Source organism: Paenibacillus sp. SAF-068 (assembly GCF_051967555.1).
Taxonomy (GTDB): Bacteria; Bacillota; Bacilli; order Paenibacillales; family Paenibacillaceae; genus Paenibacillus.
In genome coordinates, this window is the sequence record NZ_JBQCJX010000012.1 from 1 (window position 1) to 49,310 (window position 49,310).

Annotated in this window: 45 protein-coding genes, 1 tRNA gene, 1 other RNA gene, 1 pseudogene and 1 riboswitch; of the genes and pseudogenes, 36 read left to right on the plus strand and 12 right to left on the minus strand. The window is 46.8% G+C overall.

Annotated elements, in window-relative coordinates; translation table 11 throughout:
• Positions 1-427 precede the first annotated feature (427 nt).
• From guaB to ACTHPG_RS27755, 9 genes are all read left to right on the plus strand, one after another.
• Positions 428-1,885, plus strand: a complete 1,458-nt coding sequence (guaB, locus tag ACTHPG_RS27715; RefSeq protein ID WP_440392503.1) for an IMP dehydrogenase — start codon at positions 428-430, stop codon at positions 1,883-1,885.
• A 413-nt stretch (positions 1,886-2,298) separates the two neighbouring features.
• Entirely contained in the window at positions 2,299-3,687 is a 1,389-nt protein-coding gene (locus tag ACTHPG_RS27720) for a D-alanyl-D-alanine carboxypeptidase family protein (RefSeq protein ID WP_440392504.1), read from the plus strand.
• Positions 3,688-4,027: 340 nt separating this feature from the next.
• The gene (gene pdxT, locus ACTHPG_RS27725; protein ID WP_440392505.1) at positions 4,028-4,618 is read left to right on the plus strand and encodes a pyridoxal 5'-phosphate synthase glutaminase subunit PdxT; all 591 of its coding nucleotides are present in this window, start codon (positions 4,028-4,030) and stop codon (positions 4,616-4,618) included.
• A gap of 273 nt (positions 4,619-4,891) precedes the next feature.
• On the plus strand, positions 4,892-6,175 hold the full coding sequence (gene serS / locus ACTHPG_RS27730; RefSeq protein WP_440392506.1) for a serine--tRNA ligase: 1,284 nt from the start codon (positions 4,892-4,894) through the stop codon (positions 6,173-6,175).
• A 192-nt stretch (positions 6,176-6,367) separates the two neighbouring features.
• A tRNA-Ser gene (locus ACTHPG_RS27735) sits at positions 6,368-6,456 on the plus strand.
• Between the two features lie 192 nt (positions 6,457-6,648).
• Positions 6,649-6,990, plus strand: a complete 342-nt coding sequence (locus tag ACTHPG_RS27740; protein WP_124118848.1) for a hypothetical protein — start codon at positions 6,649-6,651, stop codon at positions 6,988-6,990.
• A gap of 26 nt (positions 6,991-7,016) precedes the next feature.
• Complete coding sequence (locus ACTHPG_RS27745) at positions 7,017-7,193, plus strand: hypothetical protein (RefSeq protein WP_440392507.1); 177 nt, start codon at positions 7,017-7,019, stop codon at positions 7,191-7,193.
• Between the two features lie 21 nt (positions 7,194-7,214).
• A complete protein-coding gene (locus tag ACTHPG_RS27750) occupies positions 7,215-7,367 on the plus strand; it encodes a small acid-soluble spore protein P (RefSeq protein WP_036607296.1) in 153 nt (50 codons plus the stop codon).
• Positions 7,368-7,603: 236 nt separating this feature from the next.
• On the plus strand, positions 7,604-8,698 hold the full coding sequence (locus ACTHPG_RS27755; protein WP_440392508.1) for a hypothetical protein: 1,095 nt from the start codon (positions 7,604-7,606) through the stop codon (positions 8,696-8,698).
• A gap of 258 nt (positions 8,699-8,956) precedes the next feature.
• Here the strand turns inward: ACTHPG_RS27755 and ACTHPG_RS27760 are convergent, their stop codons facing one another.
• On the minus strand, positions 8,957-9,526 hold the full coding sequence (locus ACTHPG_RS27760) for a GNAT family N-acetyltransferase (RefSeq protein ID WP_440392509.1): 570 nt from the start codon (positions 9,524-9,526) through the stop codon (positions 8,957-8,959).
• Positions 9,527-9,575: 49 nt separating this feature from the next.
• Entirely contained in the window at positions 9,576-10,076 is a 501-nt protein-coding gene (gene tadA / locus ACTHPG_RS27765) for a tRNA adenosine(34) deaminase TadA (protein ID WP_440392510.1), read from the minus strand.
• A 1,299-nt stretch (positions 10,077-11,375) separates the two neighbouring features.
• On the opposite strand from tadA, the pseudogene ACTHPG_RS27770 reads away from it, so the two are divergent.
• Together ACTHPG_RS27770 and rluF are read left to right on the plus strand one after the other, a co-directional pair.
• Positions 11,376-12,748, plus strand: a pseudogene (locus ACTHPG_RS27770) (PAS domain S-box protein).
• Between the two features lie 18 nt (positions 12,749-12,766).
• Positions 12,767-13,468, plus strand: a complete 702-nt coding sequence (rluF, locus tag ACTHPG_RS27775; protein ID WP_421895874.1) for a 23S rRNA pseudouridine(2604) synthase RluF — start codon at positions 12,767-12,769, stop codon at positions 13,466-13,468.
• A 138-nt stretch (positions 13,469-13,606) separates the two neighbouring features.
• Here the strand turns inward: rluF and motB are convergent, their stop codons facing one another.
• Together motB and motA are read right to left on the minus strand one after the other, a co-directional pair.
• Positions 13,607-14,425 carry a flagellar motor protein MotB gene (motB, locus tag ACTHPG_RS27780; protein ID WP_253428960.1) on the minus strand — a complete coding sequence of 273 codons (819 nt, stop codon included), beginning with the start codon at positions 14,423-14,425 and terminating at the stop codon, positions 13,607-13,609.
• A complete protein-coding gene (gene motA / locus ACTHPG_RS27785) occupies positions 14,412-15,212 on the minus strand; it encodes a flagellar motor stator protein MotA (protein WP_339242860.1) in 801 nt (266 codons plus the stop codon). Before motA ends, motB begins: the two co-directional genes overlap by 14 nt.
• A gap of 233 nt (positions 15,213-15,445) precedes the next feature.
• Here motA and ACTHPG_RS27790 point away from each other — a divergent pair, with 233 nt between their 5' ends.
• The 3 genes from ACTHPG_RS27790 to rbsK all read left to right on the plus strand — a co-directional run bounded on the left by ACTHPG_RS27790 (position 15,446) and on the right by rbsK (position 17,313).
• Positions 15,446-15,739, plus strand: coding sequence for a hypothetical protein (locus tag ACTHPG_RS27790; RefSeq protein ID WP_340400080.1), 294 nt, complete (start codon positions 15,446-15,448; stop codon positions 15,737-15,739).
• Positions 15,740-15,988: 249 nt separating this feature from the next.
• Positions 15,989-16,285, plus strand: coding sequence for a 4a-hydroxytetrahydrobiopterin dehydratase (locus ACTHPG_RS27795; RefSeq protein ID WP_062838136.1), 297 nt, complete (start codon positions 15,989-15,991; stop codon positions 16,283-16,285).
• A 44-nt stretch (positions 16,286-16,329) separates the two neighbouring features.
• On the plus strand, positions 16,330-17,313 hold the full coding sequence (gene rbsK, locus ACTHPG_RS27800) for a ribokinase (protein WP_440392511.1): 984 nt from the start codon (positions 16,330-16,332) through the stop codon (positions 17,311-17,313).
• Between the two features lie 74 nt (positions 17,314-17,387).
• Here rbsK and ACTHPG_RS27805 read toward each other — a convergent pair whose 3' ends face one another.
• The 5 genes from ACTHPG_RS27805 to ACTHPG_RS27825 form a co-directional block, all read right to left on the minus strand.
• Entirely contained in the window at positions 17,388-17,747 is a 360-nt protein-coding gene (locus ACTHPG_RS27805) for a c-type cytochrome (RefSeq protein ID WP_278297432.1), read from the minus strand.
• Between the two features lie 151 nt (positions 17,748-17,898).
• A complete protein-coding gene (locus ACTHPG_RS27810) occupies positions 17,899-18,393 on the minus strand; it encodes a GNAT family N-acetyltransferase (RefSeq protein WP_440392512.1) in 495 nt (164 codons plus the stop codon).
• 355 nt (positions 18,394-18,748) lie between these two features.
• Entirely contained in the window at positions 18,749-19,219 is a 471-nt protein-coding gene (locus ACTHPG_RS27815) for a C40 family peptidase (protein WP_440392513.1), read from the minus strand.
• Between the two features lie 3 nt (positions 19,220-19,222).
• A riboswitch (cyclic di-AMP (ydaO/yuaA leader) is annotated at positions 19,223-19,360 on the minus strand.
• Positions 19,361-19,605: 245 nt separating this feature from the next.
• The gene (locus ACTHPG_RS27820; protein WP_440392514.1) at positions 19,606-20,457 is read right to left on the minus strand and encodes a hypothetical protein; all 852 of its coding nucleotides are present in this window, start codon (positions 20,455-20,457) and stop codon (positions 19,606-19,608) included.
• Positions 20,458-20,467: 10 nt separating this feature from the next.
• Positions 20,468-22,459, minus strand: coding sequence for a M1 family metallopeptidase (locus ACTHPG_RS27825; protein WP_440392515.1), 1,992 nt, complete (start codon positions 22,457-22,459; stop codon positions 20,468-20,470).
• Positions 22,460-22,560: 101 nt separating this feature from the next.
• Between ACTHPG_RS27825 and ACTHPG_RS27830 the strand changes: the two genes are divergently transcribed.
• A complete protein-coding gene (locus ACTHPG_RS27830) occupies positions 22,561-23,064 on the plus strand; it encodes a YwhD family protein (RefSeq protein ID WP_278297427.1) in 504 nt (167 codons plus the stop codon).
• A gap of 196 nt (positions 23,065-23,260) precedes the next feature.
• Here the strand turns inward: ACTHPG_RS27830 and ACTHPG_RS27835 are convergent, their stop codons facing one another.
• Positions 23,261-25,339 (minus strand): transglycosylase domain-containing protein, encoded by a 2,079-nt coding sequence (locus ACTHPG_RS27835; protein WP_440392516.1) that lies wholly within the window; start codon positions 25,337-25,339, stop codon positions 23,261-23,263.
• Positions 25,340-25,752: 413 nt separating this feature from the next.
• On the opposite strand from ACTHPG_RS27835, the gene speE reads away from it, so the two are divergent.
• On the plus strand, positions 25,753-26,580 hold the full coding sequence (gene speE, locus ACTHPG_RS27840) for a polyamine aminopropyltransferase (protein WP_017691306.1): 828 nt from the start codon (positions 25,753-25,755) through the stop codon (positions 26,578-26,580).
• A 14-nt stretch (positions 26,581-26,594) separates the two neighbouring features.
• Positions 26,595-27,464 carry an agmatinase gene (speB, locus tag ACTHPG_RS27845; protein ID WP_440392517.1) on the plus strand — a complete coding sequence of 290 codons (870 nt, stop codon included), beginning with the start codon at positions 26,595-26,597 and terminating at the stop codon, positions 27,462-27,464.
• A 427-nt stretch (positions 27,465-27,891) separates the two neighbouring features.
• Here the strand turns inward: speB and ACTHPG_RS27850 are convergent, their stop codons facing one another.
• Entirely contained in the window at positions 27,892-28,023 is a 132-nt protein-coding gene (locus ACTHPG_RS27850) for a hypothetical protein (protein ID WP_017691304.1), read from the minus strand.
• Positions 28,024-28,292: 269 nt separating this feature from the next.
• Here ACTHPG_RS27850 and ACTHPG_RS27855 point away from each other — a divergent pair, with 269 nt between their 5' ends.
• From ACTHPG_RS27855 to argS, 5 genes are all read left to right on the plus strand, one after another.
• The gene (locus ACTHPG_RS27855) at positions 28,293-29,480 is read left to right on the plus strand and encodes a WD40/YVTN/BNR-like repeat-containing protein (protein WP_440392518.1); all 1,188 of its coding nucleotides are present in this window, start codon (positions 28,293-28,295) and stop codon (positions 29,478-29,480) included.
• Positions 29,481-29,699: 219 nt separating this feature from the next.
• Positions 29,700-31,181: an alpha-N-arabinofuranosidase gene (locus ACTHPG_RS27860; RefSeq protein WP_440392519.1), complete on the plus strand. Its 1,482-nt coding sequence runs from the start codon at positions 29,700-29,702 to the stop codon at positions 31,179-31,181.
• Positions 31,181-31,450 carry a DUF6171 family protein gene (locus tag ACTHPG_RS27865; protein WP_440392520.1) on the plus strand — a complete coding sequence of 90 codons (270 nt, stop codon included), beginning with the start codon at positions 31,181-31,183 and terminating at the stop codon, positions 31,448-31,450. The genes ACTHPG_RS27860 and ACTHPG_RS27865 overlap by 1 nt, the downstream gene beginning before the upstream one ends.
• 265 nt (positions 31,451-31,715) lie before the next feature.
• Positions 31,716-32,141, plus strand: coding sequence for a DUF1934 domain-containing protein (locus tag ACTHPG_RS27870; protein ID WP_440392521.1), 426 nt, complete (start codon positions 31,716-31,718; stop codon positions 32,139-32,141).
• Positions 32,138-33,817 carry an arginine--tRNA ligase gene (gene argS / locus ACTHPG_RS27875; RefSeq protein ID WP_440392522.1) on the plus strand — a complete coding sequence of 560 codons (1,680 nt, stop codon included), beginning with the start codon at positions 32,138-32,140 and terminating at the stop codon, positions 33,815-33,817. Before ACTHPG_RS27870 ends, argS begins: the two co-directional genes overlap by 4 nt.
• Before the next feature lie 287 nt (positions 33,818-34,104).
• Here argS and ACTHPG_RS27880 read toward each other — a convergent pair whose 3' ends face one another.
• On the minus strand, positions 34,105-35,259 hold the full coding sequence (locus tag ACTHPG_RS27880; protein ID WP_440392523.1) for a S8 family peptidase: 1,155 nt from the start codon (positions 35,257-35,259) through the stop codon (positions 34,105-34,107).
• 461 nt (positions 35,260-35,720) lie between these two features.
• Here ACTHPG_RS27880 and rpoE point away from each other — a divergent pair, with 461 nt between their 5' ends.
• The 14 genes from rpoE to ACTHPG_RS27950 all read left to right on the plus strand — a co-directional run bounded on the left by rpoE (position 35,721) and on the right by ACTHPG_RS27950 (position 49,020).
• Complete coding sequence (rpoE, locus tag ACTHPG_RS27885) at positions 35,721-36,290, plus strand: DNA-directed RNA polymerase subunit delta (RefSeq protein ID WP_440392524.1); 570 nt, start codon at positions 35,721-35,723, stop codon at positions 36,288-36,290.
• Between the two features lie 452 nt (positions 36,291-36,742).
• A complete protein-coding gene (locus ACTHPG_RS27890) occupies positions 36,743-38,347 on the plus strand; it encodes a CTP synthase (RefSeq protein ID WP_278297416.1) in 1,605 nt (534 codons plus the stop codon).
• Positions 38,348-38,571: 224 nt separating this feature from the next.
• Positions 38,572-38,958 (plus strand): response regulator, encoded by a 387-nt coding sequence (locus ACTHPG_RS27895; protein WP_278297415.1) that lies wholly within the window; start codon positions 38,572-38,574, stop codon positions 38,956-38,958.
• A gap of 260 nt (positions 38,959-39,218) precedes the next feature.
• On the plus strand, positions 39,219-40,073 hold the full coding sequence (gene fba, locus ACTHPG_RS27900) for a class II fructose-1,6-bisphosphate aldolase (protein WP_091039193.1): 855 nt from the start codon (positions 39,219-39,221) through the stop codon (positions 40,071-40,073).
• Positions 40,074-40,221: 148 nt separating this feature from the next.
• Positions 40,222-41,475 (plus strand): UDP-N-acetylglucosamine 1-carboxyvinyltransferase, encoded by a 1,254-nt coding sequence (locus ACTHPG_RS27905; RefSeq protein WP_440392525.1) that lies wholly within the window; start codon positions 40,222-40,224, stop codon positions 41,473-41,475.
• 464 nt (positions 41,476-41,939) lie between these two features.
• The gene (gene rho, locus ACTHPG_RS27910; protein WP_440392526.1) at positions 41,940-43,265 is read left to right on the plus strand and encodes a transcription termination factor Rho; all 1,326 of its coding nucleotides are present in this window, start codon (positions 41,940-41,942) and stop codon (positions 43,263-43,265) included.
• A 96-nt stretch (positions 43,266-43,361) separates the two neighbouring features.
• Complete coding sequence (locus ACTHPG_RS27915) at positions 43,362-44,636, plus strand: radical SAM protein (protein WP_440392527.1); 1,275 nt, start codon at positions 43,362-43,364, stop codon at positions 44,634-44,636.
• A gap of 102 nt (positions 44,637-44,738) precedes the next feature.
• Positions 44,739-44,936 (plus strand): 50S ribosomal protein L31, encoded by a 198-nt coding sequence (gene rpmE, locus ACTHPG_RS27920; RefSeq protein ID WP_036607255.1) that lies wholly within the window; start codon positions 44,739-44,741, stop codon positions 44,934-44,936.
• 149 nt (positions 44,937-45,085) lie between these two features.
• Positions 45,086-45,353: signal recognition particle sRNA large type (gene ffs / locus ACTHPG_RS27925), an RNA gene on the plus strand.
• Between the two features lie 175 nt (positions 45,354-45,528).
• Entirely contained in the window at positions 45,529-47,274 is a 1,746-nt protein-coding gene (gene dnaX, locus ACTHPG_RS27930; protein ID WP_440392528.1) for a DNA polymerase III subunit gamma/tau, read from the plus strand.
• Positions 47,275-47,315: 41 nt separating this feature from the next.
• Positions 47,316-47,627: a YbaB/EbfC family nucleoid-associated protein gene (locus tag ACTHPG_RS27935; RefSeq protein ID WP_036607248.1), complete on the plus strand. Its 312-nt coding sequence runs from the start codon at positions 47,316-47,318 to the stop codon at positions 47,625-47,627.
• A gap of 36 nt (positions 47,628-47,663) precedes the next feature.
• The gene (recR, locus tag ACTHPG_RS27940; RefSeq protein WP_278297410.1) at positions 47,664-48,263 is read left to right on the plus strand and encodes a recombination mediator RecR; all 600 of its coding nucleotides are present in this window, start codon (positions 47,664-47,666) and stop codon (positions 48,261-48,263) included.
• Positions 48,264-48,487: 224 nt separating this feature from the next.
• Entirely contained in the window at positions 48,488-48,715 is a 228-nt protein-coding gene (locus tag ACTHPG_RS27945; RefSeq protein ID WP_440392530.1) for a DUF2508 family protein, read from the plus strand.
• 35 nt (positions 48,716-48,750) lie between these two features.
• Entirely contained in the window at positions 48,751-49,020 is a 270-nt protein-coding gene (locus ACTHPG_RS27950) for a pro-sigmaK processing inhibitor BofA family protein (RefSeq protein WP_440392529.1), read from the plus strand.
• Positions 49,021-49,310 lie beyond the last annotated feature (290 nt).

The window sequence follows — 49,310 nt, forward strand, 5'->3', positions numbered from 1 at the left end:
CCTCTAGCGCCGATGGTACTTGGACCGCAGGGTCCTGGGAGAGTAGGACGCCGCCAAGCAAAGAACCACTGCCGATGTTATTCGGTGGTGGTTTTTATTTATATATAAATGAATAGTTGAGGTATAGAAAGTAATGTGAATACATCAATTGCATAGCCTAAATGACTAAGTAAAAGATAAACGTCATCCGATCTGAGTGGACGTTTATAGGTTATATTGATTACACTTGTCCTCATGAGAAAAACAGTTGTATTCATGAGACAACACACCTTATATAACCAAGTACTTTTCCTTGACAGTCTAAATATCGCTTTGCTAAGATGGCAATAATAAATTTTTCAGAAAACGTATTTTCGGCGTAAAATACAGCCTGGAATCTTCGGGTTTTGGACCGTAAAGCTGAGCAAACATAAGGAGGAACACTTGCGTGTGGGAAGATAAATTTGGTAAGGAAGGCCTCACCTTTGATGATGTATTGCTAGTGCCACGGAAATCCGAGACACTGCCTAAAGAAGTAGATGTATCTATTCGCTTAAGCGATAGTGTAAAGTTAAACATTCCTTTGATCAGTGCGGGTATGGATACGGTAACTGAAGCGACTTTGGCTATTGCCATTGCACGTGAAGGCGGTATCGGTATCATTCATAAAAATATGTCTGTTGAACAACAGGCTGAAGAAGTAGATCGTGTTAAGCGTTCGGAGAGCGGTGTTATTACGAATCCATTCTCACTGACAGCAGATCACCTGGTGTCTGACGCAGAAGAAGTTATGGCGAAATATCGGATCTCTGGTGTACCCATTATTGAAGGAGACCAGAAGCTGGTAGGTATTTTGACCAACCGGGATTTGCGTTTTATTCATGATTATGGCATCAAAATCAGCGAAGTCATGACTCGTGAAAATCTGGTTACCGCTCCTGTAGGCACTACACTGCAAGAGGCTGAAGGTATCCTTCAGAAGCACAAAATTGAGAAACTTCCATTAGTTGATGAGACGAACACGTTGAAAGGTCTTATCACCATTAAAGATATTGAGAAAGCCATTCAATTCCCTCATGCAGCCAAAGATGCTCAAGGACGTTTGCTGGTTGGTGCAGCAATTGGTATTTCCAAAGATACATTTGAACGTGCAGATGCTTTGGTACAAGCTGGTGTGGACTTGATTACGGTAGACTCGGCTCATGGACACCACATCAATATCATTGAAGCTGTGCGTCAGCTTCGTGAACGTTTCCCTAGCTTGACCATCGTTGCAGGTAACGTCGCTACTGGTGAAGCCACTCGTGACCTGATTGAAGCAGGGGCTTCGGTAGTCAAAGTGGGTATTGGTCCAGGTTCAATCTGTACAACACGCGTTATCGCTGGTATTGGTGTACCTCAAGTAACTGCTGTGTACGATTGTGCAACAGTGGCACGTGAATATGGAGTTCCAATTATCGCGGACGGCGGAATTAAATATTCCGGTGAAATTACGAAGGCACTGGCTGCAGGTGCACACGCAGTAATGCTGGGAAGTTTGTTTGCCGGCACAGCGGAAAGCCCAGGGGAGACAGAGATCTTCCAAGGACGTAGCTACAAAGTTTATCGTGGTATGGGTTCAATGGCGGCAATGAAACAGGGCAGTAAAGACCGCTACTTCCAGGATGATGACAAGAAACTGGTTCCAGAAGGAATTGAGGGCCGTGTCGCTTACAAAGGTCCATTGTCTGATACCATTCACCAACTGATCGGTGGTCTGCGTTCCGGTATGGGTTACTGCGGTACAAGCAACCTGGAGCAGCTTCGGAACGATACTGGTTTTATTCGCATTACAGGTGCAGGTCTGCGTGAAAGTCATCCGCATGATGTACAGATCACAAAAGAAGCACCTAACTACTCGTTGTAATCGGAAGAGAGTTAATCATTTCCAGGACAGGCTCGGTGATTTTCACCGGGTCTGTCTTTTTTTGCAGATACCCCTGTGATAGAATAGAACAAGCGGTGACGATCCCAGGTTGGATTAAGGCGTTACGGCGGCTATTTGACGTGAATCTATGAATATGGTTTTGAAAAGCAAATGGAATGCCAGAAAGACTGGCAGCTACACAGAGCGCGGACGTCCTTTTACATAAGCATTCGCAAAATGCGGACTAAGTGACAATCGATAACGAACTTTAGAAGCAATAATATTGCTTGTTCGATATAGCGCATATACCACACCTCTTACACATCATTGCACAGGTTAGGGAACAAGAAAATCGCAGCATAAGCTGCACTGAAGCAATTAACAATGCTTTGGAACGAAGGGAGTATTCATCATTGAAAGCCAAACACATGAATAAGAAGAAACGCCAAATGCTCAAAAAGAGCGTAGCCTCGGTAATGCTAATTAACATGCTTTGCATGTCTGCAGTAATGCCGGTCATGGCTGCTGCGAATAACTCCGGTCAGGTTCTGACTGCTGCAGCAACAACAACAAAGACGGAGAAAGCGGTACAGGTTCCTGGGGTAGACTCACTTGGGCTCGAAGTTAGATCAGCAGTGCTCATGGAGGCATCAACGGGTCAGGTTCTGCTCAATGTCGATGCGGATAAAGCCATGCCACCTGCGAGTATGACCAAAATGATGACAGAGTACATTGTCGCCGAACAAGTCAAACAGGGAAAATTCGGTTGGGACGATATTGTAACTGTTAAAAAGAATGCTGCACAAAGTGTCGGATCACGTATTTTCCTCGCGGAAGGTGACCAACACACAGTTAAGGATCTTTATATTGCCATGGCTGTTGGTTCTGCCAATGACGCTACGGTTGCTTTGGCTGAATATGTTGCAGGTTCGGAAGAAGATTTCGTGAAAATGATGAATGAGGAAGCGAAGCGCATGGGCATGAAGGATACGTTCTTCATCAACTCTTCCGGTCTCGATCGAGCAGATATGCCTGCGGACTTCCGTCCAGCTGAAGACAAAGAAACAGTGATGTCCGCACTGGATGCTGCGATTCTGTGCAGATATATCATCATGGACCACCCGGACTACAAAGATTTTACAACGATTCAATCCTATAAGTTCCGTCCTAACGATAAAGCCCCAATTATCAATTATAACTGGATGCTGGAAGCGAATAAAAATATAACCAATTTCAAAAGCTATGCCTATGAAGGTCTGGATGGAATGAAAACAGGCCATACCACGAACGCAGGTAATAACTTTACAGGTACGGCGGAACGTAACGGGATGCGTCTGATTAGTGTCGTTATGGGCACAGATTCGGAATCCGCACGTTTCAGAGAAACTAAAAAGGTATTGGACTTTGGATTTAACAACTTTGAAGTGAAGCAGGCTGTTGCAGGCAAAACCAAAGTGACAGGGTGGGAAGCTGTACCTTTGAAAAAAGGTAAAGAAACAACCGTTCCTGTCGTAACCGATAATGCGGTAAGTTTCGTTGTACCCAAAGGTACTCAGAACCTGGATGTGACGTTCAAAGCCAACGTAACTGAGGCTGACAAGTTGGTAGCACCAATCAAGGCAGGTACGAAGGTTGGCACAGTAACGTACACGTACAAAGCAGATGGAATTGAGCCTCAGGAAAAAACAGTGAACTTGATCACCGCGGAAGAAGCAGATAAAGGCGGATGGTTCCGGTTGTTCTTCCGTGCTGTGAAGGATTTCTTAGTGGATCTCTTTGACGGAATCAAAAACCTGTTTTAGCCCATAGCGTACTTCTTGAAAAAGAGTATGATCATGAATATGATGCTTATGTGGTCATATCATTGAGAAAATACAAGTTATTCCGACCGGATGGATTGTATATTTACACTTTTTCCGGTAAAATATCAAGTTAGAATTCACGTATAATGAAGCAAAAAACTCCAATGTTCATTTACTGGGTGGAGCGGCTAATGGCTCTATTTAAGGCATGAACGACACATACATTACGGGCCGAAGTGTCCAAGATCTTGGAGCACCGATGAAGGGCATAGAGATATCCACACTTGCACCTTTCGAGCGTATGAAAGATCGCGGCTGGTAAGAGAAGGGGAATGTGCAAATGAAGATCGGCGTTTTAGCACTTCAAGGGGCTGTCACAGAGCATATACGGAGTATTGAACGCGCTGGAGCAGAAGGAGTGGCTATCAAACAGGTTCAGCAGTTGAACGATCTGGATGGTCTTATCCTTCCTGGCGGGGAGAGTACAACGATTGGCAAACTGATGCGTAAGTATGGGTTTATGGATGCTATTCGAGCGTTTGCTGCTGAGGGCAAACCGGTATTTGGTACCTGTGCTGGCTTAATCGTTATGGCTAAGCATATTACAGGACAGGAAGAAGCTCATTTGGAGCTAATGGATATGACTGTATCCCGAAATGCATTTGGACGGCAGAGAGAAAGTTTTGAAACAGACTTGCCGGTCAAAGGCATTGAGGAAACGGTGAGAGCTGTGTTTATCCGGGCTCCCTTAATTGAGAGTGTGGGAGACCAGGTGGAGGTTCTCTCCACCTACAAGGATGAGATAGTAACAGCTCGGCAGGGACACTTGCTGGCTTGTTCGTATCACCCGGAGTTGACGGACGACTATCGTCTGCATGCCTATTTTGTAGACATGGCCAAGACCTACAAACACACGGTGGACCTTAAATAGTGTATGATGTACAACCTATGATCTCCCGGTCATCGGATCACTTCCCCAGTAGCCTTGTAAGGCCGCTGATTGGCAGTTGCATCTGAACGGATGCCTGATGTTGCCTGTATCTGCTTCATAGCGGGAATCGCAGCTGAGGGTCACACGGGGGACATAGGTTGTTTTTGTGGTTACAGATTCCGATAAGTATATAGTAAGGTATACACAGTAGAGTTTTGAGATTCGATTAAACATAAGGCTTCACTACGTGGGGTTATTTAGGAGGGGTATATCGTGCTTGATGTGAAAATATTGCGGAATGAGTATGCACGTGTAGAAGAAGCATTGACTAAACGTGGCAAATCGCTGGATCTTATCGCTGGATTTACCGAGATGGATGCCAAGCGTCGGGAATTGCTTCAAGAGAGTGAAACGCTGAAAAGCCGTCGGAATACGGTCTCTGCGGAAGTTGCTAGACTGAAGAAGAACCGCGAGAATGCTGATGATCTGATTGTGGAGATGCGTGAAGTGTCTGATCGTATCAAAGCCATGGACGAAGAAGTTCGGGAACTTGAAGTGAAGATCAATGATCTTACCATGGCGATTCCGAACATTCCTAACGAAAGTGTACCTGTTGGAGCTTCTGAAGACGACAATGTTGAGATCCGTCGTTGGGAAGAGCCCAAGTCATTTGCTTTTGCACCAAAAGCCCACTGGGAAATTGCTCAGGATCTTGATATCCTTGATTTTGAAGCTGCAGCCAAAGTAACAGGATCTCGTTTTACCTTTTATAAAGGGCTGGGTGCCCGTCTGGAACGTGCATTGATCAACTTCATGATGGATCTGCACAGCGATCAACATGGATATGAAGAGATTCTGCCTCCATACATCGTTAATCGGGATAGCTTGTTTGGAACAGGTCAACTGCCTAAGTTCGAGGAAGACCTGTTCAAGTTGAAAGATACCGAATATTACCTGATCCCTACTGCTGAAGTTCCGGTAACGAACTATCATCGCGAAGAGATTCTGAATGTAGATCAGTTACCTAAGCACTTTGTGGCATACAGCTCTTGTTTCCGCTCTGAAGCCGGTTCGGCTGGACGGGATACACGCGGCTTGATTCGTCAGCATCAGTTTAACAAAGTAGAGCTGCTTAAACTCTCTACTCCGGAGACTTCGTATGAAGAACTGGAGCAAATGACTCAAAATGCGGAGCGTGTACTTCAATTATTGGGATTGCCTTATCGCGTTCTGACATTGTGTACCGCAGATATGGGCTTCACTTCAGCTAAAACGTATGATATCGAAGTATGGTTACCTGAGAGCAACACCTACCGTGAGATTTCTTCCTGCTCTAACTGTGAGGATTTCCAGGCACGTCGTGCCAATATCCGTTTCCGTAGAGAGCCAAAAGCCAAACCGGAATTTGTGCACACATTGAACGGTTCAGGATTGGCTGTTGGACGAACAGTAGCCGCTATCCTGGAGAACTATCAACAGGAAGATGGTACGGTTGTCATCCCAGAAGCATTGCGTCCTTATATGGGCGGCACAAGTGTGATTGCACGTCGCTCTTAAGAGTTAATTAACCCTCCTCATCGAGAGGAATACAGATTCCATCCGTCATTTCAAAGTGGCGGATGGGAGTCTTTTGTATAAACTGAGGTTGTGTCCGATATAAATTATCAAATATAATATAAAAAGGTTGCATTATGATGTTGAGATGTGGTATGATATTTTTCGTGGCAAGTTTATAAAAGTTAATTCCCTGGAGAGGTACCGAAGCGGTCATAACGGGGCGGTCTTGAAAACCGTTAGGGGGCAACTCCACGTGGGTTCGAATCCCACCCTCTCCGCCATACTACACTTATAACAAGGATTCGAGCGATCTCGCTCGAGTCCTTTTTTGCGTTGTGAATTCATTTAACGCCCTGAGCATACAGGTTGGTGCCGGATGTATACGTTACGCCGTAACACGTTATTTTTTCAATAACGCTGAAATGTATAAAAACATCTTCATCGCCGCACTTTATAGGAGTGGAGGTGGTAAGATGAACCGCGAGTTAAATATTGATCAGACAGAGCTTGTAGGGGCTTGGCAAGAGCGTTTGCCTCAAGTCTTGAATGTTGGCGATCAGGCTCAAGTGATGGCGGATGAAGCCGATCAGCAGGCCATTCGGATACACATTGCGACAGCAGGTCACGAAATGTATTCTTTTGATTTCAAATGTGCATATGTCGATTCCCGTGAAGTCAGTGTACAGCTGATTGATGTGGAACGGGATGGGCGAACGACAGATGAGCGTACAGAGCCGATTCAGGAACTGGCTCACGATTATACACGTCACATCCACGAATGCGCCCAGTCGTTACAATCCCAGACGAGACAATAGCCTGAAATCTGAAGGAGTGAACTCAATTGACTAAAGCCAAAGCGGGAGTGGACAAAAACCTGCAAAATGTAGTCGATGATCTGGAGCAACCAGTAGTAAACAGTCATCATGCCCAGCAGATTCAACAAGATATTAATGATCGCCGTCATCAGGATGCACTGAATCATGACAAAACGGAAGATAGGGACCCATCCCATTCCTAACAATGATGAGGGGGCAATACTATGAGCAAACCAAAAACAATTCCCGTACCGGAAGCGCAAGCATCCGAACAGCATCGTCATTCATCCAAACGCTCTTCCATGCAGGAACCGTTATCCGGTTCCAAAAAAGTGAAAAATCAAAATCATGTGGATCATTTGAATCCCCAAGGTTAATTTAGAAGAAACCAAATCACGCACAAGTCCCTTGTTACCTAACAGGGGGCTTTTGCGTATTCATACATATATAAAGACATGCACATGCTGAATCCCAAACCTCACATAGGTCTTTGTAGCCATTTTAAAGAGGAAAGATCACAATTTTCCCAAATTAGGTTTCAGTATCTGGTGATATGGTATATCATTGATATTGAATTACTTTTTTTGGGGTTATCACGAGAGGAGAGAAACAAATGACTAAACGTATGGGGGCGCTTCTTCTTACGTTGCTGTTGACCGTATCTATGGCCTTGACAGCATGTAGCAGCAAGCAGGAACCGAAAGAGGCATTGAAGACGGCTGCGGCCAATGCTTCCAAACTGACTTCGTATGAAATGAGTTCTAACTTCACTATTAATGAATTGAGCTATAAACCTGCGGATGCTTCACAGACTGATCCGACCATGACTCAGTTTATGAGCATGTTGAAGGATGCTCAGTTGAATGTAACAGGTGTATACCAAAGTGAGCCAATGCAGACAGAGATGACTCTTGGCATTGAACTTAAAGGCGACATGGGCATGACCTTTAACATTCCGATGGTGATGACGGCAGAGAAACTTTATGTGAAAGTGCCGAATATTCCTTTCTTCCCGATGCCGGAGAATGTTGTTGGCAAGTTCCTGGAGCTGGATCTGAAAGAACTGGCCGAGCAAGAGGGTACGGAATGGAACCCGAATGCTATGGATGCAGCCAAAACCCAAAAGCTGAGCAATGAAGTTATGGACGCGGTACTGAGCGAGTACGACCAAGCTAAATTCTTCAAAAACCTGGACACCAAAGATGCACAGCTTCCTGAAGGTGTAGATGCGAAACAGGTTGTACAATTCACAGTGAATAATGACAATGTGAAAGAAGCCGTTACTGTACTGGTAACAAAAGCTATGCCTAAAGTATTGGATATTCTGTCCAAAGAGGAATATCGTGAAATGCTGCAAATGGATCAGGCTGATATCGACAAAGCTAAAGAAGATTTGAAAATCACTGAAGCAGATCAGGCTGAAATGGCTAAAGACTTGGATAAATTGAAAGATGTTCTGACAATCAACCAATTCAACATTGATTTCGCATTAGACAAAAACGACTTCCCTGTGTATCAGAAGATGGTCGCTGATGTGCTGATCAAGCCAGAAGATTCGAAAGACGAAGTGAAATTGGCGTTTACCGGTTCCAATACGTACACTAAGATTAACGAAAAAGCAGCATTCAAAATCAACATCCCATCTGGCGATGATGTAATTACCATGCAAGAGTTCGAAGAACTGATGAACGCTTCATACGGATACTAATCTCGCTGAATTCAAACCGTCTGTAATTCAAGTGAAGGATCATCTCCTTCCGCTTGGATACAGGCGGTTTTTTATGTTAGACAGCGTAAGAGGGGATATCCGCAGAATGATTGATCTTTGACTTTGAATTGTGGCTGGTGATCCATATAAATAAAACCGCACTCTCCTACATGAATAGGGTAGTGCGGTTTTGAATATTGAATTTGTATCGTCTTGAATTGGGATACAGACAGCTTTGTGGTGGAGCTTCTAATTTAATTAATTCGCAAGTTCACCCAAGTCCTCAGCAAGTACAGCATAGATCTGATGATCCTGATATTTTCCGTTGATCTTGAGGTATTTGCGGGCAATACCTTCCAACTGGAATCCGTTCTTCTCCAATACGCGCTGTGAACCTTTGTTGGAGGGCAATACCGCAGCCTGAACCCGATTTAACTTCAACGCCCGGAAGCCATAAGCTACGGCCAGTTTAACTGCTGCTGTCATTCGTCCACCGCCCTGATAATCCGGATGGATAAAGTAACCCATATCAGCATAATTGGCAACGCCCAGTACGACATTGTTAAGACTTACTTGTCCAATCAACAGGCTGTCTTTAATGGTATAGATTCCAAATTGGTATCCTGTACCTTCTTCAGCTGCTTTTACCCGATCCTCAATCCGTCGAGTCTGAGCATTCAATGTATAGAATTCATCGTCTCGCAAGGGTTCTACAGCCTGGTATGGAACACGTGTAATCTGAATCAGGTCCAGATAGGACTGTGTGTCCTGAGGTGTAAGCAGCCGAAGGCTTATGCCATTGGCTGTATCATAGAGTGTTAATGCCATTGCAGCACACTTCCTTTCCAATGGGGATGTTTGTAGTCGGTGACTACTTTTATTTTTGACGCAGACGTCTGAAAAATTGAGTTAGCATCGTGGAGCATTCAGGTTGAAGGATATCCGGGATCACCTCGGTGCGGTGGTTAAAACGAGGCTCCTGTAGCAGGTTCATCAGTGTACCTGCACAACCTGCCTTGGGATCAGCCGTACCAAAGATTACACGGGGGACCCTGGATTGTACGATTGCACCTGCACACATCGGACAAGGTTCCAGGGTGACGTACAGAGAACAATCCAACAAACGCCAAGCTCCAATAGTCTCGCTGGCCTGACGAATAGCTACCATCTCTGCATGGGCGGTGGAATCCAGTGTAGTTTCACGCAGATTGTATCCTCGGCCAATAATGCGGTTATGTTGCACAATTACAGCTCCGATAGGCACTTCTCCAAGAGCCTCGGCCTTGTAGGCCTCAGCAATGGCCGCCCGCATCCAGTGCTCATGTTGGGCCTCCTCAGATAAATTCTCAAAATCGGGCTGGAGAGAATGGTCGTTCATTACAATATAACTCCTTCCAAAAAGCATTTATTCAGCGAACAGGCATTCGGGTTGTTAACATGTTGTGTATAGAAATGTGGATAAACATAGAGTTGCTCACATAGTTATAAACAAACTATCCACAAGCCTGTGGGTATGTGGATAAAAATAGTGATTAATTTCATTGTAGAGTTCGAAAATGCAAAAAACAACGAATTTCGAGCTTTTCAGTCATTCGGTAACTTTTGGACACAGGTCGAATATCCTTTTCAAAAAGACATACAAGCGTTATGATGGAGATAGGTTTTGCCATATATCGCCAGAGGGTACAAGCCGAGAGGTGAACAAAAAAACTTGTCTATTAAAACGAAATTATCCATGATTATGTCGTGCTCAGTGCTCGTTATTTTAGTGTTGAATATCGCACTGAGTTATTATACTACAGAAGAGAATCTGAGGCAGGACAGTGAAACCAAGATGGTGCTCACTGCAAAGCAGATCGCAATTGCTGTCGAACAGAATCAATACAGTTCGGATTATGTAAAACGACAGATTGGCAACAATCTGTGGCTTGCTGCTGTCATGGCAGCGGAAGAATTGGACTCGGATATTAATAATATCACAAATGAAGAACTTGTTCGCTTGAGTCAGAAGGTCGGCGTCTCACATATATCGTTGATGGAGCAGACGGATGATGACATTGTGGTTAGCCGTTCTTCCGATCCGAGAGAGATCGGGTTGTCCACCAAATCCATGACGTATTGGTATCAGGCCTTTAAGCAGCTGTTTGAAAAACAGCAGGTAACGATCCCCCAGGGGCAGAAGTTGGAGCATTTCTGGTCAGATGGATTCGAATATTCGACATCCAGTCCTTCGGATATTGATATCTGGGGTTACTACCATGATGGAAAGAGAAACTACATAATCAATCCCTTCTATAATAATACGGAAGTTGATGACTATGTGAAAATCTCTAGTCCGGATGAGATTTTGAATAAAATTCGTGAGGTCAATCCCTCCATTCTGGAGATTACAGGCATCAATCCGTTGACTTTCGGCAGCCCGAACATGGGTGACGACGGAAGAGATTCGAACTTTAGCAAGTTGAATAACAGACCGATTCGTTTTGGCACATACCAGTATGGTTCTACGGATGAGGATCATCGTGCTGTAGTGCGCGCCATTCGAACAGGGCAAAACGTATCCTTTGTCAGTGAAACGCACGAACAGAAGGTACTGAAGAGTTTTATTCCCATTTTCACACCCAATCAGTCTTCCTATGTAATCAGTATTGTCATGGACTATAAGCAAATATCCTCCATGGTATCAGAGCAGCTGGTGAGCCATGCCTCGATATCTCTGGTTTTGCTGGAGATCGTGATCTTTGGCAGTTATTTGCTCGCAGGTTATATTACGCGACCGATCCAATCCATACTTGGCAAAGTGAATGATGTAGCAGATGGACACTTTGACTTTCGTCTGAAAGTACGGAGGAAAGACGAGCTTGGCCAACTGGCCAATCGAATTAATGCCATGATTCGGAATTTGGGCCATTATACGAGCCGTCTGAAACAAATGTATGAAGAGAATCGGGCGGTGAAAGAGCATCTGGAATCCATTATCAATCAGACTGCGGATGCCATTCACATTACGGATCTTGAAGGGAAAGTGCTGCGGGTTAACCGGGCATTTGAACAATTATATGGTTTTCGAAGCCGTGAGGTGGAAGGTCGTAATCTGAAGATCATCCCGCCAGAGGCAGAAGAAGAAATGAAACGCCAGCATGCCCAACTCGTTGAGGGAATGTCCATTACGTCGAACGAAACCACCTGGATGAAGAAAGACGGGACTCGGGTAGAGGTCAGTGTCAGTACGGCTCCGGTACGAGACGAGGCTGGAGAGATTACCGCGCTTATAAGTGTCTCCAGGGATATTACAAGTCGTAATCGGATGGAAGAGCTGCTCAGACGCTCTGAGAAGCTTACAACCGTGGGGCAGCTTGCAGCAGGCGTGGCGCATGAGATTCGTAATCCACTGACCACGCTGCGCGGATTCCTACAATTACAGCAAGAGAGCAATAAGCTGAATCATCGTCATCTGGATCTGATGTTATCGGAGCTGGATCGCATCAACCTTATTGTGGGTGAGTTTCTTATTCTGGCGAAACCGCAGGCGGTTCATTTTCAGAATCGGGATATTCGCTTTATTCTCGGCGATGTCATCTCGTTACTGGATAGCCAGGCACATCTGCATGGTGTAGAATTTGTACTGCGTGCCTCAACCGATTCAGCTATGGTACACTGTGAAGAGAATCAGTTGAAGCAGGTATTCATCAATTTGCTGAAAAACGGTATGGAGGCCATGCCAAATGGAGGAAGCATCCACATCAAGCTCAAGCATGACGAGCAGTCGCAACGTGTCAGAATTGAGATCAGGGATGAAGGGATCGGAATCCGGAAGAGATGATGCCCAAGCTAGGCGAGCCCTTCTTTACAAATAAGGAGTCTGGGACAGGACTTGGCCTGATGGTCAGTCAGCGCATTATTCAATCACATAAGGGCATGATGGATATTAAAAGCGTCATGAACAAGGGAACAACGGTTATCATTGAACTGCCTGCATCCGAGCAACTACCGGAGGTTATTGAGGCAGATCGGGTAACGGATGAACCAATTACAGATGAAGAGAAATAGATGAGGTGAGATTACCTTTTGCGTATTAATAAATTTATTAGTGAAACAGGTTATTGCTCCCGGCGTGAAGCCGACAAGTTGGTGGATAGTGGTCAAGTAACCATTAATGGAGTTAAGGCTGAACTGGGCAGTCAGGCAGAAGAAGGCGACGATGTACGCATCAATGGCAAGCCGATCAAGGAAAAGAGAAAACATGTATATATTGCTCTGAACAAACCGATTGGGATCACGAGCACAACGGAGCAGCATATTCAGGGCAATATCGTTGATTTTGTCGGGCACGATGAACGTATCTTCCCAATTGGACGTCTGGATAAGGACTCGGAAGGTTTAATTCTGATGACCAATGACGGAGATATCGTCAACCGGATTCTAAGAGCAGAGGGACGCCATGAGAAAGAGTATATCGTCACGGTTGATCGAACTGTAACGCCAAGTTTCCTTAGAGGCATGAGCACCGGGGTTAAGATTTTGGGTGAAATGACACTGCCTTGTACCGTGACCCGGATGACGGATCGTGTGTTCCGTATTATCTTGACCGAAGGAAAGAACCGCCAAATTCGGCGGATGTGTAGTGCTTTTGGTTACGAGGTTCGTAAGCTGAAGCGGGTTCGGATCATGAATATCCATCTTGGAGAAATGGCGACAGGTTCTTGGAGAGAGCTTACCGCCGCTGAAAAAGCAGAGCTGGGCGGTCTCTTGGACTATTCACTGGAATAGTGGAATTCGGCTCTAACTGATTTAAACGATATAGAGATAAAATGTAAAGATAAACCCAGCATAAAGATATATACACGAAAAGACCGTTCTCCTTGTATCTGGAGAACGGTCTTTTGTTTGATGCATCGCAGCAGGCTTCTAGTTTCCTTCGCCAACGGCTTTTACATTCGTATTGTTACTTTGATACTTCCGAATGATAGACACCTCTACACGGCGATTCTGTGCCCGTCCGGTATTGGTGTCATTGCTGGCAATCGGGTGATACTCTCCATAACCACTAGGTGTGAATTTGGAAGGATCCAATTGTGTGTTCAGCAACAGGATTTTGAGGAAGTTGAGCGCACGATCTGCACTCAGATCCCAGTTATCCTTATATTGGTTGTTCGAAATGGGAATATTATCGGTATGACCGGATACGACTACTTCATATTCAGGGAACTCCTGCAGCATGCTTGAAATCGCTTTGGCCAGGGAGCGTGATTCAGGCTTCACATCTGCTCGGCCTGAGGAGAACAGGGCGTTATCACTGATGGTGATCTTCAATTCAGACTGGTTCAGCTTGGTGTTCAACTGGTCTGAAAGCCCGTTCTTCGAGATATACTGGTCAAGCCGTTTTTTGAGCTTCTCCAGATCTTCCTGTTCTTTTTGAGCCATCTGTGCATCCGTAATTTGAGCTGGTGTTTTCTTGGTGATTTCTGTAGGTTCCTGTTTGTTCTTGCCCAGATCGGCACCTGGCGTATCCGGATTCATGGACGTATGATCCAGAATACCGGAGCCCCCATTCAATGCACTGCTTAGAGCGGAAGCCATCTGTTCGAACTTGGCTGCATCAAGTGAACTCATGGAGAACAACGTGATAAACAGGGCAAGCAACAAAGTCATCAAGTCAGAATAGGGAAGCAACCAGCTTTCGTCTATATGTTCTTCATGTGGTTCGTGCTTTTTAGCCTTTTTCACCTGATGATCCCTCCTTCTCTTCCAGTTGTTTACGTTCGGAAGGTGTCAGGAATACGGATAACTTTTGGTTGATGGCAATGGTGGAGACGCCAGATTGTATGGATAACAATCCTTCAACCATCATCAGCTTGATCTCCATTTCTTGCTTGGACATCCGCTTCAGCTTGTTCGACATCGGGTGCCATAACACGTAACCACTAAATATACCAAGGAGTGTTGCGATAAAGGCTGCCGCAATCGCATGGGAGAGTTTCTCCATGTCACTGAGATCGGCAAGTGCTGCGATGAGACCTACAACGGCCCCGAGAACCCCGAGCGTGGGTGCGTACATCCCCGCCTGAGCGAAGATCAAGGCACCGCCACGGTGGCGCTCCTCTGTAGCGTGAATATCTTCCATGAGTACATCACTTACAAATTCCTGATCGTTGCCGTCGATAATCATACGCATACCGCCACGAAGGAACTGATCGTCAATCTCTTCTACTTTTGATTCCAGTGCAAGCAAACCTTCACGACGGGTAGTGGAAGCCCAATCCATAAACGTGCCGATCAGGGATACTCGATCAATAAGTACTTGGTTTTTGAAAATAATCGCGAAAAGCTTAGGGATTTTTTTAACTTCAGACATCGGAAATGCGATAAAGATAGTTCCTGCCGTACCAACAAAGATAATAACGTAGGCTGCCGGATTGTTAACCAGGTTGATTAAGGGCGCACCCTTCAGGAACATACCGAGTACAAGGGAGACCAGTCCAAAAACTAGTCCAATAATCGTTGAAATGTTCATCATACACCTCATCCATGAGATAAAATTGAATCCTTTCAAGCGGCTGTATTCGGGCTTCCGGACGAATTTTTGGCCGCAATCCGTTCAATGTCAGGCATTCCTTACGGTTGCTAAAACAGTTAAAACGGTCATATATGTATTTATCGACCAGAAGGCCTTTTTTTTTAAGGGTTATTTTCAGGTATAATAAGATCAAATCCGCTCCTTAGGGGCCGAATAGGAGTGAAAAGCCAATGGGCGTAAAGCATGGACGGGATTATGAAGGAATTTTGACAGATTTGACAACGGCAATCGGACGCATACCGGATCGGTATGTTTTCTTTGAAATGGACGCGGAAGAATGGGAGAGACTCGGGGCACCTGAGCAACTTGAAGTGGATGAAGCGTTAGCGGAGGATCTGTTCTACGCGCTGGGTGAGGAATCAATCATTCCGGTTGGAAGTGGAGTGGTTATTCATGATAAGGAACAGCACCGCATTCATATTTTGATCGGGGAAGAAGAGTTGACGTTTGTACCTTTAATTTAGTGTGTATACATGTATTTTCAGAGGTGTGAATGGAACTGAAATTATCCCCAAAGCCTTATGGTGATTGGTTCTATGCCATTTAAGTTGATTGGATTTTGAAGCTTGTCCGTGGTAAGATGTTAGTCGTGAAACGGGCCAACCGCATGGCGGCGAGCCTGGCCTTTGAGGTGCTGACGAAGCGCCGAAGGTGTTGGTGGTTATACGGACAGACGTCTGTAATGTACCATCCTATGGGGAGGAAGATAACGCATGGTTTTTTCGCAAGAGGAAGTCGAAGCTCATCTGGGAAGGCTGGAAGGCTGGGAACTGGAAGAGGGACGGTGGATTGTACGCAAATTCGTGTTCTCCAACTACATGAAAGGGATTGCATTTGTGGATGAGGTCGCTGCGATCTCGGAAGCATTCAATCATCATCCTTTTATTACGATTGACTATACAACGGTTACGCTCCGTCTCACGTCATGGGACGCAGGAGGTATCACATCTGTAGATATCAAGGAAGCCGGGCAATATAACGAAGCGTATGACAAAATGAGGTCGGAATAACGAATTCGGTTATTATCGCGCGGCCGGAAGTGAGTGAACCATACATGTCAGACTATAATCAGAAACAACCTCTTATTGCTGTCGTAGGCAGTCTCAATATGGATCTCGTGGTGAAGACAGATACGATTCCGGAAGAGGGAGAGACGGTGAGCGGTGAGGAGCTGTATTATCTTGCTGGTGGTAAAGGGGCAAACCAGGCTGTTGCCGCTGCGCGTTTAGGTGGACAGACGACGATGATTGGTGCGGTGGGCTCGGATGGTTTTGGCGAACGTCTGCTGCACAGTCTGACGGAAAGTGGCGCAGATGTCTCGCAGGTTCGCAGATTGGAAGACATGGTTACAGGAACAGCTTCCATTTGGCTCTCTCGGGGAGACAACCGGATTATCGTTATTCCAGGTGCGAATGGGCAAGTTGTGCCTGAGATGCTGGAAGACGCGGATACGGTAGAAAGCCTGACTGCAGCCGCAGCGGTGCTGCTGCAGCTGGAGATCCCGCTGCCAGCGGTTACCCGCGCCGCCCAACTGGCGGCTGAAGGCAGCGCACTGGTGGTGCTCAACCCGGCTCCCGCGGTGCCGGGTCTGCCCCAGGAGCTCCTGCGGTGCGTCGACGTTGTCACGCCGAACCGCAGTGAGCTTGCCGTACTTACCGGCCGGGATCAACTCCGGCCGGAAGACCTGGATGCGGCGGTCGCAGAGCTCGCCGCATCCCTCGGGGCCGCTGTCGTCACGACGCTCGGCCCCGAGGGGGCTGTGTACGCGGCGGCGCCTGGTGGCCGCGTACAGGCAGGGCGTGCCGGCGCATGCCGTGCGCCCGGCTACGCCGTAAGCGCCGTCGATACGACCGGCGCTGGCGATTGCTTCAACGGCGCGTTGGCGGTAGCCCTCGCGCGCGGTGAGACGTTGGACGCGGCCGTAGGCTTCGCCATGGGTGCGGCCGCGTTGTCCGTGACGAAGCTCGGCGCCCAGTCTGGGATGCCGTCCGCACATGAAGTTGAGGCCTTTCTGGCCGAGCATGCGGCAGAGGCCTAATCAATAGCATAACAAAGAGGCTCTTATTTTCCCAAAAGGGGATTAAGGGCCTCTTTGTTACACGTGTGCAGAGATTATTTCTTCTCTGATAGCCACATGGCGATATTGGCAATCTCTTCATCCTGCAGTTTGCCCTTGAAGGAAGGCATACCGCCACCTTTACCTTTGACAATCGTAGTGTAGATCTTCTCCAGATCATCCTGGCTGCCGATGTTTGCTAGAGCAGGTCCTACACCGCCCTGAAGCTGATCCCCGTGACAGGAGATACAATTGGCTTTGACCAGTGCTTCAGCCTGTCCGGCATCCAAAGTTACTTCCGGCATGGTTGGCTTGGCTTCTTCAGCCACTTCTTCTTTCCCTGGAAGCGTAAACATTAAAACAATAGCTAAAGCGCATGCTGCAAAAAATACTCCGCTCATGATCCATTTGTGCATCCCTTATGTCCCCTCCAGAATGAAAGATCATCTAACCTGAAACTATCCATATCATTATAACGGAACCTGTACTGACATCATAGCATTTTGTGGGAATTTTTTGAACTAATCACATAACAAGGGGCAGAAGTTGTTTTTTTTGCAATAGATTCTAACCACGTGGCCCTTCATAGACCATGCAGTGGAAGGGCATCAAGCCGCTCGGAGTCTGTCGTTCGTATGTATCCTGCGTGACAAATCCACTCTTCAGATAGACTTGAATGGCACGAGTGTTCCAAGTGAGCACTTCCAGATCAATCTCATTCGTGGGATTTCGGCGAATAGCTTCCTGTACAATGGCCGTGACAAAGGCTGTCCCTTGACCCTGTCCGCAAAGCTCTGGATGCATCCCGAGGCCAATCCGGGTTACCCCTTGAAGTGGGAAGTATTGAGCAAATCCACTTATACGATCATTCTGATCCAGGACGATCGCATATTGCTCCTGCCGCAGTTGTGCATCTCCGAATTCCACTTCCAGCGCTTTCATCTGCTCCCAGGGGAGCCAGCTATAGATATTGTAAGGCGGATCATACTGCCAACTGCAGATGAGCTCCGCATGTTCTTCTTGCATCGGTACAACATGAAACGTCACAGGGGCTTCCTTCATACGTCTGCATGCTCCTTTCCTTGACACAGAACTCTTAGTTCACTCTACAAAAGAGATATTGATTTGGCAAGTTTCCCTTTACCAGAAAAAATATGAAACAAAAGTTCCGGTAATTCCGTTTATATTATAACAGGGTGGGTAAAAACATCATAAGGGCACGGACGAACGAACGCAAAATGAACCTGTTAATGTGGCAGGATATACCCCGAGTGTAACTTGCAACATGAATCAGGATGGAAGCACAAAAAAACCGCCGGATACATTCCTGCGGAGAATGTACCGGGCGGTTCTGTTATGCTTCTTGTTTCGTTCCAGTATGGTTCATGGTTACAGTATCATGTTGCTCAGCTTGTCCCTAGTCAAGGGCCAGTGATTCATACGCGTCCGTGCTCATAATCCGTTTAGCGCCAACATAACGATTGGCCCAATAACTTTCACTCAATGCACTGATCGTAACGCCTTTGGAAGAAGAGGAGTGTGCGAACTTTCCATCCCCTACAAAGATTCCTACATGTGATACGCCTTTACCTGTAGTATTAAAGAATACCAGATCGCCAGCTCTCATTTCCATGCGGGATACGGAATCACCCATGTCGAATTGGGAACTCGATTGGCGTGCCAAATCAATCCCCAATTTGTCGAATACATACCGTGTAAATCCGGAGCAGTCAAAGCCGTTAAGCGTTGTTCCCCCACTTTTGTATGTAGTTCCCATTGCTGAATCAATTACTTTATCCATTTTTGAATCTGCGAATGCGCTACCTGCACCAAGCGATAATGCGAATGTGATGCTAAGTACAGCTGCGGTTAATTTCTTCTTGAACAAGAGATATTCCCCTTCCAACGCCTGCGAGGTTAGCTTAAGGATTCGGTTGAAGGTCCCCTATGATCCCTCTGTAGCAAGATCAATTCACCCATAACTGGTTCCCCCGCTTCCCAGGTGCCAGGAATTTGGCTATGCTAGTTATGCACCTGCGAAATCAAGAAATGACGATTTAATTTTAAGTAGTTACAAATATGAATGTAAAGATTACAAAGTTGTTACTAAAAACTCACTGCGATTATTGTAACAGAGGAGTGCGGCTTTGGCAACGTTTAGCAAAAAAATTAGCAAAAAAAACCTCGACCTTTGACGGGAAAAGGTTGAGGTTTGCCTATTTATAAGTACATATTAGGCCATGAGTTTAACATGTGATGGTAACAATTTTTAAACTATCTGCTCTCACCTTTGGCTATTTTGGACTGCCATAATCGGAAATGGCTGCATATTTTCCACAGACTCAATAAACATCTGGCTAGTGGATACGTCTGTTGTAGTATAAGTCCGGTAAGCCCCGTTAATAACCATGATGCTGAAGTGAATGCCCCGAAGACGAGCAGATGAATTCCGCCCAGCAGGAGTGCAATGCCGATTACGGCGAAGAGATGACGCAGTGCAATCCAGAGTGCCATGAGAGTACCGTGAGCCCCGCCTTCTCCTTCAGGTGCCGAGACACCGAACTGCATGTAGAGCAGGGCATGGTGGATCACCCAACCATATACAATCCAGGCAGCAACATAAGGTATACCAGGCACAAGTAATTGAAGGGAATGGAATCCATCCATGAGGATCGAGTAGAGCTTCGGTATGAGCCAATAGGCGGGCAGAAGTATCAATAATGTACGTATGGTGTGGAGCAGCAGCATCGGTTTCCACAGAATTTTGATTCCGCGGACGAATGGGATACGCTCCTCTGTAGAATTAAAGTGCTGAAGGGAGTAGAGCAGTCCGGCCTGAATGAGGGGGCTGATCAACATGCGAATTAGCAGCATGCCCCCCAGGATCCATAGATAACGATGAACCTCCGGATGGGTAGACAGGTTAAGTTGGCTTTCCATTTTGAACAAAAGTGTACTCAGCTCCCCGGCATCAGGATCTGGATAGCGCAGGAGAAGTGGGATGACCGCCGATTGTACGATTCGATAGAAGAAATATCCCCAAATGAGTTGATAAAGAAATAAGAGTGACGCAATGAACATATGCTGACGGACGAGAAACCAGCCTTCACGTATTTTCGCTTTCACCGTTTCCACCTCACCATGACAGACCTCCGAATATGGCTTCTATTAGTTTGGTTACACTCATGCTCCAGCGGGACTTCGTCTGCTCATCCAGTCCGGATTTCAGGAAATTGTTCATATGGCGGTTCTCCAGCACGATCGTGTACAGGGGATCGGTCATGGCCCAGGTTACGGGGGATGTGTGCGTTAATTTATAAGTAATGCGATCTTCTTTGCCATCCCATTGCTTGGTGAGGGTGTGTCCGTCTTCAAAAGCAATTCGAACAGGAACCGCGTTGTAATCACTACCTTTTTTTGCGATCGTCACGGATGACTCGTACAATGTTTGGCCGTCTTTCTGTACAGGCGTAACACGAATCTTCTCTACAGCAAAGTCAGCCATCCCGTTACCATAGACGTATTGATCAAAATAATCAGACCAGGAAGTGCGGGTCACTTGTTCCACAACGTTCTGAAAATCAGCCGAAGTGGGATGTTTGAAGCGGTACTTCTTCACATAGGTAGAGAGAATGCGTTCCATCTTTTTTGTGCCGACTTGATGTTCAATACCCAGCAATACAAGCTTGCCGCGTGTGTAAACATTGGCAGCATACTCATTCTGTGAATCGAACTTCCAGGATTCCTGTGTCAAAGACGAAGGAGACGTAATCAGGCCTGATTGTACCGGCAGATTCGGAATCAACCCGTATTCCTGCTCCATTAATTTGTCTTCTGCATAAGAGGTGAATCCCTCATCCAGCCAGGCTTCCTCGAATTCGTTGCTGGCAACCATGCCATAGAAATACTGGTGTCCGATCTCATGGACTACGGTACGTTCCAGGTCATAACCTGGAGTAGTATCATCGGCTCCAAAGGCTGTAACCAGCGTAGGGTATTCCATACCTCCAGCACCGTTCCCCGCTTTGGGTGGAACAACGATGGATAAGGTAGCGTAAGGATATGGGCCAAACCATTTGCTATAATTGGCTAGTGCGGCTTTAGCGGCGTAGAAATAACGTTCTTTCAAATCCTGATGAGCAGGATCCAGATATAACTTGATTCGTACACCGGGCACATTGGGTGCAGAAAAGGGTTCCTCGGCGTAGACAAAATCCGGTGAAGCTGCCCAGGCGAAATCATGCACATCATCAGCATAGAATTGATAGACCTTTTCTCCGTTCTTCACCACAGCTTGTTGTGTCGGAAATCCGGTAGCAGCAACTTTGTATGTTTCAGGCACCCGAATACGCACACTATATATACCGAAGTCGGCGTAAAACTCTGAATTGCCATGGTATTGATGCAGATTCCAGCCCTCCGTTGTCCGTCCGCGTCTGCCCACAGGCTCATATGCACTTAATTTGGGGAACCATTGACCTGCCATGACAAAATCATCGGCAGTTCCCATCCGGGCGAAAATTTTCGGCAGATTCACCACAAATCGGGTATGGATTGTAATGCTTTCCCCGCCTTTGACGGGTTTGGGCAAGCGTACTTTAATGAGTGTGGTGTCCTTGATGTTTCCGTCATCTGGTTGCACATACTGCATCCGGTGCAGCAGAGAGAGCCCGTCCTCCGTTTTCATTTCGGTAATGTTCATCGAGCCATAACCATTGGTAGGCATGACATCACCCCGAAGTTTTCCACCGGATTCCTTCATAAAGGTGGTGTCAGCAGAAGAGAAGGCGTTGGGATACATATGAAGGTAAAGTTCGCTGACGGTTTTTTTACCTGGGTGTGTCCAGGTAATCGTCTGAGTTCCTTCCAGTACGTTCCCTTCGACCAGTTTTACATCCATGTGATATTCCACAACACGGTTGCTGTACACTTCGGCAGTGGGGGTCTGTACACTTTCTGGAGGTGCTGGCGTTGGGGCTTTTGCCTTGGGCTTGCCCGATTCCGGGGCAAGTGTTGGCAATTCGGAATGAGTTGAGTGAGTATAACCCAGAGTGATCCATATCCCTCCGGCCAGCACACACAGGGCCAGGGATGCGGTGAGCCAGCTCTTGGCGCGTCGTGGAATCATCGATAAATACCTCCCGTTGACAAGCATCTACAGCATGTATATGTTTGCAATGGGCCAATTATTAGTTAAAATATTTGTATCAACCCTTGGAGGCTATAAACATGGACCAAAACGAGCAAAACGGCAAAAAACAGATTGCCTTGAATATCGTTAGTGCAAAAAGCAAACATAAAGGCTTCGGTGCAGGCTCCATTGATCTGAATAACCTTTCTCCGGTCATTATTGATAATGGCGAAGCCAAAATTGATATTGGTGCGATGCATGCGAAGAGTAAAGTGGAGCGCAATATCAAGTTCTCGACGAATCGTGAGGATGTACCCAACGGACGCCAGGTATGGCTGGTGTGGGTAGCTGTGGATCGCACGGAGCAGGGGCAACTGTATGGTGGAGCAACGGCATGTGAGATGTGGATCGATACAGAAGCAAGACGTGGATGGAAACTGCTGGCTGAACATGTGAATCGCATGGATTATGCCATGAAGCGCCGTTTCATGCTGGATGAGCTGGGGCCTGAAGATAAGGCTGCTCTCAAAACGCTGCTGATCTCGCATAACGAAGAATGGTGGAACGCTTCTCCAGATGAATTGAAAGAAGCACTCGCCTAAGGCAGAACATTCAACAAAATATATAAAAAAAGCAAAAGGCCCCTTGACCGGAAAGTTCGGTTTGGGGTTCTTTTGCTTTTGCATTAACCATATTCATTAACCTGAATAATTATGAGTTTTCATCCGGAGTGAATTTCCAAACGCTCAATATACAAAGTGGTCATGGGTGACGCAATTAAGTCATCGTGCATTTGCGTCATTCTACCCACCAACGTTTGAAATCACCCCACCAGGAATGTTTCTCTTCCTGTATGCCTTGTTGATTCTGTACCCGACGGGCCTTCTCATCCTCTCCAGAATCCGAATCATCCGTCGTGCCATGACACACCTCTGTCGGTTCAGTGCCATCAATAAAAACTTCCAGCCGTTTCTCTTTACAACCGTTGCCTGCCAGCTTGCCGGATTCCGGGTCGATATAGACACTTACGACATGATCAGGCACGGTGAAAATTTTGGGTGGTACACTCGCAAGTGCTTGCTCTGTGAACTGGGCAAAGATTGGTGCAGCCCGGCGGCCATCCGAAGTCGAGATGGCTTTGCCTTGGTCGTACCCAACCCATACGGCGGTAGAGAGCTCCGGTGTGAATCCAACGAGCCAGGCATCCGTATTGGTCGTGCCTGTCTTTCCGGCGACCGGACGTTTGATCGCGGCTGATACCCGGTTACCCGTTCCCCCATTTTCAAACACACTTTCCATCAAACGCGTTAGTACATAAGCTGCCGCAGGCTCCACTACGGTCTCAGCTTTGGTTTGAGGCGACTCATAGAGTACGCGTCCTGCTGCATCCGTCACTTGCAGAATGGCGACAGGTGGCGTCCGTTGTCCACCAGCAGCAATGACGGAAAAGGCAGACGCCATCTCCAGCGGGCTAACGGGTGAGGTTCCCAGTGCAAGAGAGGGCACGGCGCTCAGGTTGCTTGTAATGCCGAGGCTTTTCGCCATACTCACCACTTGCTCAGGACCGATCTGCATAATGGTGTTCACTGCGTAGATATTGTCTGAAGCGGCGATCGCCTGCCTAAGATCAATTTCACCCAGATACTTGTCTCCGAAATTGCCAGGTTTATAGGTTTTGCGGTCATTATCATAATGAAACAGGGTAGGTTCACTGTTGAACATGGATGCACTGGTAAGCTGCTTGGACTCCAGGGCTGCCAGATACATAATGGGTTTAAACGCCGAACCTGGCTGGCGTGTGGTCGCCAGTACATGGTTAATCTGGTTGGTGCGGTAATTCTTGCCGCCCACCATGGCTTTAATGTAGCCCGTCCGAGGGTCGATGGACACCAGAGCTGTCTCCAGCTCACTTTTGGCATCCATACCCTTCGCTATGGCGTCTTCAGCAGCTTTTTGTACACGCAGATCCAGAGTGGTGTAGATATTCAATCCCCCATGATCCAGCATCGCTTCACTGATTCCCAGTTCTTTGATGGCCAGATTACGGATATAGTCGCGGAAATACGGAGCACTTTCCACCGTTTTACGTTCGCTTTCCGGTTTGAATGCAAGCATTTGCTCATAAGCTTTATCTGCTTCGGTTTGGGTAATCTTGCCGATATCAGCCATCGCATTCAGCACAATCTTCTGCCGGTCTTTGGCATTTTTCATATGGTTATAGGGTGAATAGTAGGTCGGTCCTTTCGGGATGCCTGCCAGCATGGCGCTTTCTGCGAGATCCAGCTGTTTGGCTGATTTGCCAAAATACATTCGCGAAGCTGCTTCGATTCCGTACGCACCGTGCCCATAATAGATTTCATTCAGATACATCTGCAAAATTTCATCCTTGCTGTATTTCATCTCCAATTGTGCAGTGTACATGGCTTCCTTGGCTTTGCGGGTCCATGTTTTCTCATGAGATAGATATAGGTTACGAGCCAGTTGTTGAGTCAACGTACTCGCGCCTTGTGACATCTGCATATGTTCAAGGTTAACGAGCACAGCTCGTCCCATCCCTTGAACGTCAAAACCGTAATGATTATAGAATTTGCGATCCTCTACAGCCAGAGTGGCGTTAACGAGATCCGGAGCGATATCCTCCAGTTGAACGGGAACCGAGTCTTTGCCACCTGCGGAGAATGTAGCGATCACTTCACCTTGACTGTCCAGCAATCGTGAATTCCGGTCAGAGTCTGCGAGGGGCAGGCTTGTTGCGTATAGGTACACCAATCCTGCAGCGGTGGCAAGCATAGCCAGCACGGCGAGCAGAGAAAGGTTTTTAATGAATTTACGTACACGGAACCCGCGTTTGCGGGTCTTTTGATTTGGCTTGGTCATGGAACGGGCTCCTCTCTTTTCTTCCAGTATGGGACTTCATTGGCAGGGATATTCAATCGGGTGCATAAGCAAACAAAATGTAGCATTTTCGCCCGGAAAAACCGTTTTGCAGTATAAACGTCAATCGCGTATAATGCAAAAGGGTAATGAAAAGGTAAGATTCGGCACAAGATACTAAAGCGCGTAAGGACGAACAGACGAATGGTCATTGATTCATTGATTAGTCAGACGCTCTGCACGCTCTGGTCAATTTAATCTATATAATGAAGTGAACCGCGGACCTTTCCCGCAGGCCGGCAATCATAACGCGATATGTCGCCGAACGCTGGACGTGCTTGGGCGAACCGATTATAGTGCACCGCGCTTTGTCGGGTATGGCTGATCATTAACTTTACGGAAAGAAGGTAGAGATTATGGAATTGTGGTTTACGGAGAAACAGACCCCGGTATTCGGGATCACCGCGAAGATTAAGCAGACCTATGTTACAGAGAAAACGGATTTTCAAGATTTGGCCATGGTAGAAACCGAGGAATTCGGTAACATGTTGCTTCTTGATGGCATGGTGATGACGACCGTAAAAGACGAATTCGTATATCACGAAATGGCGGCACATCCTGCGCTGAACACTCACCCGAATCCAAAAAAAGTTCTGGTTGTCGGTGGCGGCGATGGCGGAGTCATTCGTGAAGTGATTAAGCATGCTGCTGTAGAAAAAGCAGTTCTCGTCGAAATCGACGGTAAAGTCATCGAATACTCCAAAAAATATTTGCCTGAAATCGCCGGCAAGTTGGACGAGCCTAATGTTGAAGTGCTCGTAAACGACGGCTACATGCATATTATTGAACATAAAAATGAATACGATGTGATCATCGTAGACTCTACAGAGCCTGTAGGTCCGGCCGCTCCATTGTTTGAGCGAGGTTTCTATCAAGGCATCTACGAAGCGTTAAAAGAAGACGGAATCTTCGTTGCCCAAACGGACAATCCTTGGTTCAAGGCGGATCTGATCCAGAAGGTGAACAAAGACGTCAAAGAAATCTTCCCGATCGTACATGTGTACGGCTGTAATATTCCAACCTATCCAAGTGGTTTGTGGACATTCACCATGGGGAGCAAGAAACATGACCCGCTCGAAGTGGATGAGACTCAAATCCCGGAGATGGATACCAAGTATTACTCTCCGCGTCTGCACAAAGCAGCATTTGTACTTCCTAAATTCGTGGAAGATTTAACGAAATAAAGGGGAAATCATTAATGAAACTGGATCAAGCTTATTCAGGAAACGTATTTATTTGCAGCTCTGAGGATTATGAGAACTCGAAAGCAGTTATCTATGGTATGCCGATGGATTACACCGTCAGCTTCCGCCCGGGTTCCCGTTTCGGCCCATCTCATATCCGTCAGGCATCGGTTGGACTTGAAGAGTACAGCCCGTATCTCGACAAAAGCATTGTAGACATGACGTACTTTGACGCTGGAGACCTGCTTTTGCCTTTCGGTAACGCGGGACGCAGCCTTGAGGTAATTCATGAATACATCGGAAGTCTGCTTGCTGACGACAAATTCCCAGTTGGTCTCGGTGGTGAGCATCTGGTTACTTGGCCAGTCATCCAACAGATGTACAAGAAATACCCGGATCTTATCCTGATTCATATTGATGCACACGCTGACCTTCGTGAAAACTATGAAGGCGAGCCATTGTCCCACTCCACACCAGTGCGTAAAGCAGCTGAGTTGATGGGTGGCCAAAACATCTATCAGTTCGGTATCCGTTCCGGTTCCCGTGAGGAGTTCCAGTATGGTCGCGAGAACATCAACTTCTATCCATTTGAAGTGGCAGTTCCGATGAAGGAAGCTCTTCCGAAGATGGGCAACCGTCCGGTGTATGTGACCATCGACATCGATGTGCTTGATCCGTCAGCAGCACCAGGAACAGGTACAGCAGAGGCGGGCGGTATTACGTCCAAGGAACTGCTTGAAGCCATTCATATGATCGCGGGATCTGATGTAAATGTAGTTGGTTGTGACTTGGTTGAAGTTGCACCAATCTATGATCCGACACAACAGACACAGATTGTAGCTGCGAAGCTGATTCGTGAAATGCTGCTTGGATTCGTGAAGTAATTACAGAATAATGATAGACATAACGCTCTCTGTCTGCGCCGTTTCTAATTAGCGCAGGGGAGGGCGTTTTTTTATCGTTCATGTTAACTATGTCCTCAACTATTCCGACTTAAAGAACGGACTGGATAATAGAACTAAAACGATTCTGCCAAACGAAATTACGAAGTTAAATTAAGTTAACTTAACTTAACTTAATTTAACTTCTGTGCAGAGCTATGCTATACTGACTACATAAGTATTCAGTAGTATATTAATTGATATATTACATTCGTGAAGTATATGGTGATCGGGTTCGACCATATACTAAAAAAGAGTCTTCACCGCGCCAACGGCAAAGACTCTTAGGACCCGAAAGGCTGTGGACTGCCACGGCGCGCATGAATTAAATACTGTTATTCAAGCGAAACCCACCGTCAGGCGATCAACCTTATGAGGTGGGTTTTCGCTTGCTACGAAACTTTTTGCGCAACCAACGGTAAAGCTTTCGTCCGCTCAGCACAATACTGAGGATCGCAGCAATCCATCGGATCACATCAAGCAACGCCACAAGTTTGACCATCGACGTCACCCCCTCTCGGGAAGCTACGCCGTGATCTGAAAAACATCCACCGTAATTCAAAAGTCCATAATATAGATTATAGCACGTATGTTCCTATGCCTCTACCATATAACTTAGAGTGCACACCATTTAGTGAAGAACCACCCTTGCCCACATGATCCAATCATGGGTAAAGTGGTTTTTTTCTTGCGAAATTGTCATCGAAATGCACCCGGATTGTTACGTTACAACCATCAACTTTGGGTAAAACCATAGAAGGAGGTGTTACGATGACAACCAAGAGTACAATGACATGGAAACGGATTGGTGCACTCGCATTATCGTTAATGCTGGCTTGGGGGATGGGACCGGTACATACGCTATCAGGCGCTAACGCTGCATCCTCAAAGGCATGTGGAAAGGGAGATCACGGACTAGCTACTACACTGAAAAAAGGTAGCGGTATGGAAGAGCAACACCTGCAATTTACAGACATTGATTTTCTTAATGATACGACTGGACGAGCTGGGGGTGAAGGCTTCCTGATTGGCACCTCGAATGCAGGATGTACGTGGCAGTCCATATATACCGGGCAGTGGCAATTTACACAGCTTGATTTTCCGAATAATGTGAATGGATATGCTTTGGCACAAGTGAAAAATTCACCCCAAACCTATCTGATCCGTACCCATGATGGGGGATCGCATTGGACGCGTCTCGATACGCCGGGCATTCAATTCAAGGTAATCGATTTTCGCAACAAAGATGTAGGTTATGGTTACACCTATAATGGTGCATATCAGACGAAGGATGGAGGGGTAACCTGGAACAAATTGAATACGCCCGCCAACACGCGTGCAGCTGCCTTTGCGACAGAGAAGCAAGGGTATGCCGTCGTGGTTGTACCCGGATCAGGATATCATTTAAAGCAAACGAGTGATGGCGGCAAGAACTGGACAACCTCTCTTCGAGTTGTCTCAGGCACATGGAGTGGAGCGGATCTGTATGCACATGGTCAGCAAGTATGGGCCCTTCTGTATGGTGACACAGGCATGTCCCAACAATCGTACTCCCTCTATGCGAGCGGTAATCAAGGCAAGAACTGGACCCAAGTATTTGCGCAATCGACAGCAGGAGGAGGACCTGCACCCGGGACAAACAGTACTGGCAAAGGAACCGGACCAGCCAACCCGGGGGGGCATCCCGGAAACATGGCGTTGATTGGTAATCAGACAGCTTATCTGTCTGCAGGTTCACCAGCAGCTGGCAAAGTGGGTATTGGACGTTCTTATGATACGGGTTCCACGTGGAAAAACGTTGACTTGAACGATCCGGGGTACAGTTCCCGTATTTCTTTCCTATCGGCCAAAACGGGTTGGCTCGTCGTAACAAGTGATAATTCACCTGCGATCTATCAGACTACAGATGGTGGAACAACATGGGCACAAAAAATGTTGTTGCCTTCAGAACAGGATTAAATAGCCTGTTAATCTGAAATAACAACAGAGTAAATCCAAATGGGAAATGAATGATAAATCAATTTGGTATGTCTCTGCATGAATATCTATAATGAACAAGCCTCTTCCTGGCTAATGATGCGGGGAGGGGCTTGTTTGTGTGGAAATAAAAACGGTTGAAACCTGCTTGAAAACAAGTTATTGTAAGCGATAACAATACAATTATTGGAGGTTGAAATCATGGTTGATGTTATTCTAAGGGCAGATTCGGATCAAGGATTAATAAATCGCAATATATACGGTCACTTTTCCGAACATTTGGGACGTTGTATTTACGAGGGGCTGTGGGTAGGAGAAGATTCACCTATCCCGAATACGGATGGGATTCGAAATGATGTATTGACGGCCTTGCAGAAGCTTAATATTCCAGTGCTCCGCTGGCCAGGCGGTTGTTTTGCGGATGAATATCACTGGAAAGATGGTGTGGGTCCGAAGAGTGAGCGTGCTCGGATGATCAATACGCACTGGGGTGGCGTGGAAGAGAACAATCACTTTGGTACGCATGAATTCTTGAGATTATGTGAGCTGCTCGACACGGAGCCATATATCAGTGGCAACCTGGGAAGCGGTACAGTGCAAGAGATGCAGGAATGGGTGGAGTACATTACGTTTGATGGCGAGTCTCCTATGGCGAACTGGCGGAAACAGAATGGCCGGGAAGAACCGTGGAAGCTGAAGTATTTTGGTGTGGGTAATGAGAACTGGGGCTGTGGTGGCAACATGCGTCCAGAATATTATGCGGATGAATATCGTCGTTACGCTACATATGTACGTAATTATTCGGGGAATCAGATTTATAAAATTGCATGTGGCCCGAACGACAGTAACTATGAGTGGATGGAAGTGTTGATGCGGGAAGCTGCCCGTTTCATGGATGGCATCAGTCTTCATTATTATACGATTCCGACAGGTGTGTGGGAAGACAAAGGGAACGCTACCGGTTTTGGAGAGGCTGAATGGTTTACCACGTTGAAGAAAACATTGTTTATGGATGAATTGCTTGTGAAACACTCCGAAATCATGGACAAATATGATCCAGAGGGCAGAGTTGGCATTATTGTGGACGAATGGGGCACGTGGTATAACGTGGAGCCGGGAACCAACCCCGGGTTTCTATATCAACAGAATACGATGCGGGACGCTGTGCTTGCAGCCGTTAACCTGAATATTTTTAATCAACATAATAAACGGGTACAGATGGCTAACCTTGCGCAGATCGTTAATGTGCTTCAATCGCTTGTGCTCACGGAAGGGGACAAAATGCTCCTGACACCTACGTATCATGTGTTTGATATGTATCAGGTGCATATGGATGCGCAGCGACTGGATTTGAATTTTGAAAGCCCCGGGTATACCTTCGGAGAAGACACCATTCCGCAGCTCAGCTTGTCAGCCTCCCGCAACAAGGATGGGGTCGTTCATGTGACAGCTTGTAATCTGAGCCACATGGATGAATTGGAAGTCGTGTGTCAGCTGGACACAGCCCAAGCGGCTAAAGTGTCCGGGCAGATTTTGCATCACGCTGATTTTGGTGCATTTAATACCTTTGAACAGCCGAATCATGTTCAGCCTGTGACGTGGGAGGGACTCACACTGGAGAATAACACTTTGCGTTTTGTTCTTCCTCCAGCATCCGTTGGAGTTATCGCTGTAGAAGGTTAATGATGAAAAGGCAGGAACCTTGCAAAGGTTGCAATGATCAGTATGATGTGAAGATTAGCGATGCCAAGATGGCCAGATTGGTTGAGATTGCTTCACGGTCGCGTCCGACGGTACAGGATGAGGAATATGAGCGGCGGCTATCCATCTGCTCTGTCTGTCCAGGTTTGCAATATGGCACGACTTGTCGGCACTGTGGCTGTCTCGTACAAGTGCGAGCGAAGCTGAGCGAGTCGACTTGTCCTTTTCCTTATGAATCGCAATGGGCCTGATCGGATGAATGAAATTTATTATAATGAAGCAAAAGGGAGTTGCACTTTACAGGTGTGGCTCTTCTTTTTTGGCTTGATGACGAAAAAACTCTGAATTTGGATTTGAATTGAGCGAGGGAACTGGATATAGTTATACAGTAGAGTGTAGGATAGCGAGCTATCCGGGAATATGAGCGCGTATAGCGACACAACAATACGGGAAGGGCTGTTCTCACCGGCCGTGCCTGATTTTGCGTCGCCTCGAATATAATGGAGGTTAACATTCATGTCGAACATGCGACCGGTACACATCCGGCTGCACAGCCGTTATGAAGGTGAAGATGTGCTGCAGGAAATGCAGGGTGAAGCCGTGTTGAAAGGGTCTGTTCTTTATGTTCGTTATGAAGAACCGGAGGTTGGACCCGAGGGAGGCACAACTCGCACCACATTGAAGCTGGGCGGAGAATCCATCAAGATTATACGTCATGGTGAAGTGGAATCGGAGCAGACTTTTGAATTGAATCGGAAGCTTCCTGGTTTCTACCGGTCACCATACATGTCGTTTGCCCTGTCCACGCATACACAGAAGCTGGAACTTTCCATTCAGGGATTGAGCGCACGCGCAGCGTGGAGCTACGACTTTTACCGCTTTGATGAAGAATCCGGACATTTCGCGATTAGTTTGCATATACAGGAGGAACCAATTTCATGACACGTAATCCACTAGATACGATTAACGAACGGGTAAGCACGGCCATCGGCAACGCCATTGTGGCGGCCGGAATTGTTACGCAGGAAGAATTGCCAGCCATCACATTGGAAGTACCGCGTGAGAAGACACACGGAGACCTGGCTACCAATGCTGCCATGCAGCTGACCAAGATTGCCAAGCGCAATCCGCGTCAGATTGCTGAAGAGATCATTGCCAATCTGAATCTGGCTGAAGCAGGCATCGAAAAGGCTGAGATTGCGGGTCCAGGATTCATTAACTTCAAATTGGACAAGCGTTACCTTTATCCAGTGCTTGCACTTGTGCAGGAGCAGGGCAAGGACTACGGAAGAATTAGCATCGGAGAAGGGCGCAAAGTCGAGATGGAGTTCGTCAGTGCCAACCCGACAGGCAGTCTGCATCTGGGTCACGCCCGTGGAGCAGCTGTAGGTGATGCTCTATGTAACATCCTTGACTACGCTGGATATGAAGTAACCCGTGAATACTACATCAATGATGCAGGTAATCAGGTGTTTAATCTGGCGCGTTCCATTGAAGCTCGTTATCTGCAAGAGCTGGGTCAGGATGCCGAGATGCCTGAAGACGGTTATCACGGTGAAGATATTAAAGGATTCGCCAAGCAACTCGTTGCTGAAAAGGGTGATGAATTGCTGTCGATGCATCCGGGTGACCGTGCAGCTTATTTCCGTGACTTTGGACTGGAGAAGGAACTGGACAAGATCAAACGTGACTTGAATCGCTTCCGTGTTAACTTTGACATCTGGTTCAGCGAGACCTCCCTGTATGACAACGGAGAGGTTTTGCGGGTACTGGATGAATTGCGTGACCGCAATGAGATCTATGAGCAAGATGGAGCAACATGGCTGAAAACAATGCAGTATGGTGACGACAAAGAACGTGTGTTGATCAAGAACGATGGCACGTATACTTACCTGACGCCAGATATTGCTTATCACCGTGACAAATATGCGCGTGGATATGACACAATGATCAACATCTGGGGTGCGGATCACCACGGATATATTCCACGGATGAAAGCTGCAATGCAAGCACTCGGTAATGACCCTGAGAAACTGGTGGTCTTGATTGCACAGATGGTGAGCTTGTTCCAGAACGGTGAAAAAGTGAAGATGTCCAAGCGTACAGGTAAAGCTGTAACGATGGAAGATCTGATGGATGAGGTTGGCATTGATGCTATCCGTTACTTCTTCACCATGCGCAGCATGGACTCCCATCTGGACTTTGATATGGACCTTGCGATTTCGACATCCAATGAAAATCCGGTATTCTATGTACAATACGCGCATGCACGTGTATGCAGCGTATACCGTCAGGCTGAAGAACAAGGTATTGAACTGCTGCCACTGGCACAGATCGACCTGTCCAAGCTGACAACAGAGCACGAGTATGACCTTCTTCGCAAAATGGGAGAGCTGCCTGAAGAAATCGCGGCAGCGGCGACAGGGTATGCCCCTCACCGTATCATCCGTTATGTATACGAGCTGGCATCCCTGTTCCATAGCTACTATCGTGCAGAACGTGTCATTACGGAAGACGCGCAGCAAACTCAGGCACGTCTGGCGCTGATCGGTGCTGTGCGTACCGTTATCGCAACGGCGCTTCGTCTGGTAGGCGTAAACGCTCCGGACAAAATGTAAATTCAGGCTCCCGGCATATCGCCGCTCTGCCCAAAGTAAAAAGTCTCCATGCCCACGTTGCGTCATCAACGTGGTATATGGAGACTTTTTTGTTTTGTCCCCAAGCTGAGGACGCCGGCCTGCCTCGGGGACACAGCTTGCCTTGCTCTGCCATGGGTGCAGGCGTACTCCAGAGGCCAGCCGTTACGCAATGCTCCTTCGCGGGTAACGCTTGGGCCGGGCTACTATGTTTCGCCGAGCATCAATTGAGTCCTGCCAACTACAGCGAGACAGAGCAGGATAGCATATCACTCCCCTCCCTCCTGCATTAGCTTCAGGGCGTCGATCTCACCACCACGCACCTTGCTTTTTGCAGTGGTGGTTTTGCGGGCACGCAAAGGGATTGTAGCACGTTTCACGAGTGTCTTGATTTCACTTGGGGATAGCCCTGGATGTTTTGCTAGCAGCAAGGCGATAGCACCACTCACATGGGAGGTCGCCATGGAGGTGCCGCTCATCTCGTGATGCTTGCCTTGTACCCAGGAAGAGACGATCTTATCGCCAGGCGCATAGACATCCACGTATGCACCGCGATTGCTGAAGGACGCAATGCGTCTGTTTTTGTCGGTTGCTCCAACAGATATGGTTTGGGGATAACGTGCTGGATAATCAATACTGCGGCGTTTGCCATCATTTCCTGACGAAGCAACAATGACGATTCCGGCATGGTACGCACGGTTGACAACGTCAAGAAGCGCCTTGCTGCGTGTTTTCATGCCAAAGCTCATATTGATGATATCGACCTTGTTGCGTACACACCAGTCGATGCCGAGCACAATGTCGGATACATAAGCCGATCCGTTGTGGTCAAATGCCTTCACGGGATAGATCAGGGAGCGTGGAGCTACACCAATCATGCCTGCGGTGCTGTTGGCTGCGGCGATCGTTCCCGCAATGTGGGTGCCGTGTCCGTTATCATCATGTGGTAGCAGGCTGCGGTTCAACAGGTTAATGCCGCGTGCCAGGGAATATCGAAGATCAGGATGATGATAATCAGCACCTGTATCAATTACACCGATTTTAATCCGGTGTCCGGTAGACACTGACCATACTTTGGGTGCCCGGATCTGCTTCACTCCCCAGGGTATGCCCTGGGCATTGCTGGGTTTGCTATGGAGTGCGGTGGCATGAAGGGAGATGGGGATGTCTTCTTCAATCGTAATTTCATCCCCATAGCGGTATAAGTCCTCTGGGCGTTGCACTGTAGCAATAATGGAACGAGCTAGTCGCGAAGAGCGGACGGCCCCAAGGTCGGTAAATTCATTTCGCATCCGGGATAATTCCACGAGACAGGCTTCGTACTGCTGCGGTTTGGCAAATCGGATCAAATATCGCCCTCCCTGCTCTGGTTCAGGGCGGCGCATTCCGTCAATCAATTGATGCAATAAACCAGTATAGTCCATAATGGGCAGCCCCCTTCGGGATGAACATGCTGAGGTATTCTATGAATGCGCTGATCCCGCCGCATGGGGAACTTGCCCTTTTTTTATAAAAACACATTCTCTTCGTGTCAAAACGGGCGCAGGGACATATGATGGATGGAGAGCTAGAGGGCTCTTGCGGGGAACCTGGTGAGGAGCAATCCTTCAAGGGTATACAGTCAGAAGGCGGAGGGGACTCCGTCTTTTTTAATATGGAGTTGTCTCTTTGGCAATGATGGATACGTATGAGTTTAATGTCACAACGCGTTGAAGATATTGGATGGATTGGAGCTGCTCTCCGCATTTGCGTCACATCCGTACATAAAGACTTGCTTTTTAACGCTAAATAGGTTTTACTTAGGTTTGTTAATGGATATGTTATATGTAACAGTCCAGTTCGTAGGGGTTATAAAGTGAATTTTGTGTGAGAGGAAGTGTCTGCAGTGAGTACCTCGCTCAATTTGAAAATTGATAAAGAAAAGGTAAGAGAGATCCCTTTGGTGGACCTTGCCTTTATGGTGCTGAAAGCGGCTAATACGCCGTATTACTATCGTGACTTGATGAATGAGGTAGCGAAGCAGCGCGGAATGACTGATGAAGAAATCAACGAGTTTATCGCCCAGCTATATACCGAGATTAATATCGATGGTCGTTTTGCTTGCGTCGGTACAAGTCTGTGGGGCTTGAAGCGCTGGTATCCGGTAGCTGGAACAGAAGATTCCATGACGGGCGCGAAGCGTCCGCGTATCATCAACGATGAAGATGATGATCTGGAAGATGAAGACTTCGGTGAAGAAGAAGATAGCTATAACAGCGATGAAGACTTCGACAGTACGGATAAAGACGAAGATGAAGACGAAGAAGATGAAGACGAAGACGACATCTTTGATGAAGAAGACAGCGAAGAAGAAGTGCTGGTCGAAGATGACGATCTGGAAGATGAAGACCTCGAAGAAGACGATGAAGAGTCCGAAAACGAGGATGAATTTGACGACGATTCTGATAATCGGTAGTCATTTTTGACGTCTATAATTTACCCGTTTCCCCGGAATAGTCAGCCTTGACAGCGGACGGGGTAACGGGTAAACTATTGCATGGGCTTATGAATGAGCGACAATATATTTATGTTTTTTATAGAAGGTGCCCCGTCCTGCGGGAGTACTTTTTTTTGTATTTTTAGAGGCATAATTTTGCAAAATGATTGTTTTCCGTATGCTCCCGGCCAACATTTCGTGGCCCGTTTTTGTATATCAAAAACACGAAATGAAATGAAGGCTACCGGAATATTTGCACCATTTTTTGCTGTAGAACAACGTGTATTTAAACCGTCTTCGCAGAAAGAGCAGTTCGCAGATGCAGGGAATTTCTGCCATTGCTCTTTTTAACGATGATTACCTGGGAAACAGGTTACGATAACACCATATATCGCCTGAATTTCTGTACTTATATTAGGAGGGTAATAACAGTGACAAAGTATATTTTCGTGACAGGCGGAGTTGTGTCCTCCCTGGGCAAAGGGATTACGGCTGCTTCGCTGGGCAGATTGCTGAAAAACAGAGGGCTTAAAGTAACGATCCAAAAATTTGATCCATATATCAATATCGACCCGGGGACAATGAGTCCTTATCAGCACGGCGAGGTTTTTGTAACGGATGATGGCGCGGAAACGGATCTGGACCTTGGCCACTATGAACGTTTTATTGATATCAACCTCTCCAAAAACAGCAACGTCACGACTGGTAAAGTATACTCTTCCGTCATCAGCAAAGAGCGACGCGGGGAATATCTGGGCGGAACGGTACAAGTTATTCCACACATTACGAACGAGATCAAAGAGCGTGTATTCCGCGCTGGACGTGAAGCGGGTTCGGATGTGGTTATTACGGAAATTGGTGGAACAGTGGGCGACATCGAGAGTTTGCCTTTCCTGGAAGCCATTCGTCAGATCAAGAGTGATGTAGGCCGCGACAATGTGATGTACATCCACGTAACACTCATTCCTTATATCAAAGCAGCCGGTGAAGTGAAAACAAAACCAACGCAGCATAGTGTTAAGGAACTGCGCAGCATCGGTATCCAACCGAATGTGATTGTATGCCGTACGGAGTATGAATTGTCTGACGACATGAAAGCCAAGATCGCTCTCTTCTGCGACATTGATGAGAATGCCGTGGTTGAATGTCGCGATGCAGACACCTTGTATCAAGTACCTTTGAACCTGCGTGAAGAAGGTTTGGATGAGATTGTGGTAAATCACCTGAAACTGACTACTCCTGCACCGGATATGAGCGAGTGGGAAGGGCTGGTTGACCGGATTAACAAGCTGGAGCATACGGTTGAGATCGCTATTGTTGGTAAATATGTGGCGCTGCATGATGCTTACCTGAGTGTTGTTGAGTCTTTGTCTCACGCAGGATTTGCATCCAATGCCGATGTCAAAATTCGCTGGGTTCCTTCGGAAGATATTACCGATGAAAATGTAGGCGACCTGTTACATGGTATTGGCGGTATCCTTGTTCCTGGCGGCTTTGGAGATCGTGGTATTGAAGGTAAAGTATCGGCAATCCGTTATGCTCGTGAGAAACAAATTCCGTTCTTCGGTATTTGCCTGGGTATGCAGGTTTCTGTTATTGAATATGCACGTTCCATCGTTGGTTTGAATGGCGCAAACAGCTCCGAGATTAATCCGGCTACCGAATTCCCGGTGATCGATCTGTTGCCTGAGCAAAAAGACATCGAAAATCTGGGTGGTACGATGCGTCTGGGTCTGTATCCTTGTAAGCTTCAGGAAGGTTCTTTGGCAATGGCTTGTTATGATGACGAGCTGGTGTATGAGAGACACCGTCACCGGTATGAGTTCAACAATGAATACCGTGAAACGATCGAAAAAGCAGGACTGGTTATCTCAGGTACATCCCCGGATGGACGTCTGGTTGAGATCGTGGAACTTCCAGGACACCCATGGTTCCTGGCGGTACAATTCCATCCGGAATTCACTTCCCGTCCGAACCGTCCGCAACCATTGTTCCGTGAATTCGTGAAAGCTTCATTGGAGAATGCCAAAAAATAATCATGTTTTAGTGTTCACGTAATAGATATTGGGATGTTCACGGCAACCGTAGCGGTTGCCGGAACATCCCTTTTTTTGCGTAAATAGCGGTGGAAATGCTTTTTGTCATTTTGTAAAGGTAGCAGGATTTTAATGGAAGAGGTAGAATACTTATCATGACGACTATGGGATAGTTATCCAGATTCGATGACGTACATGCTTTCCTAATTCTAGGAGGTTACAGAGTGGAAGATAAAAAAGTTTTGATTGTTGATGACCAGAATGGTATTCGAATCCTGTTAATGGAAGTATTCAGCAGTGAAGGATATAACACGTTTCAAGCACCTAACGGTAAGGTCGCCCTGGAGATTGTAAATAATGACAAGCCTGACTTGGTATTGCTTGATATGAAGATTCCTGGGATGGACGGTCTGGAAATCCTGAAGCATATTAAGGAAATTGATCCGGATATCAAGGTCATCATGATGACTGCTTATGGTGAACTGGACATGATTAAGGAAGCCACGGATCTTGGAGCACTCATGCATTTCACAAAACCGTTTGATATCGACGAGATGCGCGTGGCTGTAAATATGCAACTTCGTAATGGTACTGCCAATAAATGCAGCTGAATCCTGTTGATACAGGATTTTTTTGCGTGTGGAGAACATAGATGGTACGTGGTGGAGGAATGGGGTATTTCACCCCTTCATCCGGGGAATATTGGAAATGGGGAAGTTATAAAGCGTTGTCTATGAAAACTGTGCTGCAAAGCACAGCATTTTTGCAAATGCTTGTTTAGTATTTGACATGGGATGTGGTATAATAAGGCCGTATGTGATTTCGGCTAAAAACCATAGACACAACCCAAACCCCTAGGAGGATTGAAACCATGCCATTAGTATCTATGACAGACATGTTGAACAAAGCACTCGAAGGAAAATATGCAGTTGGTCAATACAACATCAATAACCTTGAGTGGACTCAAGCGATTCTTGGTGCTGCTGAAGAAGAAAAATCCCCAGTAATCCTGGGCGTATCTGAAGGCGCAGCGCGTCACATGGGCGGCTTCTACACTGTAGTTAAAATGGTAGAAGGACTCATTCACGACATGAAAATCTCCGTACCAGTTGCTATTCACCTGGACCACGGTTCAAGCTTCGACAAGTGTAAAGAAGCGATCGATGCTGGATTTACATCCGTTATGATCGACGGTTCCCACCACTCCATCGATGAAAACATCGAAATGACTAAAAAAGTTGTAGAATATGCACACGCTAAAGGCGTTTCTGTAGAAGCTGAAGTAGGTACTGTAGGCGGACAAGAAGACGACGTTATCGGCGGAATCATGTACGCTGACCTGAACGAGTGTATCCGTATCGTTAAAGAAACAGGTATCGACACATTGGCACCTGCTCTTGGTTCTGTACACGGTCCTTACCATGGCGAGCCTAACCTGGGCTTCAAAGAAATGGAAGAAGTTCGTGACGCGGTACAAGTTCCACTCGTATTGCACGGTGGTACAGGTATTCCTAAACACGACATCGACAAAGCCATTTCCCTGGGTACATCCAAAATCAACGTAAACACAGAGAACCAAATTGCTTTCTCCAAAGTGGTTCGTGAAGTGCTTGCAGCTAAACCGGATGCTTACGATCCACGTACATTCATCGTACCAGGCCGTGATGCAATCAAAGAAACCGTTAAAGGTAAAATCCGCGAGTTTGGTTCTAACAACAAAGCGTAATTTATCTTTACCAGTTCCATACTGTGAAAATGGAAAAACACCGCCTAGCCGGTGTCTTTCCATTTTCACACCTTATTTCTACATCGGAAGCCATCAGCACGTATTGCCGTTCATCGGCTGCAAAACACGTAGGGGGACATTAAGCTTTATGGAAAAATTGATGATTAGTGGCGGACGTCCGTTACAGGGAACTGTAACCATAAGCGGCGCCAAGAACAGCGCCATTGCGCTTATTCCTGCAGCATTGCTTGCCGAGTCAGAAGTCGTGTTGGACAACCTGCCGCTTTTGAGTGACGTGGCGGTTTATGCAGAAATTTTGGAGGAACTTGGAGCACGTGTGACTTGGGAAGGCAGTCAGATGAAGATAGACCCTTCTGATATCAAATCCATTCCTATGCCGAATGGTCCCGTGAAGAAGCTTCGCGCTTCGTATTATATGATGGGTGCATTGCTAGGGCGCTTCAAAGAAGCGACTATAGGTTTACCAGGGGGCTGTAATTTTGAGCCTCGTCCAATTGATCAACATATCAAAGGATTCGAAGCGCTTGGCGCAACCGTAACAAACGAACATGGCTCCATTCATTTGCATGCCAAAGAGCTGCGCGGAGCAAAAATCTATCTTGATGTAAGCAGTGTCGGCGCAACCATAAATATCATGCTGGCGGCTACTCGTGCCAAAGGCTCTACAATTATCGAAAACGCGGCTAAAGAGCCTGAGATTATAGATGTAGCAACACTTCTCAATTCCATGGGTGCCAGCATCAAGGGTGCAGGTACCGAAACAATCCGTATTGAAGGGGTCTCGGAGCTGAAAGGCTGCCGTCATTCCATCATTCCGGACCGTATCCAAGCCGGTACGTATATGATCGCTGCAGCGGCAACGCGTGGAGATGTTCTGATTGACAATGTGATTCCCAAACATCTGGAAGCTTTAACGGCAAAGCTGTTGGAGATGGGTGTCGGCATTGAAGAATTGGATGAAAGTATACGTGTTATTGGCAAACCGAACTATAATCATGTCGACGTGAAGGCGCTTGTGTATCCCGGTTTTCCAACGGATCTACAGTCACCAATGACGAGTGTTTTGACACAGGCAATTGGTGTGAGTGTCCTGAGCGACTTTGTATACAGTAATCGGTTCAAGCATGTGCCTGAGTTGGTACGGATGGGCGCAAAGATTCGAGTAGAAGGACGGTCAGCAATTATTGAAGGCAGTGCATTAAATGCGGCCAAAGTAAAAGCATCCGATCTTCGCGCTGGAGCGGCGCTGGTGATAGCAGGTCTCACCGTCAGTGAAGGTGTGACTGAAGTGACTGGAGTCGAATATATCGACCGTGGTTATGATCACCTGGTGACTAATCTGCGCCTGCTCGGTGCAGATGTATGGCGGGAAACTGATTAACAGAAAGCGTTATGCAGAATTCAGCAAGGCACATGTTTATTTTAAGTGAACTGCATATCTTTTTGATGATTAGGCAAACCTGTATTAATAGAGTTCTCAGTCTCTCCGGCATAAGGCGAAATGTTCCTGTTTCCTTTACCGGAGGGTCTTTTTTTGAATTAAACTTCATATGGCTGTAAGAACATCATTTCTCATCCCCAACCCCCCGGTTTTGTTTGAACTGCGCTCCCTAGCCGGTCTATCCCGATTGATCGCCTCATTGCATCGTTCACTCAATAGCGGATCTTGCCGAATGTTGGCCATCCCACCCGGAAACTTACACTCAAAGACAAGTATTTGCATTATAACGGTTACATTCCGTACAATGGACAGAAGAGATTGTGGCAGATGCTGCACTCTATAGCCGGAACATCTAGCGAAACTATCCATCACACGGACTTATTAATTGAATAGGTGGTTATTATATGGATCTACAAATTTCCGATTTGGAAGAAATGAAACTAACGGACCTTTACAAACTGGCCAAAAAATATCAGATACCTTACTATGGTACGTTAAAAAAGAAAGAATTAATCTTTGCCATACTACGCGCACAAGCTGAACAGAGTGGACTGATGTTCATGCAAGGCGTACTCGAGATTTTGCCCGAAGGTTACGGATTCCTGCGGCCGATTAACTACTTGCCAAGTACGGAAGACATCTATATCTCAGCTTCTCAGATTCGCAAGTTTGACCTAAGAACAGGTGACCTCGTATCAGGCAAGTGTAGAACACCTAAGGAAAACGAGAGATACTTCGGTTTGTTGCAAGTCAACGCTGTGAATGGCGAGAATCCATCGGCGGCTGCAGAGCGACTTCACTTCCCGGCACTAACCCCACTGTATCCGCAGAAAAAACTGGTTCTCGAAACATCCCCCAACCATTTGTCCACACGAATTATGGATGTGCTCGCCCCGGTAGGATTGGGACAGCGCGGATTGATCGTAGCACCTCCCAAAGCGGGTAAAACGCTTCTCCTCAAAGAAATTGCCAACAGCATCTCAACTAACAATCCTGAAATTGAACTGTTTGTCCTGTTGATTGATGAACGTCCAGAGGAAGTAACGGATATGTCGCGTTCTGTAAAAGGGGAAGTTGTGGCTTCAACATTTGATGAACTGCCTGAGAATCATATCAAGGTGGCGGAATTGGTACTTGAGCGTGCGCTTCGTCTCGTTGAGGCTAAAAAGGATGTTGTTATCCTGTTGGATAGCATTACGCGTCTTGCCCGTGCATATAACCTGGTTATTCCACCATCCGGTCGTACACTTAGTGGTGGTATTGATCCAGCTGCGTTCCATCGTCCGAAGCGTTTCTTCGGTTCTGCCCGGAATGTGGAAGAAGGCGGAAGCTTGACGATCCTGGCAACTGCATTAATTGATACAGGATCACGTATGGATGATGTCATTTATGAGGAGTTTAAAGGTACGGGAAATATGGAGCTTCATTTGGACCGCAAACTGGCAGAACGCCGTATTTTCCCTGCAATCGACATTCGTCGCTCGGGTACGCGTCGTGAAGAAGTGTTGCTCAGCAAAGAAGAACTGGATACAATTTGGGCGATTCGCAAGAATATGAATGACTCCCATGACTTTGTTGAAGGTTTCCTGAAGAAACTTCGTAACAGCAAGACGAATGCAGAGTTTTTGGCGGCATTTGATTCGGCTGGTAATAGCCCGACAAGCAATTCGGGGACAACAACAACCCGTCGCACACCTAGACAGACAGCTACGTCAGGTACATCGACGTAACTGTCGTTTGAATAATCCCTTTCTTTTGCAGCTTTGCTGTGAATGGTACAATATACTCGTCGTTAGGTTTAACCCATTAGATGTGAGGAGAACATCATGTATTTAGTATACGCAGATGAAAAAGGTAATGTATTTGATCACCCTTCCCTGTACGGGCTTGCCCGCAGTGGAGATATGATCGTTGAGATTATGGAAGATGAGTTAATTCCTTTGCCGGAAGGTGCAACATTGGTTGGACTTCCAAGCACCCGGCCCATTGGTATGGACCCGGATACCGGTGAGATGCTGCCAATGCCAACAGACACACAGGCTGTAGGCGCGTTGCTTCCACAGGGATTCACTCGTTTGTGTCTCCCTGGTTATGTGAAGACGGATAAGGAATATAAGTTGCCGTTGTTCGGTTATTCCGCAGTAGTCTGGAAAGATGGCGGTTTCTATGTCACTGCTTCGAAGTCGGATAGTCCTGACCAATGGAACCCGCTTAACTGTGATCGTGACGATGTGCGTTCCGGGGTTAAACGGTTGACAGAGCAATACCCGGAGAACCGTCTTTACACCCATCTATCCAACTGTGCACTTGGATATGAATGTCTAACATCATCAAACACGTTCCTGAATCGTTGGGAAGGTGGAGTGCCGGTATCCTATTCATGCAATGCAGGTTGTTTCGGGTGTATCTCCGAGCAACCGGATGATAGCGGCTTTGTTTCCCCGCAGACACGTATGAACTTCCGACCGCGTGTGGATGAGATTGTAGAGGTTATGCTGGAACACCTGAAGACGCCGGAGTCCATTATTAGCTTTGGACAGGGTTGTGAAGGGGAGCCTTCCACGCAGGCCAAACTGATTATTGAAGCGATTCGCGAAGTGCGTTCCGTGACGGACATGGGGTATATCAACATTAATACCAATGCCGGTCTGAACGATCACATTAGAGGTATTGTGGATGCTGGTTTGGATCTGATGCGTGTAAGTACAATCAGCGCACTGGATGACCACTATAACGCCTACTATAAACCGCGTGGTTATACCTTAGCCAATGTTGAAAAGTCGATGAAATACGCAGCTCAGCAGGGTGTATACACCTCCATTAACTATTTGATCTTCCCTGGCGTAACAGATCGTGAAGAAGAGATTGAGGCAATGATTGAGTTTGCGAGAAGAACCGATCTGCGTTTGATTCAGATGCGTAATCTCAATATTGACCCGGAGAGCTATCTGGAGTTAATCCCTCCAGCTCAAGGTGATATCTTGGGTATGAAGCAGATGATTGAGATATTTGAAGAAGAGTTGCCTGATGTTGTGATCGGATCGTATACCCATGTTCCACCAGCTGGAATGGCACGTCCAAAACGGTTGATTACCTCTTAATAATAATGGATTGCAACAGGCACAAGGCCGTGTTATAATCTCAGAGTTGTGCCATTTACTCTGGGTCCGCTTGAGGCTCAGGGCGGAAAGAGGTGAAAGGTAATGAAAGAAGCAATTCATCCTAATTACACGATTGGTCAAGTATCTTGCGCTTGCGGGAATACTTTTGAGACAGGTTCGGTTAAAGACGGACTTCGTGTAGAGATTTGCTCCGCGTGCCACCCGTTCTTCACAGGTAAACAGAAGTTTATCGATGCTGGCGGCCGTGTTGATCGTTTCAAGAAGAAATACGGAATTTAATAGGACAATTCCTGGGAGTTGTCTGCTAATTTGCATCCAACACACCCCTGCTGATCTGGCAGGGGTTTTTATATGCTCTATGTCTGCATAATTGTTTCTGTGTCCCTTCTGGTTGCAATTTGGATAACCTTACGTTATACTATTTCTTACCGTGCTAGATGGGGAGGTAGCGGTGCCCTGTAACTCGCAATCCGCTATAGCGAGGTTGAATTCCTGCTAGAGGTTTTGTCGATGTGAGGTTTGGTCCCTGAACGTGGTGTTGACGGTTGGGTCCTCCGCAATGAGTACTCATGAACCTGGTCAGGTCCGGAAGGAAGCAGCCATAAGTGAGATCACTCTTGTGCCGGAGGGTTGCCTAGCCCGAGCTATTGTTCAGGGGTGCCACTTGGATCGCGAATATCGATAGCAGGTGCACGGCTTACCATTTAAATGTAGAGACCTTTGCAGTTGTATGTATGCAGAGGTCTTTTTGATATGTCTTAAAAAAACCAAGCATGAATGAGTCAGATAAAGTTTGGATTCACCCTGGAATATAGTATAATGGGGGAACGACAAAGGACTCGAATGCGAAGTGGAAGGAAGGTAACGCATCATGGAGCATATCGCGTTATACCGGGCTTGGCGTCCCCAGTCGTTTCAAGATATGGTGGGGCAACAGCATATTATTCAGACCTTGCAGAACGCGATTCGTGAACAGCGGACTTCCCATGCCTACTTATTTAGCGGGCCCAGAGGAACGGGAAAGACAAGTGCCGCCAAGATTTTGGCCAAAGCTGTGAACTGCGAGCGTGGGCCTGCGCCTGAACCTTGTAACGAGTGTGAAGCTTGCCGCAGGATTACGACTGGCGCTGTGATGGATGTGCAGGAGATTGACGCTGCATCCAACCGGGGCGTTGAAGAAATCCGTGATCTTCGGGAAAAGGTTAAATATGCGCCAACCGAAGTCCGGCAGAAAGTCTATATTATTGATGAAGTGCACATGCTGACGACGGAGGCATTCAATGCTTTGCTCAAAACATTGGAAGAACCGCCGCCACATGTAATGTTTATTTTGGCAACAACGGAACCGCACCGCCTTCCGGCTACCATTATATCGCGCTGTCAGCGATTTGATTTTCGCCGGGTTTCCCTGGAAGAACAGACGGCAAGACTTACGTTGATCTGTGAACAGGAAGGTATGGAAGCTGATCAGGATGCACTTCAGTACATTGCCCGTTTATCGGACGGTGGAATGAGGGATGCACTCAGTGTGCTGGATCAGATCTCTTCATTTACGGATGGTCGAGTAACGTACCAGCAGGTCATGGACATGACGGGCGGAATTGCTTCAGAGCAATTTGCTACACTGGCTGCTTCGCTGCTCAAGGGTGATGTTGGTCATATTCTGCAGATGATTGAAGGTTTCATGCATGAAGGAAAGAGTGCAGACAAGTGCATGGAGAATCTGCTGTATTATTTCCGTGATTTGCTTATGATTAAGATGGTACCTGATGCAGATAAACTGACGGACCGGGTACTTAATCCGGAATCTTTTCGTGATATGGCGGAGTCATTCACCAGGGAGCAACTGTTTCACATGATTGACACCCTTAATCGGTATCAGAGTGAAATGAAATATGCAGTGCAGCCACAGACATTATTTGAAGTTGCGTTGCTTAAACTGTGTAGTATTCCAGCTCAAGGCGAGGCTCCTGTTCAGGTGGGGTCTTCAGCTCATGCAGCACCTGCTGATGGTGGAGAGATCAACCGTTTGAAGCAGCAACTTGCTGAATTGGAGAAGAAGTTGGATCGTGCACTCAAGAGTGGATTGTCTGGCGGGGAAGGTGCTTCAAGCGCTCCATCGCGTCCGGCAACACGGGCCCCTGTATCGAGAGGCAACTCGCCTGCGAAGCTTCCTGCACAGTTGGATCAGTATGTTGCGCGCAAGGGAGCTCCTGAGTTCGCAGAGATCAGCAAAAAATGGAGTCAGATTCTGCAACGAGTGAAAGAAGAAAGGGTTACCGTTCACGCCTGGTTTGTGGATGGTGAGCCGGTATCCTTGCTTGAAGACAATGTGTTGGTTGCCTTCAAAAACAACATTCACCGTGAAACAACGGAGAAGCAGGCGAACCGCGAAGTCATTGAGCGGGTGTTGTCCGAACAACTTGGGCGTCCTGCACGATTGGTGACGATGATGCTCAAAGACTGGACCGGAGCAATGGAGGGAGCTTCTGAAGCGCCAAAGGAGGACTTTAAGCTTGAACCTGAGCATGAAGACGGCGGTTCAGGCAATAAACAGCCTTGGATTGATGAAGCTATCCAGCTCTTTGGCGAGGACCTTGTAGTGATCAAAGAATAATGCGCACAGCGCGATAACCATAACAAAGGAGATGAACAATTATGAATAACATGAACCAAATGATGAAACAAGTGAAGAAAATGCAGGAGCAAATGCTGAAGGCACAAGAGGAATTGGCAGACAAAACAGTCCAAGGTACATCTGGTGGCGGTGTAGTGACGGCTGAAGTTAACGGACACAAGAAATTGCTTGCTATCACGATCAAACCTGAAGCGGTAGATCCGGAAGATGTTGAAATGTTGCAGGATCTTGTTATGACTGCTGTTAATGATGCAATGGCCAAAGCCGATGAGATTGCCAACAAGGATATGGGCAAGTTCACAGGCGGCATGAATATTCCGGGATTATTTTAATTAAAAAATTGATCCTGTCAAAGGAGACATAATCGATTGTATTATCCCGAACCAATAGCCAAGCTGATTGATGCCTTCACCCGGTTGCCGGGTGTAGGTCCCAAGACGGCAGCGCGTTTAGCTTTTCATGTGCTTAACATGAAGGAAGATGACGTTATTGATTTTGCCAAAGCACTCGTAAGTGTGAAGCGTAATCTCCATTACTGTTCTGTATGTTGTAATATCACCGATACGGACCCGTGTCGCATCTGTCAGGATAAGTCCAGGGATGGCTCTGTAATCTGTGTGGTTCAGGATTCGAAAGATTTGGTGGCCATGGAGCGGACCAAAGAGTTCGATGGATACTATCATGTGTTACAGGGTGCGATTTCACCTATGGAGGGAATTGGCCCGGACGATATTCGGTTGAAGGAACTCCTGATTCGATTGAGTGATGAACGTATAAAAGAAATCATCTTGGCGACAAACCCCAATATTGAGGGTGAGGCTACAGCAATGTACATCTCCCGCTTGGTACGCCCGTTTGAGATCAGCGTGACCCGTATTGCGCATGGATTGCCTGTAGGTGGCGATCTTGAGTATGCGGATGAAGTGACCCTTTCCAAAGCGTTGGAAGGACGCAGGGAGATGCGTTAGTGTGTTCAATCTGAATTGTGCTGTGCACTTCCTTGGATACTAAATGAGTTTCAATGTGCAAGGAGAGCCCTAGGGCTCTCTTTTTTTTGTGAAGAAATTGAATACCCGAGTTCTAAGTTTGTCCTTTCCCTGATAAGTATGAGAATGTGCTGTGCTAATCAGGAGGAGGAGAGTTCATGTTTATGTGGCGAAATACACGGAAATCGATAGAGAAACACAACAGAATGTTGAGGGAGCTTGAGGAGGGTCAGATCTATACAGATATTCAGATGGCTAAGCAGGAGTGGGAACGGGCTATGAGGCAGTTTGAAGATGCACAGGGGCAGGATGAGATTGATTATGCCATTTATGTATTGGAGGCAGCTGAGCGAAAATACCAGATCCATTTGAGAAGAGCGAAGCGAGCCAAAATTAATGATGCCGTTGCTTCAGAGCGAGGGGTTAGTATGTAGAGTCGGGTTTACATTAAACATGGAGGTGTACCATTATGAAGAGTATTATACTGGGGAGTGTGTTGGTTGTATCATTACTGGGACTTATCGTTGTATTATTCAGAAAGCGGATAGGGTTATCGGTTTTCACGTCATTCGGAATTCATCTGGTGCTTGCTGCAGTGGGGATATACATCGTGAATTATTCCGGATGGATTACAGGAACCTACATCCCGCTGAACCCTGCGACAATAGGGACTGTGACTGTTTTGGGACTGCCAGGTGTGGGGCTATTATTGGGTTTGAAAATTTCTTTGTTTGGATAGTTGACTCCTAGGATATTTATATGGTACATTATATCTCGTTGCTTTGCTTGCTTGGTTAGATGCCTTAGATGAAATGAAGAAGTTCATTGCGAGCTTCGAAAAAGAATTTCAAAAAAACACTTGACCAAAACAAACGAAGTATGATATATTATAAAAGTCGCCGCTGAGAGAAAATGGTGACAAAAAAACAAGTTTGATCTTTGAAAACTGAATAACGAGTGAGTAAACATTCTGCTTGCAGAATGAACGCGAAAGTTCGAAACAAGCCTTGGCTTGAATCGGCTGGAGCA

Coding starts and splice junctions, on each gene's coding strand:
- pdxT (WP_440392505.1), top strand. CDS start 4,028: ATGAAGATCGGCGTTTTAGCACTTCAAGGGGCTGTCACAGAGCATATA.
- ACTHPG_RS27740 (WP_124118848.1), top strand. CDS start 6,649: ATGAACCGCGAGTTAAATATTGATCAGACAGAGCTTGTAGGGGCTTGG.
- ACTHPG_RS27750 (WP_036607296.1), top strand. CDS start 7,215: ATGAGCAAACCAAAAACAATTCCCGTACCGGAAGCGCAAGCATCCGAA.
- ACTHPG_RS27755 (WP_440392508.1), top strand. CDS start 7,604: ATGACTAAACGTATGGGGGCGCTTCTTCTTACGTTGCTGTTGACCGTA.
- ACTHPG_RS27760 (WP_440392509.1), bottom strand. CDS start 9,526: ATGGCATTAACACTCTATGATACAGCCAATGGCATAAGCCTTCGGCTG.
- tadA (WP_440392510.1), bottom strand. CDS start 10,076: ATGAACGACCATTCTCTCCAGCCCGATTTTGAGAATTTATCTGAGGAG.
- motA (WP_339242860.1), bottom strand. CDS start 15,212: ATGAACATTTCAACGATTATTGGACTAGTTTTTGGACTGGTCTCCCTT.
- ACTHPG_RS27790 (WP_340400080.1), top strand. CDS start 15,446: ATGGGCGTAAAGCATGGACGGGATTATGAAGGAATTTTGACAGATTTG.
- ACTHPG_RS27795 (WP_062838136.1), top strand. CDS start 15,989: ATGGTTTTTTCGCAAGAGGAAGTCGAAGCTCATCTGGGAAGGCTGGAA.
- rbsK (WP_440392511.1), top strand. CDS start 16,330: ATGTCAGACTATAATCAGAAACAACCTCTTATTGCTGTCGTAGGCAGT.
- ACTHPG_RS27805 (WP_278297432.1), bottom strand. CDS start 17,747: ATGCACAAATGGATCATGAGCGGAGTATTTTTTGCAGCATGCGCTTTA.
- ACTHPG_RS27810 (WP_440392512.1), bottom strand. CDS start 18,393: ATGAAGGAAGCCCCTGTGACGTTTCATGTTGTACCGATGCAAGAAGAA.
- ACTHPG_RS27825 (WP_440392515.1), bottom strand. CDS start 22,459: ATGATTCCACGACGCGCCAAGAGCTGGCTCACCGCATCCCTGGCCCTG.
- ACTHPG_RS27830 (WP_278297427.1), top strand. CDS start 22,561: ATGGACCAAAACGAGCAAAACGGCAAAAAACAGATTGCCTTGAATATC.
- ACTHPG_RS27835 (WP_440392516.1), bottom strand. CDS start 25,339: ATGACCAAGCCAAATCAAAAGACCCGCAAACGCGGGTTCCGTGTACGT.
- speE (WP_017691306.1), top strand. CDS start 25,753: ATGGAATTGTGGTTTACGGAGAAACAGACCCCGGTATTCGGGATCACC.
- speB (WP_440392517.1), top strand. CDS start 26,595: ATGAAACTGGATCAAGCTTATTCAGGAAACGTATTTATTTGCAGCTCT.
- ACTHPG_RS27850 (WP_017691304.1), bottom strand. CDS start 28,023: ATGGTCAAACTTGTGGCGTTGCTTGATGTGATCCGATGGATTGCTGCG.
- ACTHPG_RS27855 (WP_440392518.1), top strand. CDS start 28,293: ATGACAACCAAGAGTACAATGACATGGAAACGGATTGGTGCACTCGCA.
- ACTHPG_RS27860 (WP_440392519.1), top strand. CDS start 29,700: ATGGTTGATGTTATTCTAAGGGCAGATTCGGATCAAGGATTAATAAAT.
- ACTHPG_RS27865 (WP_440392520.1), top strand. CDS start 31,181: ATGATGAAAAGGCAGGAACCTTGCAAAGGTTGCAATGATCAGTATGAT.
- ACTHPG_RS27870 (WP_440392521.1), top strand. CDS start 31,716: ATGTCGAACATGCGACCGGTACACATCCGGCTGCACAGCCGTTATGAA.
- argS (WP_440392522.1), top strand. CDS start 32,138: ATGACACGTAATCCACTAGATACGATTAACGAACGGGTAAGCACGGCC.
- ACTHPG_RS27880 (WP_440392523.1), bottom strand. CDS start 35,259: ATGGACTATACTGGTTTATTGCATCAATTGATTGACGGAATGCGCCGC.
- fba (WP_091039193.1), top strand. CDS start 39,219: ATGCCATTAGTATCTATGACAGACATGTTGAACAAAGCACTCGAAGGA.
- ACTHPG_RS27905 (WP_440392525.1), top strand. CDS start 40,222: ATGGAAAAATTGATGATTAGTGGCGGACGTCCGTTACAGGGAACTGTA.
- rho (WP_440392526.1), top strand. CDS start 41,940: ATGGATCTACAAATTTCCGATTTGGAAGAAATGAAACTAACGGACCTT.
- ACTHPG_RS27915 (WP_440392527.1), top strand. CDS start 43,362: ATGTATTTAGTATACGCAGATGAAAAAGGTAATGTATTTGATCACCCT.
- rpmE (WP_036607255.1), top strand. CDS start 44,739: ATGAAAGAAGCAATTCATCCTAATTACACGATTGGTCAAGTATCTTGC.
- dnaX (WP_440392528.1), top strand. CDS start 45,529: ATGGAGCATATCGCGTTATACCGGGCTTGGCGTCCCCAGTCGTTTCAA.
- ACTHPG_RS27935 (WP_036607248.1), top strand. CDS start 47,316: ATGAATAACATGAACCAAATGATGAAACAAGTGAAGAAAATGCAGGAG.
- ACTHPG_RS27945 (WP_440392530.1), top strand. CDS start 48,488: ATGTTGAGGGAGCTTGAGGAGGGTCAGATCTATACAGATATTCAGATG.
- ACTHPG_RS27950 (WP_440392529.1), top strand. CDS start 48,751: ATGAAGAGTATTATACTGGGGAGTGTGTTGGTTGTATCATTACTGGGA.